This window comes from Actinomadura sp. BRA 177 (genome assembly GCF_013372625.1).
Taxonomy (GTDB): domain Bacteria; phylum Actinomycetota; class Actinomycetes; order Streptosporangiales; family Streptosporangiaceae; genus Spirillospora.
Genome location: NZ_JABXFD010000407.1, coordinates 1 through 41,969 on the forward strand (window position 1 = coordinate 1; position 41,969 = coordinate 41,969).

Below are 41,969 nucleotides of genomic sequence, written 5' to 3' on the forward strand. Positions count from 1 at the left end.
GCGTCAGCCCGAGCGGCGCCGACGCGTCGCTGCGGCCGCGGCCGCGCGTCGGCGCCGCTCGGGCTGACGCCCCGCGAGTTCGAGGTGCTGCGCCTGGTCGCCGAGGGACGCAGCAACCGCGACATCGCCGAGGCGCTGTTCATCTCGGTGAAGACGGCCAGCGTCCACGTGTCGAACATCCTCGGCAAGCTGGACGTGGCGAGCCGCGGCGAGGCCGCCGCCACCGCCCACCGCCTCGCCCTCTTCGCCACCCCGAAGACACGCGCCTGACCCACAGCGAGCCTGACCCACTGCGGGTCGGCTCCCCGCGGGCCCGTTCCACCGCGGGCCTGTTCCGCGACGGGCCGGCCTATCGCGGGGCCTGATTCGGTGGCGGGGGGCCTCCCCTCCCGGGTCCCCCGCCCCGAACCGTCGGACCACACGGGAACTTGGTGGCCGGCCGTCCGGGGCGCGTCCCGCGGGAGCAGGCGGTGCTTCTCCGTGCGGAGAGGCGGTCCGCGGCCCGTCCGGCCACTGCCCAGTGTCGTGCTCGCGGGGCCCCTGAGGTGCGCGAGACATACCGTTCGGGGCGACAGAAAAAAGCGACGGTGACGGGCCGTGTTCCGTGACCCGTCACCGTCGCCGAAAGCGCAGGTCAGCGCGGGACGCGCGCCACGCAGAGGACCGTCTGCCCGAACGGCGGCTTCACGACCCGCTCGATGGTGCGGGTCAGCGGCACGACCGTCCGGTCGTAGATCTTGACGAGCTTCGGGTCGGGGTAGCCGGCGCCGCCGCGGCGGACCGCGAACCACCAGGCGATCCCGCCGAGGAAGTTGATCGGCTTCAGCACCTCGGGGACGAGCCCCGCCTCCCGGACGGACGCCTCCAGCGTCTTCGGCGTGTACCGGGTGACGTGCCCGACCTTGCGGTCGAAGTCGCCGTAGAGCTGCATGTAGCCGGGCACCCAGATGACGATGCGGCCGCCGGGCTCGGTGACGGACGCGAGGTCGCGCAGCGCCTGCACGTCGTCCTTGATGTGCTCCAGGACGTTCATCATCACGACCGTGTCGACCTTCTGCCGGATCTCGATGTCGGCCGGCAGGGCCAGGTCGATGACCTCGACGTCGTCGTTGCCGTCGTAGCGCTTGCGCAGCTCGCCGACGCAGTACGGGTCGTTGTCGCTGACGACGAGGTAGTCGAGGCGTCCGGCGAACTGCTCGGAGAAGTGCCCGAGGCCGGAGCCGACCTCCAGCATCGACCGGCCCACGTGCGGCGCGACGGTCTCGTACTCGTACTTGCGGTAGTTGCGGGCCTCGTCCCCGCCCAGATGGTTCTCCAGCGCGCCCTCCCCGGCGGCCGGCTGGACCACGTCCCCGCCGGGTGCCGGCCCGGCGGCCGGTGCGGCCTTCTTCGGGCCGCTGCCGAGGAGGTTGAGGAGGGTGCCTGCGATGGACTTCTTCTGACCAGGTGACTGCATACTTCCCGCTCGCTGGGTGCGTTGGCGTTCGGCTTCTCGTTCGCCGGATCGAAGACCTGGCCCGTGCGGGGCGCGTCCGATCTCAGGCGCGAAGGTCGGGTCAGTCTATCCATGCGTGCACGCCGGACGGCCCGCAGTGACCGCGCCGTCCGCACCCGTCCGGTGTGTCGCCTGCTCAGCCGATCGTCCGGTGCACGGACTCCTTCTCGCTCGCGCCCGGTTCGGACGGCGCGATCCACGGCCCCGGGATGGACGGGTCGAGGACGCCCTCCTCCACCCAGGCGAAGTCGCCGGCGAGGACGGCCCGCGCCAGCTTCACGTCCATCGCGTCGGTGTTGCGCCACAGCCCGTCGAACAGCTCCTCGACGCGGACGTGCGCCTGCCGGCAGAACGCGTCGGCGAGCAGCAGTGCCGACTTGCCGGGCGCCCCGCTCCCGAGGCCGCCCGCCGCCGAGGCGTCGGCGTGGGCGCGGACGCACACCGCGCTCATCGCGTACAGCTCGGCGCCGATGTCGACCATCCGGCCGAGGAACCCCTGCTTGCGCTCCAGGCCGCCCTGCCAGCGTCCCGCCGCGTAGAAGATCGACCGGGCCAGCTTGCGGGACGCCCGCTCGACGTACCGCAGGTGCTTGGCGAGCGGCCCGAACTCGGCGTAGGAGTTCGGCCGCTGCCCGGCGCCGGTGACGAGCGTCGGCAGCCAGCGCGCGTAGAACCCGCCCGCCTTCGCCGCCGCGCGCGCCTTCTGCCCGGTGGACGCGTCCGGATCGATGATGTCACCGGCCACCGACAGATGCGCGTCGACCGCCTCGCGCGCGATCAGCAGGTGCATGATCTCGGTGGAGCCCTCGAAGATCCGGTTGATGCGCAGGTCCCGCACCAGCTGCTCCACGGGCACGCCGCGCTCGCCGCGCGCCGCGAGCGACTCGGCGGTCTCGTAGCCGCGCCCGCCGCGCACCTGCATCAGCTCGTCCGCGGCCTGGCACGCCATCTCCGACGACCACAGCTTCGCCAGGGCCGCCTCGATCCGGATGTCGTTGCGCTCGTCGTCCGCCAGCTGGCTGGACAGGTCGAGCAGCGCCTCCATCGCGTAGGCGGTCGCCGAGATGAACGCGATCTTGCGGGACACGGCCTCGTGCTCGCCGACCGGCCGGCCCCACTGCACCCGCTCCTTCGACCACTCGCGCGCGATCTTGGCGGCCCACTTGCCGCTCGCCGCGCACATCGCGGGCAGCGACAGCCGCCCGGTGTTCAGCGTGGTGAGCGCGATCTTGAGGCCCGCGCCCTCCTTGCCGATCAGATTGGCCTTCGGGACGCGGACGTCGTGGAACCTGGTCACACCGTTCTCGATGCCGCGCAGCCCCATGAACGCGTTGCGGTTCTCGACCGTGATGCCGGGCGTGCCCATGTCCACGACGAACGCCGAGATTCCGCCGCGGTGGCCGTCCGACTTCGGGACGCGCGCCATCACGACGACGAGGTCGGCGATGACGCCGTTCGTCGTCCACAGCTTGACGCCGTTGAGGACGTAGTCGTCGCCGTCCGGGACGGCGGTGGCGCGCAGCCGGGCCGGATCCGAGCCGACGTCGGGCTCGGTCAGCAGGAACGCGCTGACCTGCCTGGCGCAGCGCGGCAGCCACTCGTCCTTCTGCTCCTGTGTGCCGAACTGCTTGACCGGCTGCGGGACGCCGATCGACTGGTGCGCCGACAGCAGCGCACCGAGCGCGGGCGACACCGACCCGGCGACCATCAGCGCCCGTCCGTAATACAACTGGCTGAGCCCGAGACCGCCGTATTTCTCCGGAATCTTCATCCCGAGGGCGCCGAGGTCGCGCAGCCCCTGGAGCACCTCGTCCGGGATGCGCGACTCGCGCTCGATCAGCGCCCCGTCCACCCGGGTCGCGCAGAACTCGGTCAGCCGGGCGAGGAACTCCTCGCCCTTGCGCCGCGGCTCCCCTTCCGGACGCGGGTGCGGGTGGATCAGGTCGAGCCGGAAATCCCCGAGGAAGAGTTGCTTGCCGAAGCTCGGCAGCGTCCACTCGGTCTCGCGTGCCTCTTCGGCGACCTTCCGGGCCGTGCGCTCGTCAACATGCGTGTGCGTCTGCTGGCTCATGCTGATCGCATTTCCCGTGGCCGGATCGGGAAACCACGCCCGACCGGGCGTCCGGAAGTGATCCAATGGACGGACGTCGACCGGATCGGGGTTCGCCGCGCGCCATGGGTGAGTCACGCAAACCCACGCTCATCGCCTCGGTACAGCGCGCCCTCCACCTCATGGAGACGGTGGCGTCGCACCCGAACGGCGCCCCCGCCAAGCAACTCGCCCGCGAGGCGAAGTTGCCGCTCGCCACCACGTACCACCTACTGCGCACCCTCGCGCACGAGGGCTACGCGACCCGGCTGCCGGACGGCGCCTGGCTGCTCGGCGAGCGCGTCGAGATGCTGCACGGCCAGAGCCGGACGCAGCAACTCCTCGCCCGCCTGCGTCCCACCCTCGTCGAGCTGCGCGACGATTTGGGCGTCGCGGCCTATTTCGGCATGCACGTGGACGACGAGATCCGCCTCATCGACATCGCCGACGGCCCCCGCACACCCCGCGTCGACCTGCGGGTCGGCTTCGAGGACGCCGCGCACGCCACCGCGATCGGCAAGTGCGTGCTGAGCCAGTTCGACGAAGCGCACCGCCGCGACTACCTGTCCCGGCACCCCTTGGTCGACCTGACCCCGCACACCATCACCGAGCCGGGCCGGCTGCTCCGCTCGCTCGCCCCACCCGCCGCCCTCCACTTCGACCGCGAGGAGTACGCCCTCGGCACCGGCTGCGCCGCCGTCCCGGTAACGAACGCGGCAGGCTCCGTCGTAGGCGCCCTGGCCATCTCCTGCCGCCCGGCCAAACTCCCCAGAATCGAAAAATCAGCCCACCGCCTCCGCGCCATAGCCGACCGAATCCAACGAGCCCTAACCCTCTGACCAACGAGGCGAACTCGTCCGCGATCTCAGCGCTTGTAGCGGTGCTGGAGAAACCGGATGCCGACCAGGACGGTCGCCAGCAACGCCGAGAAAGCCAAGACGCCCCCGACCGGACCAATGCTGCCTCCCATTACCAGGCGAGCCGCCAAGGCGGCCACAAAAGCGGTGGCAAAGGTAGCGAACCAGTCACGGAAAATCCGGTAGGCGACAGTCGGTCGGTCCATCTGATCAGCCATGTGATCACCTGCAAAGTCAAGGAAGATCGGGCAGAAAGGGTAGCGGTGCGTGGGCAAATGATCTACAGCGGCCCTTCGTCGATGTCAACCCATGTCAATGCTCGCCGAGCGACGCGTAGATCATCCGTATGGTTGGCGTGACTGACAGCGATGTAGATCACAAAAATCCGGTCAGTGGTCATCTTTCCTCTGATTGATCTTCAGTCTACGTTTAGGGTGCCTTAGGCGGACTTTATCTTGGGAGGCCACAGTGCGCTTCCAGGCTGGCTGGGGCTCGTCGTTTCAGTCATCAGTTGTCGACAGAACGTGTCGACGCATCCCAGATGCTTGCGCCGGAAGACGGTCTTGAACGCGATCTACGCCGAGTCGGTCCAGGATCACGAGTTCGCCGACGAGACATTGCGGTTGATGAACGTCATGCAGCGACGGAACTGCAATGCGCACCCGGCGCAGTACTGGCAGTTCTCTGAATACGGTGCCGGCTACCCGATTGATCGCCAAGCACAGTGGACTCGTCGCCGACGCTCGCGACTGGGGGACACCAGAGGACGCACGGGTGGTCCAATGCGATCCGGTGAAGAGCCCGAAGAGACGAAATCGCTGCAGTGAAGCCGCGTGCGGCTTGTGAATCTAAAAAGAGCACCCATACGGGTGACCGCTGATGAAAGTGAAGGAATTGAGTTCGAAAATGAGGAATGCGGTGTCGGTCGTGATGGGTGGCGGGGTGCTGGCGGTGGCGCTGGCCGCCTCTCCGGTGCAGGCGGCGGAGGCGGCGATTCCGCAGCGGATCGTGGTCGATCCGGTGGCGGTGCAGAACTGGGACGCCGACATCACGGTGACCGGGCGGGTGCAGCAGGATCGTGGCGCCGGATGGGTGGCGGCACCCGCCGGTCTGGTCGTGCACTTCGACAGCCCGGACGGGCAGCTCCAGGTGACGGCCACGGTGCAGGCCAGCGGCCGGTTCAGCGCGACGTTCTACCCGGGGCCGGGGAACATTATCGCGCGAGTGGCCGGCTACGGGCAGGTCACCGAGACCTCGGCGCGGGTCCTCGGCTGGATCAGCCGGCTGTACATCGACCACGCGCTGGGTGATCAGGAGACCAATCCGGTCTACCCGCTTCGTGGAAAGACCATTGAAGTTCGGCGAACGCTGAAGGCGGTGCGCGGTGAGGTCCTTCCCTCGCGCAAGGTGACATTGTGGTGGGCGCCCAAGGGAACCTCCGGCTATCCGAAGACGGGGTGGAAACAGGTCGGTTCGGGCACGACCGATGCCAAGGGCCGGGTGAAGATCAAGGCGACCGCGTGGACGGCCGGATGGCTGCGCACCGTTTTCGCCGGTGACGCCACCTACACCAACGTCGAGTCGGGCTACCCGTTCCGCGTGTACTACAAGACCGGCATCGCCAGCTTCAACGCCTCCCCAGAACCGGCACGGAAGGGCCAGTACCTGACGATCAAGGGCCGGTTGATGCGCTGGACGTCCTCGGGCGGCTGGCAGCCGATCAAGGGCAAGTGGGTCAGCGCGAAGTACCGCCTCAAGGGACAGACGACCTTGCGGACGCCGTCCTGCACCAACGGCGGAGACGCGACCAGCTCGACCGGCTGGTTCCAGATGAAGTGCAAGACGTCGGCCGACGCCACCTGGATGGCCTACTACCTCAGCCCCTACGCCGCACCTGACACGAGCAAGACCGATTTCCCCGCGCAGGCCACCGACTACGTCGACGTCCGCTGACCGAATAGAGCCCGTGTATCCGCCCGGTCAGTGACCGTGCTGTGGCAGCCGTGGTGCCTTCCACAGCAATAAGGTGTCCGTGAAAGGTGTGTTGCGTACCTCTTAATGAGGTTTGTCAGCGGCTTTCGGCTGATCCGACGGTCCTCGAAAAGCGTGCGGACATGCGCGGCGTGGACGATGTCGCCGATCCTGTTGGGCTGAGGGTGGTCTTCCCGCTGTCAACGTGCTGAGCGAAGACGACCTCGTCCCGTGAGCGTCGGCTAATGCCGGTGCTCACGGGACGAGACCTAGGCGGCCTACTTCCTGCCGGCGAGGGTGTGGGCGACCAGGGCGTTGGCGTGGCCGTGGCCGAGGCCGTGTTCGGTCTTCAGCCAGGCGACGAGTTCCATGTGCTTGGTCAGGGGAGAGGCGTCGACGAGGTCGATCCACTCCTGGATCGGGCGGCCGTACTTCTTCTCGATCGCGGGGAAGTAGCTGGCGGGGTTGCCCTTGGCCGGTGTGCTCATGCGCTGATGCTCCGTTCCGCTGGTGCGAAGGACGTATGGATGATCTCGGCGCTGGTGGCGGCGTCGAACGCCAGGCCCTGGTGGTCGCCGGGGAAGGCGAGTGGCTCGAGGCCGAGGTGCCGGGCCAGTATCCGGGCCGAACGGGTGCGAACGCCGTCGCCCGAGGCGGCCCCGATGCCGACGGCGACCGGTACGGGGCCGGAGCGCAGCGCGTCGATGTCGGGGACGAAGCGCAGCACGGGCAGCAGCACGTGGGACAGGAAGTAGTCGAGGTTGCCCTGGATGCGGCCCATCATCTCCAGCGCTTCGGGCGGCATTTGGGAGGGCATTGCGGGAGGAGCGCTGTTCTCCCCGTCGACGGTGGTGATGAACTTGCCCATCGCCGCGCCCGCGCCCTGGTCGCGGTAGGTGTCGTGGACGTCCTGGAACACCGTCCGCCAGTGCTCGCGGTCGGGCAGCAGTTCGGGGATCGGCGGTTCGTGCACGACGAGGGCGCGGACCTGCTCGGGGTGGCGGGCCGCCAGGTCCAGGGCGGTGAGCGCGCCGCCGCTGTTGCCCAGCACGTAGGCCGGTTCGCCGCCCAGGGCGGCGAGCAGGTGGTGGGCGTCCAGGCTGAAGACCGCCACGTCCTGGTCGGCGGGCGGCCCCATCAGGGCGCTGCGCGACAGGCCGCGCTGGTCGTAGGTGACGACGGTGTAGCGGTCGGACAGGACCGTCGCCAACTCGGTCAACGCTCCGGCGTCGGCGGGCGCGCCGGGGATCATCAGCAGCAGCGGCCCGGTGCCCCGGACCTCGTAGTGCAGGCGTGCCCCCGGTACCTGGAGCGTTTGCGTCTCGACGTCGTTCATGGTGTGTCTTCCGTTCTCGTTGGTCAGACGGGCTGGTAGGTCAGGTCGAGCACGCCGGTGGTGAAGGTGGCCGACCGGGTGAGCTTGAGGGGGACGGAGGCGGTGTCCTCGGGGAACAGTCGCTGCCCTTGGCCGACCACCAGCGGGTGGATCAGCAGGCGCAGTTCGTCCAGCAGTCCGGCCGTCAGCAGGGCGCGCACCAAGCTGATGCTGCCCGTCACGGCGATCGTGCCGCCGGGCTGCTCCTTGAGCCGCTTGGCCGCGGCGACGGCGTCGCTCTCGATCAGGGTCGCGTTGCTCCAGCCGACCTCGGTGAGGGTGGCGGAGGCGACCAGCTTGCGGATGCTATTGATCGCCTCGGCCAGCTCGCCGGACTGGTGCGGCCAGACCGCGGCGAACGCCTCGTAGGTGCGGCGCCCCATCAGCAACGTGTCGGCTTCGGCGTAGAGCCGGCCGACCGCCGCTGCCATCTCGTCGCTCAGGTAGGGGAAGTGCCACGCCTCGGGCGCCTCCACGACGCCGTCCAGCGAGACGAACAACCCGGCGGCGATCTTCCGCGCAGTCATGCGCTCACTCCTTCCGAACGAAAGCAAGCTTGTCTTTTGCAAGTACGCTTTGTTAACCGAAGTTCGCAGTAGGATGTGCAGCATGACGGCTCGTGTGTACGGACAGTTCTGCGGCCTGGCCCGCGCGATGGAGGTGGTCGGTGAACGCTGGACGCTGCTGATCGTCCGCAACCTGCTGTCGGGGCCCCAGCGCTACACCGACCTGCGCAAGGGCCTGCCCACCATCCCGACCAACATCTTGTCGGCCCGCCTCAAGCAGCTCGAAGAGGCGGGACTCGTCACCCGACGCGCGCTGCCCCACCCCGAACGCGCCGTCGTCTACGAGCTCACCGACTACGGACGCGACCTCGAACCGGCACTGGTCGCTTTCGGCCGCTGGGGGGCGCGGACCATGACTACCCCCCGCCCCGGCGAGGCCATCACGGCCGAGTCGGTGGCGATGGCCTTCCGCACCACCTACCGGTCGGAAGTCGCCCGGGGTGCCACGGTCGGCTACGAGGTCCGCATGGGCGACTTCACCCTCCGCCTGCAGATCGCCGACGGGAGCCTGACGGTCGGTATAGGTCCGCACCCCGCCCCGGACCTGGTCATCGAGCGGCTGGCCGACCAAGGCGTCCACGCCCTGATGACCGGGGCCAAGACTCCCGACCAGGCGCTGGCCGACGGCAGCGTCCGCGTCGAAGGCGAACCCGGCCTCCTGCACCGGTTCGTCGAGACCTTCCGCTTCTGACCACCGCCGCCTGGCGTCGGCCGGCATCGCGCGATGTTCGCGGAGCCGGTACGGCGGCTGTCGGCAGGGGGAAGCAGCCGCCACGGCACATCCGCGTGGACGGCGGTCGGTGAGGGGCTTTAGGCGAGGCGGCGGCGCGTCCAGGAGAAACAGAAGCCGGTCAGGCCCAGCGCGAGGACGGCGAACAGGCTGGTCTCGGCCCACTGGAGCGGCCAGAAGTGGTCGGCGGGCTGGTAGCTGACTCTCTGCTTGTAGCCCGCGTGGTCATGGTGTCGCCGTTCACCATGAACTCTCCGAGGTTGTCGGACCTGATCGCTACGGTCCTGGTCACGGGCGGGACGAGGTGCGGGCGGATCAGCAGCGGCACCGCGATCTGGACGGCGACGAACACGGCCAGGGTGATCGCCATGGCGGGCAGCGTGCGGCGGACGAAGACGCCGATGAGCGGCGCGCCCCAGAAGATGCCGATGATGCCGGGGAGGAACACCACGAAGATGGCCAGCGCGCTGAAGAACCGCGCGGCGAACCCGTCGCAGTCGTCCTGGGCCGTGCAGGACGCGAGCCCGCTGTTGTAGTCGTCGGCCAGGCCGGGGCCGGTGACGGTGAGCCCGGCGAACACCACCGCGGCCTGGGCACGGAACTGGCGGAGCGTCAGCCAGGTCATCGGATCGCCTCCAGCGTGGGACGGGACGGAGCCGGGGCCATGTAGGCGAGGACGAGGTCTTCCAGCCCGTGCCGGCCGACCGTCCAGGCGGGGTCGTGGATCGGGCCGTCCGTCCGGACGACGAAGGTGCTCTGCCGGTCGGTGTGGCTTACGGACACGACATGCTGGCCGTCCGGCAGCGCGTCCTTGCGCGGCCCGGTCAGCCGGTGGTGGGTGGCGAGCAGGTCGTCGACGTCCCCGGAGATCCGGACGCGCGACTTCACCAGCACGATCAGGTAGTCGCAGGTCCGCTCAAGGTCGGACACCGGGTGGGACGAGAGGACGACGCTCAGCGAATGCTCCGCCACGGCCTCCATGAGGCGCTGCAGGAACTCGCGCCGTGCCAGCGGGTCGAGGGCGGTGACGGGCTCGTCCAGGATCAGCGCCTCGGGCCGCTTGGCGGTGCCCAGCGTTAGGGCGAGTTGGGCGCGCTGCCCGCCGGACAGCTTCCCGGCCCGCTGCGCGGGATCCAGCCCCAGCCGCTCAATGCGCTCGCGCGCGATCGCGTCGTCCCACCCGGGGTTGAGCCGCGCACCCAGCTTGATCGGCGATGCTGAGCCGGGCGTACGTCGGGGTGTCCTGCGCGACGTACCCGGTCTTCGCGAGCTGCTCGGGCCCGCTCGCGGGGGAGCCGCCGAGCACCCGGATGCTGCCGGCCGTCGGCTGGATCTGCCCCACGGCCAGGTTCAGCAGCGTCGTCTTCCCGGCCCCGTTCGGCCCGACGAGCCCGACGACGCGTCCCGCCGGGATGTCGAGCGTGCAGTCCTCCAGCGCCCACCGCTTCCCATACTTCTTGCCCAGGCCCTCGGCCTGCAGGACGGCGCTCACGCTATGTGCTCCTGACCGGCGGACCGAAAGGTCGTCATGAACAGGGCCTCGATGCTCTCGTCGTCCAGCCCGGCCATGCGCGCTTTCGCGAGCCAGCGCTCCAGCTCCTTGCGCAGCGGGCCGTGCGCGGCGAGCGACTCGCCGGCCAGCGACCGCGTCACGAAGGTCCCGATGCCCGGACGCGGCGCGACGAGCCCCTCGTGCTCCAGCTCCCGGTACGCCTTGAGGAGGTGTTCGGGTTGATCGCGAGCCGCGCCACCACGTCCTTGACCGTGGGCAGCTGATCCCCGACCCGCAGCAGATCGAGCCGCAGCGCATGCCGCACCTGCCGGACGAGCGGCATGTACGGCGACACCCCCGACCCGGAGTCCAGATAGAACTCGATGTCAATGCGATAAGACGAAGACGCAGGTCAGGTCACGCCGACGCCGTCGTCAATTCCGCGCAATGCGCCTCGTATCGGACGGCTCGCCGGGCATGGCACCGGTATGTCCACATGGAGCAGTGATGACCTGACCGACCTCGGTGACGCCCAGGAGATCCAGATCGCGCCGGAAAGGAACGACGGATCGCTACGGAGCCCGACCACGATCTGGATCGTCCGCAGCGGTGACGAGATGTACGTCCGCTCAGCCAATGGTCCCGGAGGCCACTGGTACCGGACCGCCGAGACCACTCACCTGGGCCAGGTCCGCGCAAACGGCACGACCAAGGACGTAGCGTTCGTCGATGAGGCCGACCCTGCGGTGAACGAGCAAGTCGACGCCGCCTACATGACCAAGTACGGCAGCACACCCTGGGCTGAGCCGATGACGCAGCCCGGACCCAGGGACACCACCCTCAGACTCACCCCGCGCTGACCGGGGGCATCGACTCACCCGCGATATCCGCTACGCGGTCGGCGGCTGCTTCCGGGCTGCACCTGACCCAGGCCGCGAAGGACTCGACGGCGTACACGACCCGGTCGAAACGCAGCGAGTGGAACAGGTCGAAGGCGTGCTGCGCACCGGGCAGTTCGGCGTACACCACCGGAGCATCGGAGACACCGCGCAAGACACCGGCAAAGTGACGTGCCTCCCGCACGGGGACGAGGGTGTCGGCGTCGCCGTGCACGATGAAAAACGGAGGCGCATCGGCACGCACGTGCGCGAGCGGCGAAGAACCGGACCCTTCATCGTGCCCGTAGTAGTCGCCGAAGTATCCGTACAGGCAGACGGCGGCGGCGATGGACGTGTCGGCGGACTCGAAGCCCGGCTGGTAGGCGGGGTCGTTCTGCGTTAGCGCGCACAGCGAAGTCAGATGGGCACCAGCCGAACTGCCCGCCATGACCAGCGTGTCAGTGTCTGAGCCGTACTCGTGGCCGTGCTCACGCGTCCAGGCGATGACCCGCTTGGCGTCGGTCAGGTGGTCGATGAAACCGGCGTCCGGCCGCAGCCGGTAGTTCGCGCTGACGCAGACCCACCCCTGGCTCGCCAGCCGATAGAGCAGCGGACGGGCCTCGCGGTTCTTCCGCCCGCTGAAATAGCCGCCGCCGTGGAAGTAGACCAGCGTGGGCCCGCCCTCGGGAGCGGAGCGGTGGCGGTAGACGTCCAGCCGGTTGCGTCGGTCATCACCGTAACGCAGGTCGGCGATCCGCTCACGTCCCGCCGCCGGACGTGCACACCGAGAAGGATGCGCCCGTACGGAAGCCGGTCCACCGACGCGTGCCACCCGGCGCCCAGCCCGTCGCGCAGTGCGTCCTCCAGCGCCGACCCGGCCGCCACCTGTCGCCGGACGACGACCGTGAGACCCAGCACGGTCAGAAGGGCGAGCACGAGCACGGCCTTTGCACTCGGCGACCCCAGATCCCGCTGCCCCGCGGCGAGCAGCGTCGAGGCAAACACCAGGAGGAACACCAGAAACGGCACCTCGTTCGGCACCGTGCTGATCCGGAACCCAAGCCCGATCAGCCGACGCGGCCTGCGCGGCGGAGCCAACGCGATCGCCGTACCACCCGCGGCAAGCACCGTACTGATCAGATAACCGTAAGGCACGCGTCCTCCTCGTTCGACGGGCCTCAAGAGTGGACCCGGCGGGACGAACGCAGCATCGGCCGCAAGACTGCCGTGGCTACGACCCGAGTGAGACGACCCCCGACTTTCGTCGGATGCTGGGGACAAACCGCGCAATCGTGAACGGCATGCCAAACGGGCCTGAAAATGCTGAGGACACAACCACTGGTCGCCTAGAACACCCGGTGGATCCAGGCTGGTGTCAGGCCGAGGTGAGCTCTTGGGCCTTCGCGAACTGGACCTGGACCGGCATCTCGCTCACGGTTGGCCAGTCAGGGGTAGCGCCGCCGGCGGCATGTGCGGCCGTGCGGATGAGGTCCAGAGCGCGTCGTAGGGCGGTGGTGGGGTCCGCCGTGTCGAGGACCAGCAGTTCGACGGTGATGGTGCTCGTCTCCGCATTGGTACTGACGGCCGAGTCGGTGAAGTCGCTGTTGCAGTCCTCAAGATGGAGAAGCTCCTCCATCACCCGCTGGCCGTGGGCGTGGACGTCTGCAACCGTGGTCCCCGGTGCCAGGAGCAACTGGAACTCAAGGCAAAGCTGGGACGCTTCAGTCTTGCTCATGGCCCTTCCTCCTCGAGGTTCGCCGGTGAGCAGACCCTCTGGCACCAGCTCACGTCATGCAGCCGACTGGTCCTGTTTGATGTGGGTGAGGAGTTGGGTGAAGCCGGTGGTGGTGAGGGTCAGGTGGCCGGCGTCGGGGGCCTTGCTGTCCCTGATGCCGCGCCCGTCGGGGAGTGCCGCGACCTCCACGCACTCCTCACCGGATGCGTTGCTGCGGCTGGACTTGCGCCACTCGATCATTGCATGGCCTCCATGATCTGTGCGATGTGAGCACGTGAGGCGGACGCGGACAACGCTTCGGAGCCGATGAGGCCGAAGCGCCAATGGAGGTCGTCCAGCCTTGTCGGGTCTTGGGTCAGTCTGCCACCAGTGTTGGCATCCATGTAGGCCGCGGAATCCTTTGGCCCATCGAGGATTGCGAACGAGCCGTCGAGGCCGATGTGGGCGCCGACGCTGCGGCGTACGACGCGCAGGATTACGTTGCGCCGGTGGCTGAGCGTGATGAGGTGGGCGAGTTGTTCTCTCATGACCTCCGGGCCGCCGACAGGCTGGTCGAGTGCCGACTCGTTGAGCAGTGCCCGTAGCTCGGGTGGCTTGTCCCGGCTCAGTACCTCTTGCCGGGCCATGCGAGCTTCGGCCGTGGCCTCCACGTCCTCGATGATCTGGCCGTCCTCCAGGAGAGCCCGGGCGTAGTCCGGCGTCTGGAGCAATCCGGGGATGATCGCGAGAGCCCAATAGCAGATGCGGGATGCCTGCGCCTCGATCGGCGTGTACTGGGCCCACCAACCCGGGTCGTGCGCCTGTTCCGCCAGACGGCGAAGTCGGGTGAAATGCCCATATGTACGCCAAACTCGGTCCAAAGTTTCGGCGTGCTTCAAGGGTAGATTCTCGCGAGCCGATTCCCAGTTCGAAACTTGAGTTTTTGTGACGCCGAGGATCTTGCCCACGTCGGTCTGCGTCATATTCCGTTCAATGCGCCATACGCGCAGGTCAGAGGCTAGCCAATGCCAGTGATCACCGTCTGGGTCCAGATCATTCCGAGCGCCCATTCATGATCCTTCGAGTACAGATTGCCTGGTTGAACGCATTTAACCCTAGCGCGGGCCGTCACGCTATGACCGGAAAACGCGTACGGAGGGAGTGAGATGCTCGCGTTCAAGCCGGATTTCGAAATGATCAAGGTGGCGCGGGACTATGTCGCGGAGATCGCGGCCGAATGGCCTGTCGACGGCTATCACGTGCGGGTGGTGGTGTCGGAGCTGGTGACCAACGCGATCCGGCACGCGCGGACCGAGGAGATCCGGGTGGACGCCTGCTCGGACGGTGAGGTGCACGTGGTGAAGGTCTGGGACGGCGACGGGACGCTTCCGGTATCGCGTTCCTCCGGCCCGGACGCGTTGGGCGGCCGCGGGCTGGTGATCGTCGGCGAGCTGGTCTCCCGCTGGGGCACGCTGCGCGACGTGGCGGGCGGCAAGACCGTCTTCGCCGAGTGGGCCGTCCGCCCGCCGACATCGGCGTCGCCGAGGGAGAAACCCCCGGTGAGCAGCCGCGAGCCGCTGATCGTCGATGGGTGGGACTTCGGTGCCGGGCAGCTTTTGACGCCTGGCGATGTGGCGACGATGTTCCGGGTTGATCCCAAGACCGTCACGCGCTGGGCCGATGGCGGGAAGCTGGCGTCCATTCGCACGCTCGGTGGCGTCCGCCGGTTCAGTCGTCAGCAGGTCGAGCACCTCATGTACGGGAGTGGTGCGCTGTGACGAACGGGCTGGTGCGGGCGGTCGGCCGGTGGCGGCTGGTTCTGGAGGCGCGGACGCTGGTCGGCCATGAGGCGGCGGTGCGGCGGCTGGAGGTTCTGCGGGTCGCGCTGCTGCCGCTCGGGTGGCGGTGCGTCGGGCTGTACGACCGGCGCGAGTTCCGGTTTCCGGTGCCGTTGTTGTGGGTGTACGCCAGCGGGCACGTCATGGACATCGGCGCTGTCGTCACGGTGCGGGCCTTGCCGGGTGGGAGGTGGGGATACTTCGAGGCCGGTGATGGGCGGGACGGGTTCGTGTGTCCCTGCGGCGACGTCAAGGCGGCGGCCGCAGCTCTGGACCTCGTCCTCAAACACCGCTTGTTCCCGCACCGGGAGTGGAGCTGACCTGGCGACGACGACTGTGATGCGAATCCTGTAAGCGCTCGGACGGCACGGGCGCCAGTGAGCGCGGCTTCATGCAGTTCCGCCAACGTGGACGCCGCAAGCGCGCGTACGTAGGCTCCTACTGGCTCAGGGCTGAGGAGCCAGCCGAGAGAGGAAGCTCAATGCCATCAGTGGGCCCGGCGCTCGTCCAGATTCTCATCACCGTCGGAGTGGTCGTGTTGATCTTTTCGGCGGGCACGGTCTTCTTCAGGTTCACCGGCAAACGTCGCCAAGGCGGGTGACGCTTTCCTTCAGGGACGTCCCAGTGTCGGTGGGTCAGGTCACGTCGACGCCGTGGGCGCGGGCTAGGCCGCCTAGGCCGTCTGACCAGCCTTGGCCTAGGGCTCGGAGCTTCCAGGCGGGGTGGCCGTTCACGGTGTGGCGGTAGAACTCGGCCATCAGCATCGCGGAAATGGACGGGTCTGGTGGTGGGCGGAACGTCCAGGTTGTGCCGGTGATGCAGCGCATGTGCAGCGCCGCGTAGGTGAGGGCGGCGCAGGTCAGGCCGGTGTCGACGTCCATGTTGATGGAGACCGCGACCCGGTGAACGTCCTCCGGCAATGCGGACAGGTGCAGGCCGGCCCGCTCGGTCATCACCTGGCCCTCGGGCTGCTTCCCGAGCAGCCGCGCCGCCCCTCCGGCCGCTGTCGGCTGGTGGTAGAAGACGAAATCCTCGTCGCCGCGTACCTTGCCCGAGTCGTCGAGCAGGAGGAGCGTCAGGTCGGCGTCCGCCCCCGTGAATGCGAACGCGATCAGGAGCCCTTGCAGCGCTTCGTCGGGGAGGACGAGCGTTTGCCCTGGTGACAGGTCATCATGAGCGGCGACCTGTGGCACCGTCCCCTGCATCATGGCTGGCTGTGGTGCGCCGGAGTGCGGGGCCGCGGATTGTGCGGGCGGTGTGTTGGACGGATGCACCGGTGCCGCGTGCTGCGGTGGTGTGGGTTGCGGGGGCGGCGCGTTGAAGGAATGCGCAGGTGCAGCGGGCTGCGGTTGAGGCGCGGGCCGGAAGGAGTTTGCGGGCGCGGCGGGTTGGGGCTGGGAGGGTGGCGCGGGAGCGGTTGTCTGCTTCCACTCGGCGAACGACTTCAGGGCGTACGGGTCGGACGGTGGCGGGGTGGTGGGTTCCGGTGGTGCTTCTGGGACGTCCTCTATCTGGGCCAGGAGGGCCTCCAAGCCGGGGATCTTGGTGGTGTCGAGGGGCTTGACCGACGTGGAGAGGTTGCCGGATGCGGTCGTGCGCACCGAGCAGTCGACGTCCTCGGCGATGTCTAGGAAGCGGAGTGCGTCCTCGGGGCGGCTCCAGGGTGTGCGTTGGACGGCCTGGCGCGTCCACTGGCCGTAGGCGACGATTCCGAGGCGCTGTGTGTCGGGCATTCGGGTCAGGACGGCTAGGTCGATCGCGGTGATGCCGGGCGCGGTGGCGAATGCCTCGTTGAGGGTGGCGACGACGTTGGAGCCCATGGACGTGAGCCACCAGAGGAGCCGGTCGCGTTTGGTCATCGTTTTGAGGGTTGGACGGCCGGACGGTGTCAGGCCCGGCGTCTGGGTGGGGAGATCGTCCAGGTCGGGTTGGCGCATCACGATTGACAGGACCGTGCCGTCGAGTCCGACCGCGCTGCCGGCGGCTGGATTGTCGGAGAAGGCTGTGTTGACCGCTTCGCAGACGGTGTCCTCGTCGTTGTTGGTGAGGGCCCGCCACCAGTCTTCGGCGGCCGCGTGCAACTGCCGGTGGACGTCGCTCAGGCGTGCCTGCTCGGCGGCCAGGTAGGCGGGTGCGTCCTGTTCGGCGGCGTGGCGGGCAGTGGCTCGGTCGGCGCGGGCGAAGCGGCCGATGCCGGCCAGGTGGAATGCCTGCGCCTCCGCGAGGGCCCAAGGGAGCGCGAGTTGCGGTGGTTGCGGCACGAAGGGTGGTTGCGCCTGCGGGAAGGTCTGCAGGTGGACGCTTGTCGTTTGGCGGCGGAGTTCTTCGAGGTGCGCTATCGCCGCGTCCCGCTGGGCCTCCTGCTCGGCGCGCTCGGCCTGGCGCCGGGCCCGTTCGAGTTGGGCCGGGGTGGGGCCGATGTTGCGGGGACGCGTGGGACGTTTTGCCGTTGACCTGCGCCGGGAGCCGCCGACGGAGGTCGAGGCGAAGAACGGGCCCATGCCGCTGGAGACCGTCGTCCTACGACCGCCGCCCATATGGATGCGGGCGGCGCGGGGGCCGACGGACGTCCGTACGCCTCGGCTCGACACGCGCACGCTCATCCCCGGCACGCCCACGCGGAACCCGAATCCCATTGCGCCTCCTACATCGTCCCTGGTGAGACGCATGAGAGCGCCGAACGGTGTACCCGGCGGCGAACGCGTGCAACCTTTTGGGGCGGCGGGCGCATCAGGTGGGTGTGGAGCAGGTGAGGAGTGTGCGGATGGCGGGCCGTGACGAAGAGTTCACCGCCTACGTGACGGCCCGGATCGCCTGGTTACGGCGGGTCGCGTATCTGCTGTGCCAGGACTGGCATCGGGCGGACGACCTCGTCCAGTCCGCGATCACGCGCCTCTACGTGCACTGGCGGCGGGCGTCGGCGGCCGACAACGTCGACGGGTACGCGCGGACGGTGCTGGTCAGGGTGTTCCTGGCCGAGCAGCGGGGCGGGTGGCGGCAGCGGGTCCGGGTCGTTGAGCGGATGCCGGACGCGGCCGTCGAGCCGCCCGACCACGCGGGCGGTGTCGATCTGCGGGTGGCGCTCGCCGCACTGCCGCCGAGGCAGCGGGCCGCCGTGGTCCTGCGGTTCTACTGCGACCTGTCCATCGAGCAGACGGCCGACGTCCTGAACTGCTCCACCGGGACGGTCAAAAGCCAGACCGCGCGGGGCCTCGACGCGCTGCGGCGCGCGCTGGGGCCGATGGTGGAGGGGGAGAGGCTGGCATGAACGATCTCAAGGAGCGGCTGGAGCGCATCGCGAACGTCCCTGCTCCGGCACCGGCCGTGGACGTCGCGGCGGCGGTGGCCAAGGGACGGCGAATCAAGCGGACGAGGAAGGCGGCGGTCGCCGTCGTGGCCGGGGTCAGCGTCGCCGTGGCCGGGGTTGTGGTGCTGCCTTCGCCGTCCGAGGAACGTCCGAGCAAGGTGGTGGAGCCGCCGTCCAGGTATGGGACGCCGCTGATCGAGAAGGCCGCGTTCGGCTGGCTGCCCGCCGGGTTCGCGCGGACGCGGGTCACGCAGGAGGATGGTCGGCTCTCCACCTACAAGGTGAACGCCGGGCGCGGGCCAGGGAACCTGTCCATCACGCTGACCCTGTATCCCGCTGGGATCCGGCCGGGCGTCCCGATGCTGCCGGGTGCGCGGAAGGGGCACCTGACGAAGGCGGCGCCGGTGAACGGGCGTCCCGCCTACTGGTCGATCAAGCCGGGTGGTCCCGGGTCGCAGCAGGTCCCGGCGGAGTTCCGGTGGGAGTACCGGCCGAAGACCTGGGCGCTGCTGTCGATCAGTGACCGCGGTGTCGCGGACGTCGAGACGGTCCGCCGCATTGCGGCCGGGGTCGAGTTCGGCGGGGAAAAGCCGATGGCGTTCCCGGTGCGGGTGACCGGTTTGCCGGCGGGGCTTGAACTCGGGCGTGTGTGGCTGGGTGGGGGCCCGGACGTCTTGTTCGCCCTCGGCGCATCGGACGGCGACGGCGAGTTGAGAGTCGCGCTGAGCCCGGCCAGCGAAACGGTCAAGAACCGCTTCAAGCCCAACACGACCATCGACGGGCATCCGGCGTTCGACACGCGGTTGCCGCATCCGGGTCCCACGGCCGGCCGGGTGCCGTCCTCGAAGGCGCAGTCCCTGCACGTGTTCGGGGTGCGCGGGTTCGACATCAGCATTGACGCAAGAGGCGAGCCGTTGCAGAGGCTTCAGGCCAGCGGCGGGGTGACCGGCCTGTTCAGGCGCATCACGGTGATCGGCAAAGACCCCAAGGACTGGACGACGACACCGCTTCGTTAGGTGTCTGTTTTGTGCCGGGGACGTAGTTCGGCGATGCTGTGGGAGTGTCAACGGAGACTCTGAACGGCGCTGCCGAGCTGCGCGCCTTCCTGCACGGCCTCCCCGGCGTGGACCGGGTGGGCGCCGAGGAGCGGGCCGCGCGGCTGGCCACCCGGTCGATCAAGACGACGGCGAAGGCCGAGGCGATCGACCTCGCGATCTCGATGGTGGACCTGACCACGCTGGAGGGCGCGGACACGCCCGGGAAGGTGCGGGCGCTGTGCGCCAAGGCCGCCCAGCCCGATCCGGCGGACGCGTCCGTCCCCCAGGTTGCGGCGGTGTGCGTCTACTCGGACATGGTGGACGTCGCCGTCCAGGCCCTGAAGGGGACGGGCATCGGGGTCGCGAGCGTGGCCACGGCGTTCCCGTCCGGGCGGGCACCCATGGAGGCCAAGCTCGCCGACACGAAGGCGGCGGTGGCGGCCGGCGCGGCTGAGATCGACATGGTGATCGACCGGGGCGCGTTCCTGGCCGGCGACTACGGCAAGGTGTTCGACGAGATCGTCGCGGTCAAGGACGCCTGCGGGGACGCGCACCTCAAGGTGATCCTGGAGACCGGCGAGCTGGCCACCTACGACAACGTCCGGCGGGCTTCCTGGCTGGCGATGCGGGCCGGGGCCGACTTCATCAAGACGTCCACCGGGAAGGTGTCGCCGGCGGCGACGCTGCCGGTCACGCTGGTGATGCTGGAGGCCGTCCGCGACTACCGAATGGCCACCGGACGGCAGGTCGGCGTGAAGCCGGCCGGCGGCATCCGGACGACCAAGGACGCGATCAAGTACCTGGTGCTGGTGAACGAGACCGCCGGCCCGGACTGGCTGACGCCCCAGTGGTTCCGGCTCGGCGCGTCCAGTGTGCTGAACGATCTGCTGATGCAGCGACGCAAGCTCACCACCGGCGTCTACTCCGGTCCCGACTACTTCACGCTGGACTGAGGATCATGGTTTTCGAGTACGCGCCGGCGCCCGAGTCGCGGGCGGTCGTCGACATCCGCGCCTCCTACGGGCTGTTCGTCAACGGCGAGTTCACCGACGGGCACGGCGAGCCGTTCAAGTCCATCAACCCGGCGGACGAGAGTGTCCTCGCCGACATCGCGTGCGCCGACGAGGGCGACGTCGACCGGGCCGTCAAGGCCGCGCGCACCGCGTTCGACAAGGTGTGGGGGCCGATGCCCGGCCGCGAGCGCGCCAAGTACCTGTACCGGATCGCCCGGATCATCCAGGAGCGGTCGCGGGAACTGGCGGTGCTGGAGTCGATCGACAACGGCAAGCCGATCCGCGAGTCGCGGGACGTCGATGTCCCGCTGGTCGCCGCCTGGTTCTTCTACTACGCCGGATGGGCCGACAAGCTCCCCTATGCCGGGTTCGGGCCCGACCCGAAGCCGGTGGGCGTCGCCGGTCAGGTGATCCCGTGGAACTTCCCGCTGCTCATGCTGGCCTGGAAGATCGCCCCGGCGCTGGCCTGCGGCAACACCGTCGTCCTCAAGCCCGCCGAGACGACGCCGCTGACCGCGCTGCTGTTCGCCGAAATCTGCCGGCAGGCCGAGCTGCCGCCCGGCGTCGTCAACATCATCACCGGTGCCGGGGAGACGGGCCGCGCGCTCGTCGCGCATGAGGGGATCGACAAGGTCGCCTTCACCGGATCCACCGAGGTCGGACGGCAGATCGCCCGCACCCTCGCCGGAACCGACAAGAAGCTCACCCTCGAACTCGGCGGGAAGGCCGCCAACATCGTCTACGAGGACGCGGCGCTCGACCAGGCCGTCGAGGGCATCGTCAACGGGATCTTCTTCAACCAGGGGCACGTGTGCTGCGCGGGCTCCCGGCTCCTCGTCCAGGAGTCGGTCGCGGACGAGGTGCTGGAGCGGCTGAAGGCGCGGATGGCCACGTTGCGGGTCGGTGACCCGCTCGACAAGAACACCGACGTCGGCGCGATCAACTCCGCCGCGCAGCTCGCCAAGATCAAGGAGCTGTCGGAGGCCGGCGAGCAGGAGGGCGCCGAGCGCTGGTCGCCGCCCTGCGACCTGCCGTCCCAGGGCTTCTGGTTCGCGCCGACGATCTTCACCGGGGTCGCCCAGTCGCACCGGATCGCGCGCGAGGAGATCTTCGGGCCCGTCCTGTCGGTGCTGACGTTCCGCACCCCGGACGAAGCGGTCACCAAGGTTAACAACACCCCGTACGGGCTGTCGGCGGGCATCTGGACCGAGAAGGGCTCGCAGATCCTCTGGACGGCGCAGCGGCTGCGCGCCGGGGTCGTGTGGGCCAACACGTTCAACAAGTTCGACCCGGCCTCCCCGTTCGGCGGCTACAAGGAATCGGGGTTCGGCCGCGAGGGCGGACGCCACGGACTGGAGGCCTACCTCAATGCCTGACCGTCTCGCGGTCCGCAAGACCTACAAGCTGTTCATCGGCGGCGCGTTCCCCCGATCGGAATCCGGCAGGTCGTACGTGGTCACTGACGCCAAGGGCCGTTTCGTCGCCAACGCCTCGCACGCGTCCCGCAAGGACGCGCGGGACGCGGTCGTCGCCGCGCGGAAGGCGTTCCCCGGCTGGTCGGGGCGCACCGCCTACAACCGCGGGCAGATCCTGTACCGGGTCGCCGAGATGCTGGAGGGGCGCCGCGACCAGTTCGTGGACGAGCTGCGCCAGGCGGGCGCGTCCAAGAGCGGGGCCGGTGCCGAGGTGGACGCGGCCATCGACCGCTGGGTCTGGTACGCGGGCTGGGCCGACAAGCTGAGCGCCGTCGCCGGCGCCGCGAACCCCGTGTCCGGGCCGTTCTTCAACTTCTCCACACCCGAACCGGCCGGTGTCGTCGCGGTCGTCGCGCCCGACTCGCCGCTGCTCGGGCTGGTGTCGGTCGTGGCGCCCGCGATCGTGTCGGGCAACACCGTCGTGGTGGTCGCGTCCGAACCGGCGCCGCTGCCGTCCATCACGCTCGCCGAGGTGCTGGCCACGTCCGACCTGCCCGGCGGAGTGATCAACATCCTCACCGGGCGCCGCGCGGAGATCGCGCCGTGGCTGGCCACGCACATGGACGTCAACGCCATCGACCTCGCCGGCGTCCCGGACGGCCTGGTCCAGGAGCTGGAGGAGAAGGCCGCCGGGAACCTGAAGCGCGTCCTCCGCCTCGAGGAGACCGACTGGCGGGACGAGCCCGGAACCGCCCGAATGACGGCATTCCTGGAGACCAAGACCGTCTGGCACCCCGTGGGCGTCTAAGTCGATTTGACGCACCGTGTGTAGAGCGTCACAAAGTGTGGAATAGATCTCCCCGTAACTGATCATCACTGGGGGGAGATCAGTGCCTACCAAGACAGCATCGCGTACGACGACGAGCCGAGGGACGGCCGGCCGTACGAAGAGCACATCAGCGACCAAGTCCACCACGGGCAAGTCCACGACCAAGAAGCCGGCGGCCAAGCGCACGTCGGCGGCGAGCTCGTCCTCGAAGTCGACCACGAGTAAGTCGACGGGGACGAAGAACGGCGCGGCGAAGAAGCCGGCGGCGTCCAGCAAGACGTCGACGGCCGCCGCGACCCGCGTCACCAAGGCCGCGAGCCAGGCCAAGACCGCCGCGACGCAGATGAAGTCGGTGGCGACCAAGGCGAACTCGTCGGCCAAGGCCATGACGGCGATGACCAAGGCGATGACCAGCGCGACCAAGGCCATGTCCGACGCCGCGAAGGCGATGGACGCGGCGGCGAAGGTCATCACCACCACGGCGAAGTCGAACGCCAAGAGCAGCGGCACGGCGAAGAAGAGCACGCCGTCCAAGTCGAGCACGTCGAAGGCCAGCACTTCGAAGAGCACCTCGAAGTCCGGCACGTCGTCCCGCAAGTCGACCTCGGCGGCGTCGAGCCGTTCGAAGCCGACGACCACGGCCAGGACGACCAAGTCGTCGAGCACGGCGAAGTCGAAGCCGTCCAGCACGGCCAAGAAGTCGACGACGACCCGCTCGCGGACGTCCGCGAGCGGCAAGACCGGATCGTCGCGGACGTCCGCCACGACCCGGCGGTCGCCCGCGCGCCGCGCCTCGGCGGAGGCGGGGACGGCCGCCGCGACCGCGCCGCCCGCGTCCCCGATGGTCGAGCCGAAGACGAGCCCGTTCCAGCACTCGACGCGGACCGAGGGCGGATTCCTCGGCGGGCTCACCAACGCCGGCCGCGAGCGCTGAGAGCCGATGGACGAGAAGGACATCCTGGGGCGCATCGACGAGTACGTCGGCGAGGAGCAGCGGCTCCGCGAGAAGCTGCAGCGCGACGAGCTCGGCCGCGAGGAGGAGCGCCGGCGGCTGGCGGAGCTGGAGGTCGCCCTCGACCAGTGCTGGGACCTGCTGCGCCGCCGCCGGGCCCGGCGGGAGGCCGGCGAGGACCCGGACGCGGCGGCGGGCGTCCGGCCGCCGGACGAGGTCGAAGGCTACCTGCAGTGACGCCGGCGCCCCGGACGCGCGGGCCGCTCCGGTTCGGCGTCTGCCTCGCCCCGGACTCGGCCGCCCCGCTGATGCGCACCGCGCAGGACGCGGACCGGTTCGGGCTCGACCTCCTCGGCGTCCGCGACCAGCCGTACCGGCGCGACACCGCCGACGCGCTGACGCTGCTGGCGGCGGTGCTGGCCGGCACGACCCGGATCCGGGCGCTGCCGGCCGTGGCGTGCCTGCCGCTGCGCCCGCCCGCCGCGCTCGCCAAGGCGATCGCGACCATGGACCGGCTCAGCGGCGGCCGCGTCGAACTCGGCCTCGGCGCGGGCGCCGTCCCGGACGCCATCGACGCCTACGGCGGCGCACGCCTCGGCGGAGCGGCGGCGCGGCGCGCCCTTGAGGAGGCCGTGCAGGTCATCCGGCTGCACTGGAGCGACCAGAGCGGGCTCCGGTTCCAGGGCGAGCACTACCGGTTCGCGACCGCGCAGGCCGGACCGATGCCCGCGCACCAGATCGGCATCTGGCTCGGCGTCACCGGGCCGCGCGGCCTCGACCTCGCCGGCCGCGTCGCCGACGGCTGGATCGCACCATCGTCCCTCGTCCCGCCGAAGCGGCTCGCCGAGGGCCAGCGCCGCCTGGACGACGCCGCAGCACGGTCCGGCCGCGACCCGGCCGAGATCCGCCGCGTCTACGTCCTCGAAGGCGCCCTGGACGGGACGGACTCGCGCGGCTTCCTGCACGGCCCGCCCCGCCAGTGGATCTACGAACTGACCGAACTGGCCATCGGCCACGGCATCGACTCGTTCCTCTACGCCGGCGACCCGGAAAACCTCCCGATCTTCGCCCTGGAGGTCGTCCCCGCCGTCCGCGAACAGATCACCCGGGAAAGAGCGGGCGTCGCCGCCGCAGCCCAGAACTGAGCCTCACATGCGTTCCGGGGTGGGGACGCCGAGGAGGTGCAGGCCGGTTTCCAGGGTGCGCAGGGTTGCGGCGCAGAGGGCCAGGCGGGACGCCTTTGTCTCCTCGTCGGGGGCCTTCAGGACCGGGCAGTTCTCGTAGAACGTGGTGTAGGCGTCCGCTACCGCGTAGACGTAGGACGCCAGGCGGTGCGGTTCGGTGGTGTCGCCGGCCTGCTTCAGGACGGCGCCGAAGCTGAGCAGTTCGAGCGCGAGCGCCCGCTCGGCGGGGTGGCCCAGCGTGATCGGGCCGGTCGCGTCCGCGACGGCGACGCCGCCCTTGCGGAAGATCGACCGGATCCGGGCCGCCGCGTACTGCAGGTACGGGCCCGTCTTGCCGTTGAACGAGATCATCCGGTCGAGGTCGAAGGTGTACTCGCTGTCGCGGGCCACCGAGAGGTCGGCGTACTTGACCGCGCCCATGCCCACGTCCCGGACGATCGATGCCCGCGTGGCGTCGTCGAACGGCTCGTCGTGCTGGATCTCGTCGAACACGGTACCGGCGCGGTCGATGGCCTCGTCCAGGAGTTCGGCGAGCTTGACGGTGCGGCCCGCCCGGGTCCGGAGAAGTTTCCCGTCGGTGCCGAGGACGTTGCCGATCTGGGCGTGCTCGGCCTTGACGTCGTCGCCGAGCCAGCCGGCCATCCGGGCGACGGCGAACACCATGTCGAAGTGCAGGGCCTGCGTCGTGCCGACCACGTAGACCATGCGGTCGATGTGCTCGGTGTCGACGCGGTACCGGATCGTGGCGAGGTCGGTGGTCGAGTAGTTGTAGCCGCCGTCGCTCTTGCGGATGATCACCGGCAGCGGCTCGCCCTCGCGGCCCTTGAAGCCGGGCGGGAACGCGCACAGCGCCCCGTCGCTGATCACCGCGATGCCCTTGTCCTCCAGCTCCTGGACGGTCGGGGCGAGCAGGTCGTTGTAGAAGCTCTCGCCCTTGATGTCGTCGTCGGTGAGCGTGACGCCGAGCCGCCCGTAGACGGCGTTGAAGTACTGCTTGGACACGTCCACGAGGACGTTCCACAGCCGCAGCGTCTCGGCGTCGCCCGCCTGGAGCGCGACGACCCGGCTCCGGGACCGATCGGCGAACACCTCGTCGCCGTCGAACTTCTCCCGCGCCGCCTGGTAGAACGCGGTCAGGTCGCTGACGGACGAGTCGCCCCGCGCGGCGGCGTCCTCGCCGAGGTCGAGCAGGTGCTCGATCAGCATGCCGAACGGGGTGCCCCAGTCGCCGACGTGGTTGTCCCGGACGACGTCGTGGCCGAGGAACGCCAGGATCCGCGCGATCGCGTCGCCGACGATCGTGGTCCGCAGGTGGCCGACGTGCATCTCCTTCGCCACGTTCGGCGAGGAGTACTCGACGACGACCTTCTGCGGCTTGTCGACGGTCGGGACGGCGAGCCGCTCGTCCTCCAGGGCCCGCTGCGCCTCGGCCGCGATCCACGTGTCGCTGAGCGTCAGGTTGATGAAGCCCGGCCCGCTGACCTGCACGTCCGACACGACGCCGGCGGTGTCGAGGTTCGCCACGATCTCGTCGGCCACGTCTCGCGGCCTGCGGCCCAGCTTCTTGGCCAGCGGCAGCGCCACGTTGGCCTGAAGGTCGGCGAACTGCGACGGCCGGATGACCGGGTCGGCGTCCGCGTACGACGGTCCGAAGGCTGCGCCGAGCGCGGCCTGGACCTGGGCGGCGAGTACGAGTTGCGGATCGGGCATGTCCCAAGGTTATCGGCGCCGCGCCCGCACCCGGACCCGGTTTTCGCGGCGCCCGCGGCTAGGCGGGCGGCTCTTTGCGGTCGGGGACGGTGTCGCCGGCGGGCTCCCTGGGCGGTGGCGGCGCCTCCGCGGGCTTCGCCGCCCCCTCGGTGCTGTCGCGGTCGCCGTGCGTCCAGCGGCCGAACCGGGACGTGCGGGTCGCCGCGACCTGCTCCCGGATCCGCTCGACGATCCGCCCCGCCGCCAGCCGGTGCGCCAGCTCGCAGGCGGAGGTGATGGCGCGGGCGCGGGACGCGCCGTGCGCGATGACGACCGTCCCGTTCAGGCCGAGCAGGACGCCGCCGCCGTAGGTGTCGGGGTCGAGCCGGTCGCGGAGGTCCTGGAGGCGGCGCCGCTGCAGGAGCGCGCCCATCCGCGCCGCCGGGCTCGCCGTCATCGCGTCGCGGATCTCGGTGAACGCGGCGCCGATCGTCCCCTCCATCGTCTTGAGCGCGACGTTGCCGGTGAAGCCGTCGGTGACGATGACGTCCACGCGTCCGTTCAGCAGGTCGTGGCCCTCGACGTTGCCGGCGAACTCGATGCCGTGGCTGCCGCCGGCGAGCAGCTCGTGGGCCCGCTTGGTCAGCTTGTTTCCTTTGCCCGGCTCGGCGCCGATGTTGAGCAGCCCCACGGTCGGACGGTCCGGGCCGAGCAGGATCTGCGCGTACGCGGTGCCGAGCGCCGCGAACTGGACGAGCGTCTCCGGCTTGACGTCGGAGGTGGCGCCCGCGTCCAGCAGGATCGTCGGGCTCGGACGCGTCGGGAGCGTCACCGCGATCGCCGGCCGCATCACGCCCTGCTGGCCCTTCAGCCGCAGCCGCGACGTCGCGACGACCCCGGCGGTGCTGCCCGCCGACACCAGCGCCGACGCCCGGCCCTGCCGGATCAGGTGGCAGGCGATCGCGATGGACGAGCGGGGCTTGCGCCAGCTCGCGAGCGCGCCCTCGCCCATGTCGAGCGCCTCGTCCGCGTGCACGATCGGGATCTTCCCGACATAGCCGTACCGGTCCAGCTCGCGGCGGATCCGCGGCGCCTGCCCGACCAGCACGAGCCGGACATCGTGCTCGCGGACCGCGTCCACCGCCCCCGCGATGATCTCTGCCGGGGCGTGGTCCCCGCCCATGGTGTCCACCGCGACCGGCAGCGGACGCGGCGGCACGCGGCGGGACGCGGCGGCGCGCGAAGGCTCGCCGGTGCCGGTCATGGCCGCTCCAGGAGGATGCAGGGAGAATGCGGGTGCGCTGCGACAACGCAGCTCATCGCATCGTATGGCGTCCCTTCACCCGCCTTGACGGCGCCCGGCCGGAGTGGCGATCATCACCCCCGGCCGCCGGCCTCCTGGGAGTGGCAGTCGGCGCCCAGGCAGGACGCGTTCTCCACCACCGGCCGGCCGTCCACGAGGATCGTGTAGTAGGTCTTGGCCGTCTTCTTGTCGCCGCTGCCGAGGACCTCGACCGGCTTCTTGTCCGAGGTCTTGCCGGAGCAGGAGACGCGGAGCCGCTCCTTCGTCCAGCCGGTCAGATCCTCGCACTTCAGCGGCGCCGCCAGGGTGACGCCCCGCTGGTGCAGTTCGGCGGCGGCGGTCACCGGCAGCGCCTTGCGCAGCGCGGCCTGGGTCTTGTACTTCAGCTCCTTGCCGCCCGACAGCGCCAGATACGCGGCGCCACCGGCCACCACGAGCACGAGCAGTGCGGCGGACCCCAGAATCAGGGCCTTCTTGCGACTTATCTTCACAACGGCTACGTCACCGACGGTACGGGGGTGTATGCACTGGGTGGTGGGTTTTTCCATCCCGTAGGCGGATTCGTTGCCCTGCGGACCTGGCCGCGGTCCCCGAAGTCGCAGCCGAGGCCGAGGCAGTTCTTGCGCAGCACCTCCCGCGCGCCGACCATGACGACGTAGAACTCGCGCGGATGGTCGGTGTCGGCGTCGTAGGTGTAGCCCTCCACCGTGACCGGTTCGCCGGTCTTCGTGCGGGCCGTGCAGTTCACCCGGACCACCGAGTCGGTGTTGGCCGCCGGCGACTTGCAGGTCGGACGTTCCCGCAGCTCGATGCCGCGGATCTTCAGCTCGTCCACGACCCCGTCGGTGACGGCGTTGCGGTACGCGCCCTCAGAGATCCGCTGCATCACCTTGCAGCCCGACAGCGTCACCGCCAGCAGGACGGCCAGGGCGACGGCCGGAACCCGCCTCATGCGCGCTCCTTCGTCCGGCCGGCCTCGGCGCCCACCTCGGCGACCGCGTCGGCCAGCACGTCGGGACGGTCGAGCGCGACCATGTGCAGCGCGTCGGGCAGTTCGACCCGGCGGCCGCGCGGGCTCATCCGGGCGAGGCGCTCGTGCCCTTCGGCCCATTCGCGCTTCCTGGCGGGATCGTCCACGTCGCCGAGTGCGGTCACCACGACCAGCGGGACGTCCGGGAACCGGCGCCGCTCGCGGAGTCTCGCCAGGTCGACGGCCATCTCCCGGTACGCCAGCTCCTCCGCGACCACGGTGCCGAGCACCGTCCCGCGTCCGTACACCGACCGCACGACGTCGTCCGGGACGGCCTCGTCGCGGCGGCTCGTGTGCTTCAGGACCAGCCGCCGTCCGAGCGGCCCGGCCGCCCTCGCCAGCCGGGTGGCGCCGAGGACCGCGCCGGTCGCCGTGGCCAGCGGGGTCAGCGCGGCGGCGACCCGCACCCGCACGTGCGGGTCGTGCTCGAAGCTGGGGTCGACGAGCACCATGCCCCGGACGAGATGGGGACGCAGCCGGGCCATCGCCTCGGCGTGGAACGCGGCCATCGAGTGCGCGAGGACGATCACCGGCCGGCCCGCCCGCGCCGCCATCGCCTCCAGGATCGCGGTGTCGCGGCGCAGCGACGGCGGCTCGACCCCGGCCGGGCTGAGCCCGAGGCCGGGACGGTCGAACACCGTCACCCGGTGCTCGTCCCGCAACAGCCGCACGGTCGGCGCCCAGTCGAACCAGGCGCCGCCGAGCCCGGACGTCAGCAGCAGCGGCGGCCCGTCCGCCGGCCCCGACTCGACCACATGCACCTGCTCACGCGCAGCATTCACAATCTCGTTCACAGGCTCACCTCTTCCTGCGCCGCAGCGGCGCCCCGTGCGGTGCGCGCCGCGTCTCGCCGGTCGGCGTACAGCGCCCAGGCGATGACCAGCAGGCCCAGGCACAGGATGCTGATCTGCACGCGCTGGACGACCCCCAGCCACTGTCCCAGATACATCGCGACCAGCGTGCTCAGCGCGGACACCGACTCGGCGAGCGCCAGCAGCCAGCCCCACCGGGCGAGCGCCGGCCACCACCCGTACCGGCGGGCGGCCAGCGACAGGAACAGCAGCGCGGCGACCCCGCAGACGATCACGGCGCTGCTGGTGAACGAGTGGAACTCGTGGGAGAACGACACGTGCTCGGACCGCTCCCGCAGCGCGCACCACGTCTCTAGGCTGGGGGCGCAGTCCAGCGGGAAGGACGCGTCGCCGATCGCGCACACGCCGAACAGCCCGAGGAACGCCCAGCCCGCCGTGGCGAGGGGCTTGCGGGTGAGCTTGCGGAGCGTCCCGATCGCGACCAGGATCGACAGCACGCCGGTGACGAAGTCGCCCGCGCTGTAGACGAGGTGGTACGGCTGGTCGGACGCCGAGAGTTCGCTCACATAGCCGTTGAAGAAGTCGAGCTTGGGGCTGAGGACGTTCTCCAGCAGGAACGTCGCGTAGGTGATCGCCGCGACGGCCGCCAGGACGACCACGCGCATGGGGACGACGCCCGGCCCGTCCCTTACGTCAGAGTCCACCGGCCCCCCTCACGCCGCCTGATCACCCGCGTGACCACGCCGCTCGGTTCTGCCCGCCCGGCCCAGTATTTCGGAAGATCCGGGCCGCCGCCGCCGGGGGTCGGGGGTTCGGGTGAAACCGCTGGCAGCGTCCATGGCGGAACTTCGCCGCCCGCTGACGGAGACGTTGACGTCCCGTAGTCGTTGTACAAGAGACCGGACGTCAACGATGATGTCCAGGCGATTTGCCTGGTTCGTCCGTTGACCAGCATTTGCCCGCGCCTGGTAGGGGGTATCAATTCGGCATGAACCCGTCCCAAACGGTTGAATGGGGGTGTCCCCGGAACCTCTGATCACCGTCCGTGACGACGCGCCGGGGTGCGCTTCCCCGCTGACAGCAAGGAGAACCAACACGTGACACTGGTGAACGACGCGGCTCCCGCGATGCGATCCACCGGTCGCAAGTTCCGCGCCTTCACGGCGAAGCACCTGGACGAGCTCACCGCTCGCGCCGGGCTGTCGCCCGACCAGCGCCTCGCGACCCGGGCGGTGGCGACGGTCCTGCCGTTCCGGACGAACGCCTACGTCCTCGACGAGCTCATCGACTGGTCGGCCGCGCCCGACGACCCGATCTACCGGCTCGTCTTCCCGCAGGCGGACATGCTCCCCGCCGAGGACGTCGCCCACCTGTCGGACCTGCTGCGCCGCGACGCGCCCAAGGCCGAGGTCGAGGCCGCCGCCCACCGCGTGCGGATGAAGCTGAACCCGCACCCCGCCGGCCAGATGGAACTGAACATCCCGTCCTTCGGCGACGGCAAGATCCCCGGCATGCAGCACAAGTACGACGAGACCGTGCTGTACTTCCCCAAGCAGGGGCAGACCTGCCACGCGTACTGCACGTACTGCTTCCGCTGGGCCCAGTTCGTCGGCGAGGCCGACCTGAAGATGGCCGGCGACGACGTCGCCCAGCTGCGCGACTACATCGTGTCGCACCCCGAGGTGACCAGCGTCCTGTTCACCGGCGGCGACGCCATGATCATGGGCGAGTCGGTGCTGCGCCGCTACGTCGAGCCGCTGCTCGACCTGGAACAGCTCGAATCCATCCGGATCGGCACCAAGTCGCTGGCCTACTGGCCGCAGAAGTTCGTCACCGACCCGGACGCCGACGACATGCTCCGCCTGTTCGAGCAGGTCGTCGAGTCGGGCAAGAACCTCGCGTTCATGGCGCACTTCACGCACCCGCGCGAACTCGAACCCCTCATGGTCACCGAGGCGTGCCGCCGCATCCGCGACACCGGCGCGATCATCCGCACCCAGGCGCCGCTGATCCGCACGATCAACGACGACGCCGCGACCTGGGAGACCATGTGGCGCGTCCAGACGCGGATGGGCCTCGTCCCGTACTACATGTTCGTCGAGCGCGACACGGGACCGCAGGACTACTTCGCCGTCCCGCTCGCCCAGGCGTACGACATCTTCCGGGACGCGTACAAGAACGTCTCCGGCCTGTCCCGCACCGTCCGGGGCCCGTCCATGTCGGCGACGCCCGGCAAGGTCTGCGTGGACGGCGTCCTAGACCTGATGGGCGAGAAGGTGTTCGCACTGCACTTCATCCAGTGCCGCGACGCCGACCTGGTCGGCAAGCCGTTCTTCGCCAAGTACGACCCCAACGCGGTCTGGCTGGACGACCTGAAGCCCGCCTTCGCCGACCACTTCCCCTGGCAGAAGTAGCTCCGGCCGCGGCGTGTCCGCCCGCCCAGGGCGGACACGCCGCACCCGTCAGCGCAGGTGGCGGGCCAGGCACAGGCAGGCGACGAGGGTGGCGGCGCCGCACAGCGCCATGACCTGGCCCGGCGCCAGGACCTCGCCCAGTGCGCCCGCCGCGCCGATGCCGGCCGCCTGCCCGGTTATGAGGCCGCTGCCGTAGAGCCCGATCGCCTGCCCGCGGATCTCCTCGGGCACCGCGTCCACGATGCGGCGCTGGACGGCCAGCTCGTAGCCGAGCCCGAACGTCCCCGCCGCCATCAGCGCGCACGCCGCCGCCGGGCCCGGCCCGAACGCGAAGAGCAGGAGCGGCGCGCCGGTCAGCATGGCGAGCGGCAGGGTGAGGCGTTCCCGCAGGTCCGGGCGGATCCAGCGGCCCACCACGAAGTTCCCTGCGAACATTCCGGCAGCGGCGGCGGCCAGCAGCAGGCCCGCCGCGTCCGCGTTCCCGTGCTCTCCCGCGTACGGGACCACGATGCCCTCCGAGCCGACCGACAGGGAGATCGGCAGCCAGCCGGCGAGCAGGAGCCCGCGCGTGGTGCGGCCGCCGAGCAGCCGCCGGTTGATCCGCCACGTCTCGCGCGCCATGCCGGTGGACGGCGTCCGCGACGCAGCCGGGACGTCCGGCAGGCGGAGACGGGCGAGCGCTGTGGCCAGCGCCGCGCTCACCGTCGCGAGCCAGAGCGTCCCGGACGGGCTGAGCGCCGCCAGCAGCAGCCCGCCCGCCGCCTGCCCGGCGATCTGCGCGCCCGAGCTGGTCATCGTGAACAGCGACCGCCCCAGCACGTAGCCGTCCCCCGGGAGCAGGACGGGCAGCCGTGCCTGGACGGCGGCGCTGCCGACGGGCGCGAACAGCCCCGCCACGACGAGCAGCGCCATGACCGCCGGCAGCGGGAGCCCACCCACCGCCAGGACGGCCGTGACCACGAGACGCAGCAGGTGGTAGCCGGTGAGCAGCCGCCGTGCCGGGACGCGGTCGGCGAGCGACAGCAGCAGCGCACCGCCCACCACGTACGGGAGCATCCCGGCGGCGAAGACGAGCGCCGCCGCGACCGGCGAGCCCGTCCGCTCGAACGTCTGGACGGACAGCGCGATCGTCCGGACCGAGTCGCCGGCCACCTGGAGCGTCTGCAGGGAGAACAGCATCCGGAACTCGGGGACGCCGAACACGTCGCGGTACCGCGCGGAGGCGAGAGAGGGAGCGGTCATGACGGCGACTCTGCGGCGGCGGACCCGTCCTCGGATAATGTTTCGGTGAGGAGCGAAACATGGTGCTGAGGTCGGGCGCTTCGTGTCGCGGTCATGACCGCGGCCCGGCTCCGGGGAGGGGCCGCGCATGTACCGCATCGAGGTGGGGCCGGGAGACCTCGCGGCGAGCCGGTTCGGGATCGCGCCGCTGATCGAGGTGCACAGCGCGCTCGGCCTGGTCGCGGGCCGGATGCCGGTCGGGCCGCTCGGCCCGTGGGTGGAGCGGTCCCGTCCCGCCTACCGGGAGGTCGCCGGCGACCCGGCCGTCCGGGCGCTGGCCTTCCTGCGGCGCCCGCACGGTTACATGGCCGACTTCGTGGTCCCGCCGCCCGCCCGGCCGAACCTCACGGTCGCCGAGCAGTTGGCGACCGTCCGGGCCACGCCGCTCGACCAGGCGCGCCGGGAGATCGTCCGGAATCTGGAGGGGCTACCAGAGCCGGGCGCGGCGATCCGGGACGTGCTGGACGCGTCCGACATGGTCGAGCGCCTGGCCACCGGGCTGGAGACCGTCTGGCGCGCCCTGGTGGAGCCGGACTGGACGGTGCTGCGCTCGATTCTGGAGCGCGACATCGTCCACCGCGCGGGACGCCTCGCCGCCTACGGCTGGGCGGAGGCCCTCGACGGCCTGTCCCGCCAGGTGCGCTGGCGGGACGGCGTCATCGAGGCCGACATCCACGCCGACGCCACCTACCGCCTCGGCGGCGCCGGGCTGACGTTCGTGCCCGTCGTGTTCTCCGAGCTCGGCGCCGCACTCGAACAGGACTGGCCGTACACGCTGATGTACCGGGCCAGGGGAGTGGCGGCGCTCTGGGAGAGCCGGGCGCCGCGCGACGAGGACGCCCTCGACCGGCTGATCGGCCGCACCCGCGCCGAGTTGCTCCGCCTGCTCGCCGAACCCGCCACCACGACGTGGCTGAGCGCCCACCTCCGGATGAGCGTCGGCGGGGTCGGCGACCACCTCGCGGTACTGCGCGGATCAGGGCTCGTCACGCGCGAGCGCAGCGGCAGAAAGGTCCTCTACCGCCGCACGGCCGTCGGGGACGTCCTCGCCGGCGGGTCACCGGCGAGGTAGTCGCCGGGATCAGGTGCCGTAGACGGGGATGATCGTGGCGCGGGCCAGGGTGTGGGCCGTGATGTTGAAGCCGACGACGGCCGGGGACGTGTCGGAGTCGACGCCGAGCGACTCGACGTCCAGCGCGTGGACGGTGAACACGTAGCGGTGCGGGTCGCCGGGGGGCGGGGCGGCGCCGCCGAAGGCCTTCACGCCGTAGTCGCTGCGGGCGTGCACGCCGACCTTGGCGTCCTCGGTGCCGGCGCCGGTCGGCAGCTCGGTCACCGTGGCCGGGATGTCGAACAGCGACCAGTGCCAGAAGCCGCTGCCGGTCGGCGCGTCCGGGTCGTAGCAGGTCACCGCGAAGCTCTTGGTCTCGGCCGGGAAGCCCGACCAGCTCAGCTGCGGCGACTCGTTGCCGCCGCTGAAGCCCCAGTCGTTGAAGACGTGCTTGTCGGCGAGGGTCTCGCCCTCCGCGACGTCCTCGCTGGTGACCGTGAACGACGGGACTTCGGGCAGGTACTCGCTCGGAAGCGGCGGCTTGGCCATGGCGACCTCCTACATCAGTTTTCTGCGTGTCCCTCCATCTCTATCAGGACGATCAGGTCTTGACCGCGCCCATCGTGAACCCGGTGACGAAACGGTCCAGGAACAGGTTGAACAGGAACGCGATCGGCACCGCCGTGATCACCGTGGACGCCTGGAGCGACTGCCAGAAGAACACGTCCCCGCGGATCAGCTGGGTCGGCACGCCCGTGCTGACGACCATCTCCGGGCTCGCCGACACGAACGCCAGCGCGTACACGAACTCGCTGGACGTGAGCGTGAAGCTGAACACGACGACGGCGACGATCCCGGGGAACACCAGTGGCAGGACGGTCCGCAGGAACGCGCCGAAGCGGCTGTAGCCGTCCACCATGGCCTGCTCCTCGACGTCCTTCGGGACGGCCTTGAGGAACCCGATCAGCAGCCACACCGACACCGGGATCGTGATCGTCGGATACACGACGATCATCGACCAGAGGGTGTCCTCCAGGTGCAGCGCCACCACGACACGGGTCAGCGACAGGAACAGCAGCGACGGCGGCACCAGGTACACCATGAAGATCGCGATGCCCATCGGGGTGCCCCAGGGGCGGTCGAGGCGGGCGAGCGAGTACGCGGCCGGCAGCGCGAGCACCAGCGTGATCAGCACCACCACCGCGCCCACGATCAGCGTGTTGATCACGAATGTCAGGAACGGGGTGTCGGTGAACAGGTACGTCACGTGGTCGGGCGTCGCCGGCATGTTGAAGAAGAACGGGTTGCTCTCCGGGTTGTAGAGGTCCTGGTTCTGCTTGAACGCGCTGATCACGCTCCACAGGAAAGGCAGCGCGCACACCAGGGCCGCCAGGATCGCCGCCGCGTACACCCCGCACCGCGCCGCCACGTGCCGCCGCGCGTACTTCCGCCGCAGCGCGACGACGTCGGTACTCATTGGCCCTCCAATCGGCGGACGGTGCGCAGGATCGCGATCGCCCCGGCGAGCAGCAGCGGGAACAGGAACAGCGCGATCGCCGCGCCCTGCCCGACGTCGCCGCCCTCGATGCCGCGGAAGTACGCCCAGGAGGCGAGCACGTCCGTCGAGTGCGTGGGGCCGCCGCGCGTCAGCACGTACGGGACGGTCATGTCGGTGAACGTCATGATCGCGCCGAACAGGCCGGCGACGGCGATGACGGGGAGCGTCAGCGGGATCGTCACCTCGAACATCCGCCGCCAGAACCCGGCTCCGTCGATCCGCGCCGCCTCGTCGATGTCGCGGGGGATCGCGACGAGGCCGGCCATCACGATCACGGCGGCGAGCGGGGTGAGCCGCCACGTCTGCACGGCGATCACCGACGCCATCGCCGTGCCCGGCTTCCCGAGCCACACGATGTTCGCGTCGATCAGCCCCAGATGGCGCAGCGCCCAGTCGACCGGCGAGTAGATCGAGTCGAGGAACCACAGCCACGAGATCGTCGACAGCGCGACCGGCGTCGTCCACGGCAGCAGCACCAGGAACCGGACGAACCACTTGCCGCGGAAGTCGGCGACCAGGATGTTGGCGAGGATCTTCCCGAACAGGACGATCAGCACCATGCTCACCAGCGTGAACACCAGCGTGTTGCGCAGCGCCCGCCAGAACACGCCGTCCGCGAACACCGCGTCGAAGTTCTGGAACCCCCCCCAGTCGAAGGACGGGTCGCCGGTCGTCACGTCCGAGAACGCGAACGCGATCGCGAGCAGGAACGGGACGCCGACCAGCGCGATGATGTAGACGACCGACGGCAGCAGCATCACCCAGGCGAGGAACCCCTCCCGGTCGGCGAGCCCCGCCTTCGCGCGCGGCGCCTCCACCGCGACCGGTTTCGGGCCCGTCCGCGCGTGCGTCATGCCGGCCCGCCGATCGGCCCGCCGACCGGCACGGGGGCCCGGCGGGTGCCCGCCTCGGCGTCGAAGAACCGGAGCCGGCCGGACGGCACCGCGAACTCGTGCGTCTCCCCGGACTCCAGCGGCGTGTCCACGGTTGCGGGCAGCCGGGCGATGACGCGGGTCTCCTCGCCGATGCCCGTCACCGTCCCGTACACGTGCCGGTCGCCCGACAGGTACTCCATCCGCTCGACCCGCAGCGGCATCGTCACCCGCTCCGCCGGCGCGACGTTCTCGGCGGGCAGCAGATGCTCGGGACGGAACCCGACCAGCACGTCGTCCCGCCTGACCAGGTTCATCGGCGGCGACCCGATGAACGTCGCCGTGAACGTGTCGGACGGGTCGTCGTACACCTCCTGCGGCGTCCCGACCTGCCGGACGCGGCCGTGCTCCAGCACCGCGATCCGGTCGCCGAGCCCCATCGCCTCCGCCTGGTCGTGGGTGACGTAGATGGTGGTGGTGCCGACCCGCTCCTGGAAGCGCTTCAGCTCGTCCCGCGCCGTGGACCGCATCTTCGCGTCGAGGTTGGACAGCGGCTCGTCCAGCAGGAACACCGCCGGGTCGCGGACCAGCGCCCGCGCCAGCGCAACCCGCTGCCGCTCACCGCCCGACAGCTGGCGCGGCTTGCGGCGCAGCAGCGGCTCGATCTCCAGCAGCTCCGCCGCCCACCGCGCCTTCTTCTCGCGCTCGCCGCGCTCCATGCCCTCCGCCCGCAACGGGAAGACGATGTTGTCCATCACCGTCTTGTGCGGATACAGCGCATACGACTGGAACACCATCGCGATCTGCCGGACGCGCGGCGGGAGCCCGTTCACGACGTTCCCGTCGATCAGCACCTCGCCTTCCGTGGGGTGCTCCAGGCCCGCGATCGTGCGCAGCAGCGTCGTCTTCCCGCACCCGGACGGCCCGAGCAGCACCAGGTACTCGCCGGGCTCCGCCGCGAGATCGACCCCGTCCAGGGCCCGTACTTGGTCCGACCGCCCCCGCCGGGCCCGCACGTGCCCGTCGAAGGTCTTCACCAGCCCTTTGACCTCTACGGTCTTCATAGGCTCAGCCGCCCACGAGGCCGCGGCCGCGCCAGTTCTTGAAGATCGCGTTGATGCGGTCCTCCGCCTCCGCGACGGCATCCTCCGGGGACTTCTGGCCGCGGGCGGCGCGGCCGAACATCGTCGGCAGCACGTTGGTGTTGAAGATCTCGCCGATCGCCGGGTTGGACGGGCCCGGATAGCCGATGTTCGCGCTCCACGACGTCGCCTTCTTCAGCAGGCTCAGCTTGTTCGCGGGCTTCGCGCCCCACGGGTCGTTGTCGAGCCAGCCGTCCAGCTGCGGGACCAGCGACGGCCAGCCCGGCAGGTCGTACATCTCGGAGAAGTACGTCGCCGACGCGAAGTTCGCCGTGTAGTGCAGCAGGAACTCCTTCGCCGCGTCCGCGTTCCCCGCGTACTTCGGCACGATCCACTGCTGGATCACGTGCTGCGCCGCGTACGACGCCTTCGGGCCGCGCAGCGCGGGCACGAAGAAGATGTCGTCGCCGATCGTCCGGTTGGTGCCCATCGCGCTGCGCCACGCCGAGATCGAGTTCAGGATGTAGGACGACTTGCCGGCGATGAGCGCCTGGTTGTTGGACGCCGGCGTCCAGGAGAAGACCTCCGGGGTCTCGGCCTCCTTGAACAGCCGCGCCATGTACTCGACGGCCGCGACCGCCGCGTCCGAGTTGATCACGACCTGCTCGTTCTGGTCCTGGACGGCCCCGCCGAACGACCACAGCAGCGCCCGCGCCGCCATGTTCGAGTCGGTCTCGGGGGACAGCCCGATCCCGCACGGCACCCCGGTCTGCTTCTTGATCTCGGCCGCACCGCGCAGCAGGTCGTCCCAGCTCGCCGGCCCGTTCGGCATGCCGACCTTCTGCCACATCGACTTGCGGTAGTCGCCGGGGTCGGGCGTCCAGCCGGGGCAGTAGGCGTAGAACTTCTTGGTGTTGGGGTTGTAGCTCGACACCCGGCACAGCTCCTGCTGCTTCCCCCAGCGCCGGTTCGCCTCCTGCACCACGTCCGCCATGTCGAGGACGGACGGCTCGTACTGCGAGAACGGCGCGATGTGCTGGATGAGGTCATGCCCGCGCCCGGCCTGGATCTCCGACGCGGCCCGGCGGGGGACGTCCACGGTGTTGATGTGGTCGACCCGGACGTCCACCCCGACTTTCTTGCCCCAGTCGGAGAGGAACTTGTCGAACCACTTGTCGTGCCGGGGCACGAAGTGGCTCCACATCAGGATGCTGAGCGAGCCGCTCAGCTTCTTCGCGGGGGCGGTGAACACCTCCTTCGGAGCGTTCCCGGTGTTGTTCGCCTGCGGGCCGCTGGACTCACTGGCGCATCCCGCCAGGAGACCGTAACCGCCCGCCGCGAGCGCCGTGGAGGATAGGAAGCCGCGTCTGCTCAGCCGCTCGGCCATGGGGGTCTCCCTCGCCGCTGAAGGTCTCCCCTCGAAAGTAGATCGGCGAAGCGGACTCATCCAGAGACGATCCGGTAACTCTGCGTCACTCTGGCCTCACCGGCCACGCCGGCCACAGCGGCATGCCCGCGTTACCCGCCGGTGACCGGTTTCGGGCGCCCCATTCTCCCGGGCGCCCCACTCTCCCCGCGCGCTGCTTTTCCGGGCGCGCTACTTGCCGGTGGCCTCGGTGTAGGCGGCGACGACCTCTTCGGGGTCGCCGTCCATGTGCATGCGGCCCTCGTCGATCCAGATGACGCGGTCGCACATCTCCTTGACCGTGTCGAGCTGGTGGGCGACGAGGAACACCGCGCCGGCGTCCTTGCGCAGCTCGTCGATCCGGGCCTTGCTCTTGCGCTTGAACTTGGCGTCGCCGGTGGCGAGGGCCTCGTCGATCAGCAGCACGTCGTGGGTCTTCGCCGCGGCGATCGCGAACCGGAGCCGCGCCCCCATGCCGGACGAGTACGTCCGCATCGGGTACTGGATGAAGCCCTCCTTGAGCCCGGCGAAGTTCACGATCTCCTGGTACTTGGACCTGGTCTCCGCCTGGGTCATGCCCATGGCGAGGCAGCCGAGGACGATGTTGCGCTCGCCGGTGAGGTCCTTCATCAGGGCGGCGTTCACGCCCAGCAGGGACGGCTGCCCGTTGGTGTAGACGCCGCCGCGGTGCGGGGGCAGCAGCCCCGCGATGGCCTTCAGCAGCGTCGACTTCCCGGACCCGTTGGTGCCGATGATCCCGATGGCCTCGCCCCGGTAGGCGACGAACGACAGGCCCTTGATCGCGTGGACCTCGGTCATCGTGGGACGGTGCCGGCGGCGGATGACGCGGGAGAACGCGCTGGCCGCGTTGCCCTTCCCGCCCGCGCCGTACACGCGGTAGACGATGTGCAGGTCGTCCACGACGACGATCGGGTCCCGGGACGGGTCGATCTGCACCGGGTCGGCGGCGGGGTTCATGCGCACCTTCGTGTCAGCCACGGCCGTATCGCTCCTCGGCACGGTAGAAGAACATGAATCCGCCGACCAGCATCACCGCGGCCCAGAGCAGGGCGTACAGCCACAACTGGCCCGTCGAGTGTATTCCCAGGTCGTTCTCGACATGATCGCGGTATTCCCCGAGGAGGACGTGCCGGCTCAGCTCGACGTACACGTACGCCGGGTTGGCCTTCAGCAGCTCGCCCAGGATCGGGTACTCGGCGAGCTTCGAACCCGGCTTCATCAGCGACGGCAGGCTGAAGATGACGCCGGACATGTAGAGCCACGTCCGCATGACGAACGGCAGGAGCTGGGTGATGTCGCGGTTGAACGCGCCCAGCCGCGCCATCACCATGCTGATGCCGACGTTGAACATCAGCTGCAGCGCCACCACGGGGACGAACAGCAGCATGTTGAAGGTGAGCGGCTCGCCGAACGCGAACACGATCGCGAACAGCACGACGAGGGCCAGCAGCAGCTGCTGGAACTCGACGATCGCGATCGCGAGCGGCAGCGTCGCCCGGGGGAAGTGCAGCGCCCGGATCAGCGACAGGTTGTTGCCGACCGACTTGGCGCCGGACGTGACGGACCGCTGCGTGAAGCCGAAGAGGAAGACGCCGGTCACCAGGAACGGAATGAAGTCCGGTACCCCGCGGCTGGTGTTCAGCAGCAGGCCGAAGATCAGGTAGTACACCGCCGCGTTGAGCAGCGGGGTCAGCAGCTGCCAGACCTGCCCGAGCCGCGAGTCGGTGTACATCGAGATGTTCTTGGCGGATGCGAACGCCCAGATGAAGTTCCGGCGAGCCCACACATCCTGGATGTACTTGCGCAGCGGGGGGCGCGCAGCGCTCTGCCTCAGCCCGTGTCGTGCGGCGTAGTCGGCCAGGGTCTCGTTCACGTGAAGAGGCTCCGCGATCGTGTCGACCGACTCGCCACCCGGGGAACCGAGCCGTTCCGGGTGACTCATGTCGCGAAGCCTATTGCAGTCGATGAGTCGAGAGTGACGTTCGCCCGCATGTGACCCCCGATTTGAGATCTTTACGGAATCATGTCGGCGCCCCTGGGGATACCCCGGACATGCGGGTCAATCACTCACGGAGCAGCACCGCGTCGTCACGGTTCGCCATCCGGCGTCGTCAAGAGCCGGTCCCGGCGCCCAGGTCCCGGGTGCTGCGCAGGCTCGGGCGGGCCGACCGGTGGGCGTTCGACCGGGTGGCGGCGGCGCGGCTGCGCGGGCTGGAGTACGTCCTGCCGAGGCTGTCGCGGTTCGCCGACCACGGTGTGCTCTGGTTCACATCGGCGGGCGTGATGGGGCTCACCGGACGGGCCCGGCTGCGGCGCGCGGCGCTGCGCGGCTCGATCGCGATCGCGGTGGCGAGCCCGGCCGTGAACATCATCGGCAAGCAGGCGTTCCGCCGCAAACGGCCCGTGGTGGACCTGGTGCCGCCGATCCGGATCCGCTGGAAGCTGCCCACCTCGCACGCGTTCCCGTCCGGGCACTCGGCGTCCGCCGCGGCCTTCGCGGCCGGTGTCGCGCTGGAGGCGCCGCGCCGGGTGGCGGTCCCGGTCGCGGCGACGGCCGCCGCGGTGGCGTTCTCCCGCGTCTACACCGGCGCCCACTACCCGGGCGACGTCCTCGCCGGGCTCGGCATCGGCGCGCTCGCGGGCCTGTCCCTTTTACACCTCCGACGCTGCCGACGAAGCAGAAAGAGGAACACACCGGCGCCCGCGCAC

49 protein-coding genes and 1 pseudogene are annotated in these 41,969 nt (G+C 70.0%); 20 read left to right on the forward strand and 30 right to left on the reverse strand.

Going from position 1 to position 41,969, the window contains the following annotated elements; genetic code table 11:
• On the forward strand, positions 1-270 hold a 270-nt coding region (locus HUX53_RS24400; protein ID WP_176405556.1), incomplete at its 5' end, for a response regulator transcription factor.
• A 364-nt stretch (positions 271-634) separates the two neighbouring features.
• Here HUX53_RS24400 and HUX53_RS24405 read toward each other — a convergent pair.
• A complete protein-coding gene (locus HUX53_RS24405) occupies positions 635-1,456 on the reverse strand; it encodes a bifunctional 2-polyprenyl-6-hydroxyphenol methylase/3-demethylubiquinol 3-O-methyltransferase UbiG (RefSeq protein WP_176405557.1) in 822 nt (273 codons plus the stop codon).
• Positions 1,457-1,631: 175 nt separating this feature from the next.
• Positions 1,632-3,566, reverse strand: a complete 1,935-nt coding sequence (locus HUX53_RS24410) for an acyl-CoA dehydrogenase family protein (RefSeq protein WP_176405558.1) — start codon at positions 3,564-3,566, stop codon at positions 1,632-1,634.
• Positions 3,567-3,670: 104 nt separating this feature from the next.
• Here HUX53_RS24410 and HUX53_RS24415 point away from each other — a divergent pair, with 104 nt between their 5' ends.
• Positions 3,671-4,423 carry an IclR family transcriptional regulator gene (locus tag HUX53_RS24415; RefSeq protein ID WP_176405559.1) on the forward strand — a complete coding sequence of 251 codons (753 nt, stop codon included), beginning with the start codon at positions 3,671-3,673 and terminating at the stop codon, positions 4,421-4,423.
• A gap of 26 nt (positions 4,424-4,449) precedes the next feature.
• On the opposite strand, the gene HUX53_RS24420 is transcribed toward HUX53_RS24415, so the two are convergent.
• A complete protein-coding gene (locus HUX53_RS24420; RefSeq protein WP_176405560.1) occupies positions 4,450-4,659 on the reverse strand; it encodes a hypothetical protein in 210 nt (69 codons plus the stop codon).
• A gap of 345 nt (positions 4,660-5,004) precedes the next feature.
• Here HUX53_RS24420 and HUX53_RS24425 point away from each other — a divergent pair, with 345 nt between their 5' ends.
• Together HUX53_RS24425 and HUX53_RS24430 are read left to right on the forward strand one after the other, a co-directional pair.
• Positions 5,005-5,268 (forward strand): hypothetical protein, encoded by a 264-nt coding sequence (locus HUX53_RS24425; protein ID WP_176405561.1) that lies wholly within the window; start codon positions 5,005-5,007, stop codon positions 5,266-5,268.
• Positions 5,269-5,320: 52 nt separating this feature from the next.
• Positions 5,321-6,394, forward strand: a complete 1,074-nt coding sequence (locus HUX53_RS24430; RefSeq protein ID WP_176405562.1) for a hypothetical protein — start codon at positions 5,321-5,323, stop codon at positions 6,392-6,394.
• A gap of 296 nt (positions 6,395-6,690) precedes the next feature.
• On the opposite strand, the gene HUX53_RS24435 is transcribed toward HUX53_RS24430, so the two are convergent.
• The 3 genes from HUX53_RS24435 to HUX53_RS24445 are packed head-to-tail and all read right to left on the reverse strand — an operon-like array spanning position 6,691 to position 8,314.
• Positions 6,691-6,900, reverse strand: a complete 210-nt coding sequence (locus tag HUX53_RS24435; RefSeq protein WP_176405563.1) for a DUF4287 domain-containing protein — start codon at positions 6,898-6,900, stop codon at positions 6,691-6,693.
• Complete coding sequence (locus tag HUX53_RS24440; protein ID WP_176405564.1) at positions 6,897-7,748, reverse strand: alpha/beta fold hydrolase; 852 nt, start codon at positions 7,746-7,748, stop codon at positions 6,897-6,899. The genes HUX53_RS24435 and HUX53_RS24440 overlap by 4 nt, the downstream gene beginning before the upstream one ends.
• Before the next feature lie 23 nt (positions 7,749-7,771).
• Entirely contained in the window at positions 7,772-8,314 is a 543-nt protein-coding gene (locus tag HUX53_RS24445) for a dihydrofolate reductase family protein (RefSeq protein WP_176405565.1), read from the reverse strand.
• An 82-nt stretch (positions 8,315-8,396) separates the two neighbouring features.
• On the opposite strand from HUX53_RS24445, the gene HUX53_RS24450 reads away from it, so the two are divergent.
• On the forward strand, positions 8,397-9,044 hold the full coding sequence (locus HUX53_RS24450) for a winged helix-turn-helix transcriptional regulator (protein WP_176405566.1): 648 nt from the start codon (positions 8,397-8,399) through the stop codon (positions 9,042-9,044).
• 160 nt (positions 9,045-9,204) lie between these two features.
• Here the strand turns inward: HUX53_RS24450 and HUX53_RS24455 are convergent, their stop codons facing one another.
• The 5 genes from HUX53_RS24455 to HUX53_RS41495 form a co-directional block, all read right to left on the reverse strand.
• Positions 9,205-9,708, reverse strand: a complete 504-nt coding sequence (locus HUX53_RS24455) for a hypothetical protein (RefSeq protein WP_255205587.1) — start codon at positions 9,706-9,708, stop codon at positions 9,205-9,207.
• Positions 9,705-10,055, reverse strand: coding sequence for a hypothetical protein (locus HUX53_RS42635; RefSeq protein ID WP_176405567.1), 351 nt, complete (start codon positions 10,053-10,055; stop codon positions 9,705-9,707). Before HUX53_RS42635 ends, HUX53_RS24455 begins: the two co-directional genes overlap by 4 nt.
• A gap of 175 nt (positions 10,056-10,230) precedes the next feature.
• Positions 10,231-10,575 carry an ATP-binding cassette domain-containing protein gene (locus HUX53_RS42640; RefSeq protein WP_176405568.1) on the reverse strand — a complete coding sequence of 115 codons (345 nt, stop codon included), beginning with the start codon at positions 10,573-10,575 and terminating at the stop codon, positions 10,231-10,233.
• On the reverse strand, positions 10,572-10,736 hold the full coding sequence (locus tag HUX53_RS41490) for a hypothetical protein (protein ID WP_255205588.1): 165 nt from the start codon (positions 10,734-10,736) through the stop codon (positions 10,572-10,574). The genes HUX53_RS42640 and HUX53_RS41490 overlap by 4 nt, the downstream gene beginning before the upstream one ends.
• The gene (locus tag HUX53_RS41495; RefSeq protein WP_255205589.1) at positions 10,733-10,918 is read right to left on the reverse strand and encodes a hypothetical protein; all 186 of its coding nucleotides are present in this window, start codon (positions 10,916-10,918) and stop codon (positions 10,733-10,735) included. Before HUX53_RS41495 ends, HUX53_RS41490 begins: the two co-directional genes overlap by 4 nt.
• A gap of 145 nt (positions 10,919-11,063) precedes the next feature.
• On the opposite strand from HUX53_RS41495, the gene HUX53_RS24475 reads away from it, so the two are divergent.
• A complete protein-coding gene (locus tag HUX53_RS24475) occupies positions 11,064-11,435 on the forward strand; it encodes a DUF2255 family protein (protein ID WP_176405569.1) in 372 nt (123 codons plus the stop codon).
• Here HUX53_RS24475 and HUX53_RS24480 read toward each other — a convergent pair.
• The 4 genes from HUX53_RS24480 to HUX53_RS24495 all read right to left on the reverse strand — a co-directional run bounded on the left by HUX53_RS24480 (position 11,422) and on the right by HUX53_RS24495 (position 14,237).
• A complete protein-coding gene (locus HUX53_RS24480; RefSeq protein ID WP_217919844.1) occupies positions 11,422-12,285 on the reverse strand; it encodes an alpha/beta hydrolase in 864 nt (287 codons plus the stop codon). The genes HUX53_RS24475 and HUX53_RS24480 overlap by 14 nt on opposite strands.
• Positions 12,286-12,828: 543 nt before the next feature.
• Complete coding sequence (locus tag HUX53_RS24485) at positions 12,829-13,188, reverse strand: hypothetical protein (RefSeq protein WP_176405570.1); 360 nt, start codon at positions 13,186-13,188, stop codon at positions 12,829-12,831.
• Positions 13,189-13,242: 54 nt separating this feature from the next.
• The gene (locus tag HUX53_RS24490; RefSeq protein ID WP_176405571.1) at positions 13,243-13,428 is read right to left on the reverse strand and encodes a DUF397 domain-containing protein; all 186 of its coding nucleotides are present in this window, start codon (positions 13,426-13,428) and stop codon (positions 13,243-13,245) included.
• Positions 13,425-14,237 carry a helix-turn-helix transcriptional regulator gene (locus HUX53_RS24495; RefSeq protein ID WP_255205590.1) on the reverse strand — a complete coding sequence of 271 codons (813 nt, stop codon included), beginning with the start codon at positions 14,235-14,237 and terminating at the stop codon, positions 13,425-13,427. Before HUX53_RS24495 ends, HUX53_RS24490 begins: the two co-directional genes overlap by 4 nt.
• 96 nt (positions 14,238-14,333) lie before the next feature.
• Here HUX53_RS24495 and HUX53_RS41500 point away from each other — a divergent pair.
• The 3 genes and pseudogenes from HUX53_RS41500 to HUX53_RS24505 all read left to right on the forward strand — a co-directional run.
• Positions 14,334-14,657: pseudogene (locus tag HUX53_RS41500) on the forward strand (ATP-binding protein); the annotation flags it as partial.
• A gap of 90 nt (positions 14,658-14,747) precedes the next feature.
• A complete protein-coding gene (locus HUX53_RS41505) occupies positions 14,748-14,945 on the forward strand; it encodes a BldC family transcriptional regulator (protein ID WP_309237418.1) in 198 nt (65 codons plus the stop codon).
• Positions 14,942-15,325 (forward strand): hypothetical protein, encoded by a 384-nt coding sequence (locus tag HUX53_RS24505; RefSeq protein ID WP_176405574.1) that lies wholly within the window; start codon positions 14,942-14,944, stop codon positions 15,323-15,325. Before HUX53_RS41505 ends, HUX53_RS24505 begins: the two co-directional genes overlap by 4 nt.
• A 315-nt stretch (positions 15,326-15,640) precedes the next feature.
• Here HUX53_RS24505 and HUX53_RS40160 read toward each other — a convergent pair whose 3' ends face one another.
• Positions 15,641-17,641: a TerD family protein gene (locus HUX53_RS40160; protein WP_217919845.1), complete on the reverse strand. Its 2,001-nt coding sequence runs from the start codon at positions 17,639-17,641 to the stop codon at positions 15,641-15,643.
• Positions 17,642-17,769: 128 nt separating this feature from the next.
• Here HUX53_RS40160 and HUX53_RS24515 point away from each other — a divergent pair, with 128 nt between their 5' ends.
• From HUX53_RS24515 to HUX53_RS24550, 8 genes are all read left to right on the forward strand, one after another.
• A complete protein-coding gene (locus HUX53_RS24515) occupies positions 17,770-18,273 on the forward strand; it encodes a SigE family RNA polymerase sigma factor (protein WP_176405575.1) in 504 nt (167 codons plus the stop codon).
• Complete coding sequence (locus HUX53_RS24520) at positions 18,270-19,328, forward strand: hypothetical protein (RefSeq protein WP_176405576.1); 1,059 nt, start codon at positions 18,270-18,272, stop codon at positions 19,326-19,328. The genes HUX53_RS24515 and HUX53_RS24520 overlap by 4 nt, the downstream gene beginning before the upstream one ends.
• Positions 19,329-19,372: 44 nt before the next feature.
• Complete coding sequence (deoC, locus tag HUX53_RS24525; protein WP_176405577.1) at positions 19,373-20,302, forward strand: deoxyribose-phosphate aldolase; 930 nt, start codon at positions 19,373-19,375, stop codon at positions 20,300-20,302.
• Positions 20,303-20,307: 5 nt separating this feature from the next.
• On the forward strand, positions 20,308-21,738 hold the full coding sequence (locus HUX53_RS24530) for an aldehyde dehydrogenase family protein (protein ID WP_176405578.1): 1,431 nt from the start codon (positions 20,308-20,310) through the stop codon (positions 21,736-21,738).
• Positions 21,731-22,585, forward strand: coding sequence for an aldehyde dehydrogenase (locus HUX53_RS24535; RefSeq protein WP_176405579.1), 855 nt, complete (start codon positions 21,731-21,733; stop codon positions 22,583-22,585). Before HUX53_RS24530 ends, HUX53_RS24535 begins: the two co-directional genes overlap by 8 nt.
• Before the next feature lie 82 nt (positions 22,586-22,667).
• Positions 22,668-23,540, forward strand: a complete 873-nt coding sequence (locus tag HUX53_RS24540; RefSeq protein WP_176405580.1) for a hypothetical protein — start codon at positions 22,668-22,670, stop codon at positions 23,538-23,540.
• 6 nt (positions 23,541-23,546) lie between these two features.
• Entirely contained in the window at positions 23,547-23,795 is a 249-nt protein-coding gene (locus tag HUX53_RS24545) for a DUF2630 family protein (RefSeq protein ID WP_176405581.1), read from the forward strand.
• Complete coding sequence (locus tag HUX53_RS24550; protein WP_309237414.1) at positions 23,792-24,703, forward strand: LLM class flavin-dependent oxidoreductase; 912 nt, start codon at positions 23,792-23,794, stop codon at positions 24,701-24,703. Before HUX53_RS24545 ends, HUX53_RS24550 begins: the two co-directional genes overlap by 4 nt.
• Positions 24,704-24,706: 3 nt before the next feature.
• Here HUX53_RS24550 and argS read toward each other — a convergent pair whose 3' ends face one another.
• The 6 genes from argS to HUX53_RS24580 all read right to left on the reverse strand — a co-directional run bounded on the left by argS (position 24,707) and on the right by HUX53_RS24580 (position 30,280).
• Positions 24,707-26,452 (reverse strand): arginine--tRNA ligase, encoded by a 1,746-nt coding sequence (gene argS / locus HUX53_RS24555; RefSeq protein ID WP_176405582.1) that lies wholly within the window; start codon positions 26,450-26,452, stop codon positions 24,707-24,709.
• Between the two features lie 58 nt (positions 26,453-26,510).
• Complete coding sequence (plsX, locus tag HUX53_RS24560) at positions 26,511-27,695, reverse strand: phosphate acyltransferase PlsX (protein WP_176405583.1); 1,185 nt, start codon at positions 27,693-27,695, stop codon at positions 26,511-26,513.
• Positions 27,696-27,808: 113 nt separating this feature from the next.
• Positions 27,809-28,225, reverse strand: a complete 417-nt coding sequence (locus HUX53_RS24565) for a hypothetical protein (RefSeq protein WP_176405584.1) — start codon at positions 28,223-28,225, stop codon at positions 27,809-27,811.
• 5 nt (positions 28,226-28,230) lie between these two features.
• A complete protein-coding gene (locus HUX53_RS24570; protein WP_176405585.1) occupies positions 28,231-28,686 on the reverse strand; it encodes a hypothetical protein in 456 nt (151 codons plus the stop codon).
• Complete coding sequence (locus HUX53_RS24575) at positions 28,683-29,558, reverse strand: alpha/beta fold hydrolase (RefSeq protein ID WP_309237415.1); 876 nt, start codon at positions 29,556-29,558, stop codon at positions 28,683-28,685. The genes HUX53_RS24570 and HUX53_RS24575 overlap by 4 nt, the downstream gene beginning before the upstream one ends.
• On the reverse strand, positions 29,555-30,280 hold the full coding sequence (locus tag HUX53_RS24580; RefSeq protein WP_309237416.1) for a DUF998 domain-containing protein: 726 nt from the start codon (positions 30,278-30,280) through the stop codon (positions 29,555-29,557). Before HUX53_RS24580 ends, HUX53_RS24575 begins: the two co-directional genes overlap by 4 nt.
• Positions 30,281-30,703: 423 nt before the next feature.
• On the opposite strand from HUX53_RS24580, the gene HUX53_RS24585 reads away from it, so the two are divergent.
• Positions 30,704-31,990: a KamA family radical SAM protein gene (locus HUX53_RS24585; RefSeq protein ID WP_176405599.1), complete on the forward strand. Its 1,287-nt coding sequence runs from the start codon at positions 30,704-30,706 to the stop codon at positions 31,988-31,990.
• 48 nt (positions 31,991-32,038) lie between these two features.
• Here the strand turns inward: HUX53_RS24585 and HUX53_RS24590 are convergent, their stop codons facing one another.
• Positions 32,039-33,232 carry an MFS transporter gene (locus tag HUX53_RS24590; RefSeq protein WP_176405586.1) on the reverse strand — a complete coding sequence of 398 codons (1,194 nt, stop codon included), beginning with the start codon at positions 33,230-33,232 and terminating at the stop codon, positions 32,039-32,041.
• A gap of 127 nt (positions 33,233-33,359) precedes the next feature.
• Between HUX53_RS24590 and HUX53_RS24595 the strand changes: the two genes are divergently transcribed.
• On the forward strand, positions 33,360-34,343 hold the full coding sequence (locus HUX53_RS24595) for a helix-turn-helix transcriptional regulator (protein WP_176405587.1): 984 nt from the start codon (positions 33,360-33,362) through the stop codon (positions 34,341-34,343).
• Between the two features lie 9 nt (positions 34,344-34,352).
• Here HUX53_RS24595 and HUX53_RS24600 read toward each other — a convergent pair whose 3' ends face one another.
• The 7 genes from HUX53_RS24600 to HUX53_RS24630 form a co-directional block, all read right to left on the reverse strand.
• A complete protein-coding gene (locus HUX53_RS24600) occupies positions 34,353-34,871 on the reverse strand; it encodes a YbhB/YbcL family Raf kinase inhibitor-like protein (RefSeq protein WP_176405588.1) in 519 nt (172 codons plus the stop codon).
• A 52-nt stretch (positions 34,872-34,923) separates the two neighbouring features.
• Complete coding sequence (locus tag HUX53_RS24605) at positions 34,924-35,799, reverse strand: carbohydrate ABC transporter permease (RefSeq protein ID WP_176405589.1); 876 nt, start codon at positions 35,797-35,799, stop codon at positions 34,924-34,926.
• Positions 35,796-36,734, reverse strand: a complete 939-nt coding sequence (locus HUX53_RS24610; RefSeq protein ID WP_176405590.1) for a carbohydrate ABC transporter permease — start codon at positions 36,732-36,734, stop codon at positions 35,796-35,798. Before HUX53_RS24610 ends, HUX53_RS24605 begins: the two co-directional genes overlap by 4 nt.
• Complete coding sequence (locus HUX53_RS24615) at positions 36,731-37,816, reverse strand: ABC transporter ATP-binding protein (protein WP_176405591.1); 1,086 nt, start codon at positions 37,814-37,816, stop codon at positions 36,731-36,733. Before HUX53_RS24615 ends, HUX53_RS24610 begins: the two co-directional genes overlap by 4 nt.
• 4 nt (positions 37,817-37,820) lie before the next feature.
• Entirely contained in the window at positions 37,821-39,221 is a 1,401-nt protein-coding gene (locus HUX53_RS24620; protein WP_176405592.1) for an ABC transporter substrate-binding protein, read from the reverse strand.
• A 210-nt stretch (positions 39,222-39,431) separates the two neighbouring features.
• Entirely contained in the window at positions 39,432-40,217 is a 786-nt protein-coding gene (locus HUX53_RS24625) for an ABC transporter ATP-binding protein (RefSeq protein WP_176405600.1), read from the reverse strand.
• A 13-nt stretch (positions 40,218-40,230) separates the two neighbouring features.
• Positions 40,231-41,202 carry an ABC transporter permease gene (locus HUX53_RS24630; protein WP_176405593.1) on the reverse strand — a complete coding sequence of 324 codons (972 nt, stop codon included), beginning with the start codon at positions 41,200-41,202 and terminating at the stop codon, positions 40,231-40,233.
• A 200-nt stretch (positions 41,203-41,402) separates the two neighbouring features.
• On the opposite strand from HUX53_RS24630, the gene HUX53_RS24635 reads away from it, so the two are divergent.
• Positions 41,403-41,969 (forward strand): phosphatase PAP2 family protein (locus HUX53_RS24635; RefSeq protein ID WP_309237417.1); only part of this gene is annotated, 567 nt, incomplete at its 3' end.

Coding starts and splice junctions, on each gene's coding strand:
- HUX53_RS24405 (WP_176405557.1), bottom strand. CDS start 1,456: ATGCAGTCACCTGGTCAGAAGAAGTCCATCGCAGGCACCCTCCTCAAC.
- HUX53_RS24410 (WP_176405558.1), bottom strand. CDS start 3,566: ATGAGCCAGCAGACGCACACGCATGTTGACGAGCGCACGGCCCGGAAG.
- HUX53_RS24415 (WP_176405559.1), top strand. CDS start 3,671: ATGGGTGAGTCACGCAAACCCACGCTCATCGCCTCGGTACAGCGCGCC.
- HUX53_RS24420 (WP_176405560.1), bottom strand. CDS start 4,659: ATGGCTGATCAGATGGACCGACCGACTGTCGCCTACCGGATTTTCCGT.
- HUX53_RS24430 (WP_176405562.1), top strand. CDS start 5,321: ATGAAAGTGAAGGAATTGAGTTCGAAAATGAGGAATGCGGTGTCGGTC.
- HUX53_RS24435 (WP_176405563.1), bottom strand. CDS start 6,900: ATGAGCACACCGGCCAAGGGCAACCCCGCCAGCTACTTCCCCGCGATC.
- HUX53_RS24440 (WP_176405564.1), bottom strand. CDS start 7,748: ATGAACGACGTCGAGACGCAAACGCTCCAGGTACCGGGGGCACGCCTG.
- HUX53_RS24445 (WP_176405565.1), bottom strand. CDS start 8,314: ATGACTGCGCGGAAGATCGCCGCCGGGTTGTTCGTCTCGCTGGACGGC.
- HUX53_RS24450 (WP_176405566.1), top strand. CDS start 8,397: ATGACGGCTCGTGTGTACGGACAGTTCTGCGGCCTGGCCCGCGCGATG.
- HUX53_RS24455 (WP_255205587.1), bottom strand. CDS start 9,708: ATGACCTGGCTGACGCTCCGCCAGTTCCGTGCCCAGGCCGCGGTGGTG.
- HUX53_RS41495 (WP_255205589.1), bottom strand. CDS start 10,918: ATGCCGCTCGTCCGGCAGGTGCGGCATGCGCTGCGGCTCGATCTGCTG.
- HUX53_RS24475 (WP_176405569.1), top strand. CDS start 11,064: ATGTCCACATGGAGCAGTGATGACCTGACCGACCTCGGTGACGCCCAG.
- HUX53_RS24485 (WP_176405570.1), bottom strand. CDS start 13,188: ATGAGCAAGACTGAAGCGTCCCAGCTTTGCCTTGAGTTCCAGTTGCTC.
- HUX53_RS24490 (WP_176405571.1), bottom strand. CDS start 13,428: ATGATCGAGTGGCGCAAGTCCAGCCGCAGCAACGCATCCGGTGAGGAG.
- HUX53_RS24495 (WP_255205590.1), bottom strand. CDS start 14,237: ATGGGCGCTCGGAATGATCTGGACCCAGACGGTGATCACTGGCATTGG.
- HUX53_RS40160 (WP_217919845.1), bottom strand. CDS start 17,641: ATGGGATTCGGGTTCCGCGTGGGCGTGCCGGGGATGAGCGTGCGCGTG.
- HUX53_RS24515 (WP_176405575.1), top strand. CDS start 17,770: ATGGCGGGCCGTGACGAAGAGTTCACCGCCTACGTGACGGCCCGGATC.
- HUX53_RS24520 (WP_176405576.1), top strand. CDS start 18,270: ATGAACGATCTCAAGGAGCGGCTGGAGCGCATCGCGAACGTCCCTGCT.
- HUX53_RS24530 (WP_176405578.1), top strand. CDS start 20,308: ATGGTTTTCGAGTACGCGCCGGCGCCCGAGTCGCGGGCGGTCGTCGAC.
- HUX53_RS24535 (WP_176405579.1), top strand. CDS start 21,731: ATGCCTGACCGTCTCGCGGTCCGCAAGACCTACAAGCTGTTCATCGGC.
- HUX53_RS24545 (WP_176405581.1), top strand. CDS start 23,547: ATGGACGAGAAGGACATCCTGGGGCGCATCGACGAGTACGTCGGCGAG.
- argS (WP_176405582.1), bottom strand. CDS start 26,452: ATGCCCGATCCGCAACTCGTACTCGCCGCCCAGGTCCAGGCCGCGCTC.
- plsX (WP_176405583.1), bottom strand. CDS start 27,695: ATGACCGGCACCGGCGAGCCTTCGCGCGCCGCCGCGTCCCGCCGCGTG.
- HUX53_RS24570 (WP_176405585.1), bottom strand. CDS start 28,686: ATGAGGCGGGTTCCGGCCGTCGCCCTGGCCGTCCTGCTGGCGGTGACG.
- HUX53_RS24585 (WP_176405599.1), top strand. CDS start 30,704: ATGCGATCCACCGGTCGCAAGTTCCGCGCCTTCACGGCGAAGCACCTG.
- HUX53_RS24590 (WP_176405586.1), bottom strand. CDS start 33,232: ATGACCGCTCCCTCTCTCGCCTCCGCGCGGTACCGCGACGTGTTCGGC.
- HUX53_RS24595 (WP_176405587.1), top strand. CDS start 33,360: ATGTACCGCATCGAGGTGGGGCCGGGAGACCTCGCGGCGAGCCGGTTC.
- HUX53_RS24600 (WP_176405588.1), bottom strand. CDS start 34,871: ATGGCCAAGCCGCCGCTTCCGAGCGAGTACCTGCCCGAAGTCCCGTCG.
- HUX53_RS24605 (WP_176405589.1), bottom strand. CDS start 35,799: ATGAGTACCGACGTCGTCGCGCTGCGGCGGAAGTACGCGCGGCGGCAC.
- HUX53_RS24610 (WP_176405590.1), bottom strand. CDS start 36,734: ATGACGCACGCGCGGACGGGCCCGAAACCGGTCGCGGTGGAGGCGCCG.
- HUX53_RS24615 (WP_176405591.1), bottom strand. CDS start 37,816: ATGAAGACCGTAGAGGTCAAAGGGCTGGTGAAGACCTTCGACGGGCAC.
- HUX53_RS24620 (WP_176405592.1), bottom strand. CDS start 39,221: ATGGCCGAGCGGCTGAGCAGACGCGGCTTCCTATCCTCCACGGCGCTC.
- HUX53_RS24625 (WP_176405600.1), bottom strand. CDS start 40,217: ATGAACCCCGCCGCCGACCCGGTGCAGATCGACCCGTCCCGGGACCCG.
- HUX53_RS24630 (WP_176405593.1), bottom strand. CDS start 41,202: ATGAGTCACCCGGAACGGCTCGGTTCCCCGGGTGGCGAGTCGGTCGAC.